Here is a 56538-nt window from a genome sequence, read left to right as displayed (position 1 = left end):
GAGGAAAGACGTCCGTAAAGAAAATTCACATACCCGCGGCCCGCTAGTACGTCGGCTCGTTCAGCACCGCGATCAGGCGACGGGCGGCGGCGACGCGGTCGACGGCCGGTCCGGTGAGCGCGTCCAGCGCGCATTCCGGGTCGGCCGGTGGCCCCATGTGCCCGCAGCCGCGCGGGCAGTCCTCGATGGCCTCGGCGAGATCGGAGAAGGCCAGCAGCACGTCGTCGGGCTTGATGTGCGCCAGCCCGAAGGACCGGATGCCCGGGGTGTCGACGACCCAGCCGTCGTTGAGCGGCAGCGCCACCGACTGGGTCGAGGTGTGCTTGCCCTTGCCGACGCCCGACACCTCGCCGGTGGCCCGGTCCGCCTGGGGCACAAGGCGATTCACCAACGTGGACTTGCCGACCCCGGAATGGCCGAGCAGCACCGTGACGTGGCCCTCGAGCAGGGGCGCCACCGCGTCGAGCGGATCGTCGCGGCCGGCGGTGATGATCGTCAGATCCAGGCCGGTGAATTCAGCGGCGAATTGTTCGGCCGGGGCCAGGTCTTGCTTGGTCAGACACAGGATCGGCCGCAGCCCACCGACATACGCGGCGATCAGGGCCCGCTGCACCAGCCCGGCCCGCGGCGGCGGGTCGGCCAGCGCGACCACCATCAACAACTGGTCGGCATTGGCGACCACCACCCGTTCGGTCGGGTCGGTGTCATCGGCCGTGCGACGCAACACCGTTCGGCGGTCGTCGCGGCGGACGATGCGAGCCAGGGTGTCGGGCTTGCCCGACAGGTCGCCGACGATGCCCACCGAATCGCCGACCACGATCGGAGTACGGCCCAGTTCGCGGGCCCGCATCGCGGTGATGATGTGGTCCGGATTGCCGTCCAGTGCACAACCCCAGCGGCCGCGGTCGACGGTGACGACCATGGCCTCGCGAGCGTCGGCGTGGGTGGGCCGGTTCTTGGTGCGGGGGCGCGAACCTTTGCCCGAGCGCACCCGGACATCTGATTCGTCGTACTCCCGCAAGCTATTTCCCGGCCAGCAGGTCTGCCCACATACCGGGGAAGTCAGGCAGTGTCTTGGCCGTGGTGGCGATGTCCTCCACCTGGACGCCGGGCACCCGCAGCCCGATGATCGCGCCTGCGGTCGCCATCCGGTGATCGGCATACGATCGCCAGATGCCCTCGTGCAGTGGCACAGCCGTGATCACCAGGCCGTCGTCGGTCTCGCGGCACTGGCCACCCAGCCCGTTGATCTCGGCGGTCAGGGCAGCCAGGCGGTCGGTCTCGTGCCCACGCAGATGTGCGATGCCCGACAGCGTCGACACCGAACCGGGACTGGCCAGCGCGGCCAGCGCGGCCATCGACGGCGCCAGCTCGCCGACGGCCTTCAAGTTGGCGTCGAAGCCGGGGTAGCTCTGCGCGCCCCGGACCTCCAGGTACGAATCAACCACCCGGACAGCGGTATTGAGCTTGCCGAGCAGCTCGAGGATGTCACCGGAGGGCTGGACGCTCTGCTCCGGCCAGTGGGCCAGCCGCACCGTGCCCCCGGTCACCGCGGCGGCAGCCAGGAACGGCACCGAGTTCGACAGATCCGGTTCGATGGCCCAGTGGCGCGCCGCGATCGGGCCTGCCGACACGTGCCAGCGGTTCGGCTCGCTGTCATCGACCTCGACGCCCGCCTCGCGCAGCATCGTGATGGTCATCGCGATGTGCGGCTGCGACGGCACCGTATCGCCGGTGTGGATGACCGTCAGGCCCGAGCGGAAAGTGGCTCCCGACAACAACAGCCCGGACACGAACTGCGACGACGACGACGCATCGATTCGCACCTCGCCGCCGGCCACCGATCCGGTGCCGGACACCGTGAACGGCATGCCGTCGCCGTCGATGTCGACGCCGAGGCCGCGCATCGCATCCAGCAGTGGCGTGATGGGGCGGGTCTTGGCCTGCTCGTCACCGTCAAAGACAACGTGCCCCGTGCCCTGCGCGGCCACCGGCGGGACGAACCGCAGCACGGTGCCGGCCAGCCCGCAGTCGATGCGCACGTGGTCGGCGGGGGAGATGGCACCGCCGACGGTCAGTTCGGTGCCGTCACCGTCGACCGTCACACCCAGGGCCTGCAGCGCGCCGATCATCAGGTTGGTGTCGCGGCTACGCAGCGCGCCGCTGACCGTGGAGACCCCGGCGGTGCCCCCGGTACGTGTTCCCAAAGCCGCCAGGATCAACGCCCGGTTGGTCTGCGACTTCGATCCCGGCACGGTGACAGTGGCCTGCACCGGACCGGTCACCGACGGTGCGGGCCAGAGTTCCATGCCCCTATCCTGCCTGGTATGTGCGGGCGATTTGCAGTCACCACCGACCCGGCGCTGCTGGCCGAGAAAATCCACGCTTTGGACGAAACCGCCGAGAGCGCCGTTCGAACTGCGAAAGACGGTGCTGAGCAGGGTGCCGGCAACTCTGGAGCCAACTACAACGTGGCCCCCACCACGACAATCAGCACCGTGGTGCGGCGGCATTCCGAGCCCGACGACGAGGCCACCCGCCGGATCCGGTCGATGCGCTGGGGCCTGATCCCGCCGTGGGTGAAGACCACGGCCGACGGTTCACCCGACACCAAGGGACCACTGCTGATCAACGCGCGCGCCGAGACGCTCACCACGTCACCGGCGTTCCGCGGCTCGGCGAAATCGAAGCGCTGCCTCATCCCGATGGACGGCTGGTACGAGTGGCGGCCCAACCCGGCGGCGGCCGAGGGCAAGAAGGCCACCAAGACCCCGTTCTACATGCACGCAGCCGACGACGATCTGCTCTTCATGGCGGGTCTATGGTCGACCTGGCGGCCTGCCGGCAGTTCCCGCGAGGACGCCCCCCTGGTCAGCTGCACCATCATCACAACCGAGTCGGTCGGGCCGCTGGCCGAGATCCACGACCGCATGCCGCTGACCATCAGCGCCGGCGACTGGGACCGCTGGCTCGATCCCGACGCACCGATCGACGAGGGGCTGCTACGCGGGCACGGCGACCTGGACCGCATCGTCACCCGTGAGGTGTCCAAGTTGGTCAACAGCATTCGCAACAATGGCCCCGAACTCATCGAACCCGCCAAGGCCGAACCTGAAGGGACGTTGTTTTGACCGCGCTCGACCCGCTGTTGGTGGAGGCGCTCGGCGCTGATCTGCGCTCGGCCGGATACACCACCGACGGAGTGGCCGAGCTGCTCGGCGACGACGCCAACGCCGCGATGAGCCGCGGCGTGTGGTGGCCGGCGCTGCGCGCGACCAGAACCGCCGACAACACCCGACTGGCCACGCTGATCCGGCTCTTCCTCCTCGGTACCGATGAACCGGTGGACCAGGTGCAGACGGCATTCCCGTCGACCCCTCTCGCCGAGCTGGCCGCGGCCGGCGTGCTGCACGTGACCGGCACGGCCCGCGCGGCTCTCGACATCCGTCCGCACAGCGACGGGGAACGCGACTTTTTCGTCGTCTCGGACCAGGACGCCGCCCTGCGCAGCGGGCCGGTCGAGCACGAGCATGTGCTCGGTATCGGCGGCGCGTCGATGTCGTTGGCGCGGGCCGTCATTCGGACGCCGGTGCAGCGCGCGCTCGATCTGGGCACCGGCTGCGGCATCCAGGCGCTGCACCTGTCCGGCCACTGCGCCGACATCGTGGGCACCGACACCAACCCGCGGGCGCTGGCCCTGGCGCAGGCCACCGCCGGCCTCAACGGGATGTCCTGGGATCTGCGGCCCGGCAGCCTGTTCGACCCGGTGGCCGGGGAGCGGTTCGACCTCATCGTCTCCAACCCGCCGTTCGTCGTGGGCGCGGGAGCCCGGGACTACATCTACCGCGACTCGGGCGTGGCCGGAGACGGCTTGTGCCGCACCATCATCGAGAATGTCGGCAACTACCTGACGCCCGGCGGTACCGCCCAGATCATGGCCAATTGGATTGTCCGGGGCGATGATTGGCAGACCCGGGTGCGGCAGTGGCTGGCCGGCACCGGGCTGCACGCCTGGGTGGTGCAGCGGGAGCTGGCCGACCCGGTCAGCTACGTGTCTCTGTGGCTGGCCGACGCCGGGGAGCCCGCCGAACAGATTGCACAGCGGGGCGCGGACTGGCTGGACTGGTTCGACGCCGAAGGCATCACCGGGATCGGTATGGGCCTGATCTCGCTGCGGGTGCCGCGCCCCGGTGAGGCGCCCGAGCAGATTCTCGAGGAGATCACCGACGAACCCATCACCGGGGTCGAGGTGGAGGCGTTCTTCGCCCGCCGGGCCTACCTGCGCGACAACTCGGACGCTGCCCTGCTGGCGGCGCGGCTGTCGACGGCGCCGGTACTGCTGGAACGGCATTCGCTGCCCGGGCCGGATGGTTGGCAACAGATCGGCGCCGCCGTCCGTCGTCCCGGCGGCCCGGGCGCGGTGCTCGGCGTGGACGAGGTCATGACCGCTCTGCTGGCCGGGTGCCGCGGTGAGGTGCCGCTGGGCACACTCATCGGCCTCCTCGCGGCGCATCACGGCGTCGACGCCGATGCCCTCGCCGAGGCGGCGCTACCCGAGGTCCGGGAAGCGATCGGTCGGGGAATTCTCTACCAGGCCAGCTGAATTCAGCGACAGCCTCAACGACGACGTGCGGTGATCACCGCGTACGGCGCGTCGAAAGCGACGGTGCCGTCGGATGATTCGTGAGCGGCCAATGCCGCGGTGAAGGCGGTGACCAGCCGGTGGCGGGTTGCGTCGTCGAGGTTGGCCAACATCGAGACGTGCATCGGCGATTCGTCGGTGATGAACCGCACCCCGTCCGCCAACGACGCGAAACGCCAGGTGAGCGTCCCGCTTTCAATGTTCACGTCGGCGAAGTCGGCGTCCAGCCGGGCGTGCACCAACTCGGGCACGCCCCACTGATCGGGAGAGTAGGGGGCTTGTTCCGGCAGGCCCAGCACCTCGATGATCGGGGTGAAGAACGGATTGTCCCCGGCCCGTACCCACGTCGAAAATCCCAGGGCACCACCGGGTTTGAGTAGCCGAGCCAGTTCAGCGACCATGGCGGCCGGCTCGACGAAGATGATGCCCTGGTTCGATACCGCGGTGTCGAAGGCAGCATCGGGTAACCCGGTGGCGGACGCGTCGGCGGCCACCCACTGGACCGCATCGCCACCGGGCTTGGCGGCAGCGATGGCCAGCAACTCGGGCGTGAGGTCGACACCGGTGACATGTGCGCCCAGACCCGCGGCGTGCAGCGCCGCGTTGCCGGTCCCGCAGGCCAGGTCGACGAGGACGGTGCCGGGCCCGTGGGGTACCGCGGCGACGACCTCTGTGGCGATGGGCAAGATGAATTCGGCGACGGCCTCATACCGTCCGACTGACCACGTCGACATGCGGCCACTGTATGCCTACGTTGGAACCACCATGACCGACGACGAAGAACGTGCGGCCGGCGTACTCGGTTTCGAGATGACGATCGCCGAGTGGCTCGGTACCGCAGCCATGCTCGCTGCGCCTTATCTGGTGCTGAGTCTGCTCTGGGCGATGACGCACACCGCCGCGTTCGAGGCTGCCCATGGTGCGGACCGCGTGTTCGTGCTCGTCCGGACCGTGGCGTTCTGGCCGATGCTGCTGCTGACGAGCATGTGCCTGCCATGACCGGTGAAACACCCGGGGCGGGGCGTTGATCTGATGCGCCGATTGCTCAGCCGGCGGGTCAGCGTCGGCGCGATGGCGGAATTCCTGCTGTGGATGGCGCTGCCGTACCTGCTGATCGGTATGGCGTGGACGTTTCTGCACCCGCATGCGGTGGAGCAGGTTCAGAAGCAATGGGACCGCGCTTTTCCCGCCATCGCACCGCTGGCCGCACTCGTCGAGGTGACGGTGGTGTGGCCGCCGATGGTCTCGGGTGTCGAGATCTGCCCTGTCTCGGCCTAATTGGCCTAGGGGCCGGTGTATCCGGGCGGGTTGGGGGTGTCCACCCACAGGTCGACGCCGAGCTCGCCGCCGGGGACGCAGTTGTACACCGACAGGTCGGTGACGCCGGAGTCCAGCAGCACGTCCTCGCACAACAGGCTCTGACCGGTGTACTCGCGGGCCGGCTTGGTGAAGACCGCGTAGGCGGCGTCGGAGTACACCTCGGGACGGCGGGCCCTGGCCATGGCCTCGTCACCGCCGAGCAGGTTCTGCACGGCAGCGGTGGCGACCAGCGTGCGCGGCCACAGGGTGTTCGACGCGATGCCGGCTTCGCGCATCTCTTCGGCGATACCCAACGCGCACAACGTCATTCCGTACTTCGCCATCATGTAGGCGGTCGGCTTGAGCCACTCGGATTCCATCCGGATCGGCGGCGACAGCGTGAGGATGTGCGGGTTCTCGCGGCCCTTCATGTGAGGGATACAGGCTTGCGAGACGGCGTAGGTGCCACGGATCTGGATGCCGTTCATCAGGTCGAAGCGCTTCATCGGCACTTCCTCGATGGAGCCGAGGTTGATGGCCGAGGCGTTGTTCACGCAGAGGTCGATGGCACCGAACTGCTCGACGGCCTGAGCCACCGCGGCAGTGACGGAGTCGGGATCACGGACGTCACCGACGATAGGCAGGGCCTGGCCGCCGGCCTCCTCGATCTCCTTGGCCGCCGTGTAGACGGTGCCTTCGAGTTTGGGATGGGGCTCCGCGGTCTTGGCCAACAGTGCGACATTGGCGCCGTCGGCCGCGACCTTCTTGGCGATGGCCAGACCGATGCCACGGCTGGCACCGGAGATGAACATGGTCTTCCCGGACAGTGTCATGCGCACACCCTATGCCGCCGGAGTTACCGCGGAGTACATATCTCGGCAGTCACCGCCGAGGTGGCGCTGACCAGGTCGGCCGGGGCCAGCACGACGTCCAGTCCGCGCTTGCCCGCGCTGCACAGGACCCGGTCCCACTGCAGTGCCGAGTCGTCGACGACCGTCGGTAACGGCCTGCGTTGTCCCAGCGGAGAAATACCGCCGACGACGTACCCGGTGGAACGTTGCGCGGCGGCCTGCTCGGCCATCTCGGCCTTCGGGACACCCAGCGCGGCCGCCGCGGCCTTGAACGACAGCTTGCCGGGCACCGGGAGTACCGCGACGGCCAGGCCGCCGGGGATCGCCAGCACCAGCGTCTTGAAGATCTGCGCCGCGACGAACCCTGCCGCGGCCAGTTCGGTGACGGCCTCGTCGCCGAACGACGTCGCCCGCGGGTCGTGCCGGAACTGTCGCACCTCGTAGCTGATCCCGGCGGCCTGTAGTGCCCTGATCGCCGGGGTTGCCGCGCTCGCCATGGCGTCCAAGGGTAAGGGCCGCAGCGAGATCGGGAACAACTGCGAGGTCCGGCGCTGTTACTCCCGTCAGCATGGTCAATTAATGGCTGGAGAACTTGTCGGTCGCAGCCTCTAGGATCGGACGGAAGGGGACATAGGTGCCAACGGCATGTCTGGAACGTCCGGTCGAGTTGCCGGACCTGTTGCGTGGCGCCGCGACAGAAGGGACGGTCTCGACCACGATGACCGACATCGACGGGCTGGGGTCCGCGCTCGAGAGCGATGCGGAGCTGACGGCGCGTTTCGAGCGCGACGCCATTCCGCTGCTCGATCAGCTCTACGGCGGTGCGCTGCGCATGACGCGCAATCCCGCGGACGCCGAGGACCTGGTGCAGGAAACCATGGTCAAGGCCTACTCGGCCTTCCATTCTTTCCGTGAGGGCACCAACCTCAAGGCGTGGCTGTACCGCATCATGACCAACACGTACATCAACAGCTACCGCAAGAAGCAGCGGCAGCCGGCGGAGTACCCGACCGACGAGATCACCGACTGGCAGCTGGCGTCCAACGCCGAGCACTCGTCGACCGGTCTGCGCTCGGCCGAGGTCGAGGCACTCGAGGCGCTGCCGGACACCGAAATCAAGGCCGCGCTGCAGGCGCTGCCGGAGGAGTTCAGGATGGCGGTGTACTACGCCGACGTCGAGGGCTTCCCGTACAAGGAGATCGCCGAAATCATGGATACCCCGATCGGGACGGTGATGTCCCGTCTGCACCGTGGCCGCAAGCAGCTGCGCGAACTGTTGGCCGGCGTCGCCCGGGACCGCGGATTCGTCCGTGGGGACAGCCTTGTCGACAGCCAGGAGGTGTCCTGATGAGCGACAGCGACGAGTTCACCCGTCCTGACGGGCATACGTTCAAGCCGCCGATCGGGCCGGTCGACCCGGAGCATCCGGAATGCGCCGCGGTGATCGCCGAGGTATGGACCCTGCTCGACGGGGAATGCACCGCCGAGACGCGCGACAAGCTGCGTTTCCACCTGGAGGAGTGCCCGACCTGCCTGCGGCAGTACGGCGTGGAGGAGCGGGTGAAGGCGCTGATCGCCACCAAATGCAGCGGGGAGAAGGCTCCCGATGGCCTGCGTGCCCGCCTGAAGCTCGAAATCAGCCGCACCACCATCATTCGCGGCTGAACGTAAAAAAACCGCCCGGTTCCGTGAGGAGCCGGGCGGTTTTGGTAGGCGTGGGTCAGGCGTTGGGACGCCGGCCGTGGTTGGCCTTCGAGTGCTTACGGTCACGCTTCTTGCGGCCACGCTTGGCCATGATGGTCCTCCAAAGGTTCGGTTGCTCGCCCTACAGTGTCGCACGGCCACGCCACCCAATTGCAAACCGTGGTGCTGTGGTGCAATAGAGGCCGCAGGCACCGCCTGTGGACAGATACGTAGACGAGTGGGGTGAAGATGGCCGAGGACGTTCGCGCTGAAATCGTGGCCAGTGTGCTCGAGGTCGTGGTTCGCCAGGGCGACCAGATCGGCGAGGGTGACACGGTGGTGCTCCTCGAGTCGATGAAGATGGAGATTCCGGTGCTGGCCGAGGTCGCCGGCACGGTGACGTCCGTCAACGTGGCTGTCGGCGACGTGATCCAGGCCGGCGACCTCATCGCCGTCATCGGCTAGGCCCCCCGACCGGATAACGCGACGTGTCCACTCTCGGTGATCTGCTCGCCGAGCACACTGTCCTACCCGGCAATGCGGTCGACCATTTGCATGCCGTGGTCGGTGAATGGCAGCTGCTCGCCGACTTGTCGTTCGCCGACTACCTGATGTGGGTCCGTCGCGATGACGGGGCGCTGGTGTGCGTGGCCCAGATTCGGCCCAACACCGCGCTGACGGTGCTGTTCGCCGATGCGGTCGGGACCATCAACTCCGCCGCGGACATGCCGGCCGTCGCGGCGGCCTTCGACACCGGACTGATCGGTACTGGCGAGGAACGCTCTGCGGCACAAGGTGATTCGCGTCTCAATCTCGAGGCGGTCCCCGTGCGCTATGGCAATGACGTCGTCGCGGTGCTCACGCACCAGACCGCGCTCGCCGACCGTCGCAAGGTCGCTCCGCTCGAGCGGGCCTATCTGGACTGCGCGCGGGATCTGCTCCGCATGCTGGCCGAGGGGACGTTCCCGAACGTCGGCGACGTGCCGATGTCGCGGTCCAGCCCCCGTGTCGGCGACGGCCTGATCCGGCTGGACGTCGACGGGGTGGTCGTGTTCGCCAGCCCCAACGCCATCTCCGCCTATCACCGGATGGGGCTGGCCACCGAGCTGGACGGCCAGAACCTCATCAGCGTCACCCGCCCGCTGATCTCTGATCCCTTCGACGCCCAGGAACTGGCGAACCACGTCCGCGATCTGCTGGCGGGCGGCTCCAGCATGCGCATGGAGATCGACGCCGGCGGTGCCGCGGTGCTGCTACGGACCATCCCGTTGTCGGTGGGCGGTCAGGCGGTCGGTGCCGCAGTTCTGGTCCGTGACGTCACCGAGATCAAGCGGCGTGACCGTGCGCTGCTGTCCAAGGACGCCACAATCCGTGAGATTCACCACCGCGTGAAGAACAACCTGCAGACCGTGGCGGCGCTGCTGCGGCTGCAGTCCCGGCGCGTGAACAATGCCGAGGCGCGCGAGGCGCTGCTGGACTCGGTGCGCCGGGTGTCGTCGATCGCGCTGGTGCACGACGCCCTGTCGCTGTCGGTGGACGAGGAAGTCAACCTCGACGCGGTGATCGACCGCATCCTGCCGATGATGAACGACCTGGCGTCGCTGGGCGCGCCCATCCGGGTGCGGCGCGACGGTGATCTGGGCGTGCTGGACGCCGACCGGGCGCATGCGCTGATCATGGTCATCACCGAGTTGGTGCAGAACGCGATCGAGCACGCTTTCGACCCGAGCACCGAGAAGGGCAGCGTGACCATCAAGGCCGACCGGTCCGCGCGCTGGCTCGATGTCGTGATACACGACGACGGGCACGGTTTGCCTGACGGCTTCACCCTCGAGAACTCAGACCGGCTGGGGCTGCAGATCGTGCAGACGCAGGTGTCGTCGGTACTGGATGGCTCGCTGGCGATGAACGCGGCGCCGGGTGGCGGGACGGATGTGGTGCTGCGGATGCCGATCGGGCGCCGCGGCCGAGCCGCGCAATAGGCTGAGTGGGCGAGCCGCAACCTGAGAGTCCGCGCCGCGCAATGTGTTTGGGGTCCGCCCCACAAAAATGACCCCGGCGAATCGCCGGGGTCATTTTTGAATGCCGTGGTGGCTAGACGCCGGTGCGAGCCTTGGTGCGGGCGTTGCGGCGCTTGAGCGCGCGGCGCTCGTCTTCGCTCATGCCGCCCCAGACGCCCGCGTCCTGGCCGGACTCCAGTGCCCAGCTCAGGCACTCGGTGGTCACCGGGCACCGGTTGCACACGAGCTTCGCGTCAGCGATCTGGGCGATGGCCGGGCCGCTGTTTCCCACGGGGAAGAACAGTTCCGGGTCCTCGTCACGACAGACCGCCTTGTGGCGCCAATCCATGGTCAACACTCCTCACTGGGCGCGCAGCAAAGCGCGCAGGGTTTTTTACTTCGGCTGTTAACGGGTGCACACGAAATGTTTCTGCACTGTTGCATCTGATGTTTTCACAGGCTGGACAGATGTCAATAGCGGCGCGTTAACTCGTGGGCAATGTCACTTCGGACCCGGGTTGGCAGGCCCCTAACCCAGTTGTACTACACTCGGGCCACCTGCGCCCTAAATTTGGCAAACTGTTACCAAGATCGCTGGTCACTGCGCTACCGCTGGTGGCGCGACCACGTTGAGCGCCCCGGGCGCCGAGGTGAACGTCATGCTTTCGCGCAGGCCCACGAAATCCCCGTCGATCTGGCACGCAATCGGTGTGTCACTTGTCACGCGCAGCCACGGCAGGTCGTCGTCGCGAATTAGGTGCGGACCCTCGATCTGTGGCGAACGCGACAGCATCCGTCGCAGCAATCGAAGGTTCGCCCAGATGCCCATGCTGGTGGTCGCGAACACACCGAGCCCGGTCTCGAACGTCGTCGTGGGGTTGGTCCAGACCGGCCGGCTGTTGGCGTAAGTCCACGGGCTGGCGTTCGAGACGAACACGAAGTGCACGCCGTCGATCGGCTCGCGATCGGGCAGGTGCAGCGTGAGCCGCGGGGGCTTCCGGGCGCTGCCGACGGCCTCGCGGATCGCGACCCGGATGTACCGCGACGCGGTCACCTTACGGCCCTTGGCGCGTTGCGCCTCGACGGCCGCCACGACCTCGCCGTCGACGCCCATGCCTGCGGTGAACACCGACCAGCGGTCGCCACAGTCCATCAGGCCGATCCGCCGCCAGGGCACGCCCCGCCGGTAGTCGCTCAGGAGGTCGACGAGCTGGTTGGTCGCCTGCAGCGGGTCGGGGCTGATGCCGAGGGCTCGGGCGAAGACATTCGCCGAGCCGCCGGGCACCACGCCGACGGCGGTGTTGGAAGCGCCGGGCACCCCATTGGCATGTCCCAGGATGCCGTTGACGACCTCGTTCACCGTGCCGTCGCCGCCGTGCACGATCACCACGTCGGTGCCGTCAGCGGCGGCCTGGTGCGCGATCTCGATGGCGTGGCCGCGGTGGTCGGTGTGTACGACGGTCAGGTCGACGCGGCTCTCGAGCGCATGGGCCAGCAGGTCCCGGCCTGCCGGGGTGGTCGAGGTCGCGTTCGGGTTCACGATCAGCACGGCACGCACGGATGACGAGCCTATCCGTGCCGCGACCGTCGGCAACTCGGTCGCCCAGGTGCTAGTCCACGAAATCGCCGTCGACGTAAAGCCATCGGCCGTCGCGGCTCCGGGTGAAGCGGCTGCGCTCGTGCAGGATGTGCCGACCACCGTCGCGCACGTACTGGGCGCGGAACTGAACCACGCCGGCCGGGTCGTCCTCGCCGCCGGCCTCGGTGTCGACGATCTGCAGGCGGCGCCACACGACGCCGGCGTCGAGGTCGAGGCCCGCCGGGCGGGTGCTCGGGTGCCACGTCGCCAGCAGGTAGTCGACGTCGCCGAGGGCGAACGCGGTGAACCGCGAACGCATCAGCGCCACGGCAGTGGCGGCGGGACGCTGCCCGCGGTGCAGCGGGCCGCAGCAGGCGGCGTACGCCATCCCGGTATCGCAGCGACACGGCGCAGTGTTGATCGACGGGTTGTTGGTCGGCACTGCGTAATTCTGCCTGTTCGAAGCCGGTACCGTGGATGGGTGACCGATCGCCGCCTGCTCCTCGTCAACGGGCCCAACCTGAATCTGTTGGGTACTCGCCAGCCGGAAATCTACGGCTCCACCACCCTGGCGCAGATCGAGCAGGCCGTCACCGAGCTGGCAGCGCAGCTCGGCTTCTCCGTGCGCGCCGTGCAGAGCAACCATGAAGGCGAACTGGTCGACGCGATCCAGGCGGCGCGCGCCGACTGTGTCGGCATCGTGATCAACCCCGCCGCGTACAGCCACACCTCGGTGGCCATCGCCGACGCACTCACCGCGGCCGAGTTGCCGGTTGCCGAAGTGCATTTGAGCAATATCCACAAGCGCGAGGCTTTCCGGCACCACTCCTACGTGTCGGCCGTGGCCGAGACCGTAATCGCCGGCGCGGGGCCCATCGGCTACGAATTGGCGGTGCGTTACCTGGCAGATCGGTTGTCGCGGTGAGTGATCCGGCGATCCATCCGCCGGCCGTGCGCCGGGCTGGGTTCCTCGTGGCAGCCGAGGGGGTGCTCGGTTTGGTCGGGGCGGCGGTGTACGTGGTGCGCGGGCTGGCCGGGGCGGATCAGCACATCGTCAGCGGGTACGGCAATGCGCTCTGGCTGGTGTGTATCTGCGGGGCGGTGCTCGCCGGCGGCTGGGCGCTGATCACCGGGCGGCGCTGGGGGCGCGGGATCGGGGTGTTCGCCAACCTGTTGCTGCTGGGCGTCGCGTGGTACGTCTTCCAGTCCGGCCAGTTGCAGTACGCCATCGTGGTCGCGCTGGTCGCGATCGTCACGCTGGGGCTGTTGTTCAGCCCGTCGACCGTGCAGTGGATATCCCGGCGCGACTGAGGCTTTCAGTCGTCCGTCAGTGCGCGCTGGGCGCGCGCCCGTCGATCTTCGATGGCGCGGCCGAACTCCTGTAGCAGCAACGGGTTTCGCTGCACCACCATCTCGATATGACCGCGTTCGACGTGGACCACCGTGACCTCGTCGAGGGCGTGCGCATAGCCGATCACCGGCTGGCGGGTGAGAGTGCTCTGGCCGAGATACCCGCCCTCGTCGAGGATTCCGATCACCGGGCCGGGTTCGTCGGCGGTTCCGGCGGTCAGCTGGACACGGCCCGACACGATGAAGGTCATCCGCTCCGGGACCTCGCCGGCACGCTGGACCACTTCGTCGGTGGCGTAGCGTTGCAGGGCCGCAGCCGGCATGAGCTCGCGCTGCTCGTCGGCGTCCAGATGCAACGTCGGCGCGACGACCTGGCCCACCGCGGCCAGCAGCCGTTCGGGCGTCGCGAACTCGTCCTCGGCCTCGTCCAGGTGCAGGCCGGCCCGCCGGGAGGCGTACCAGACCCATTGCAGGAAGAGGGTTTTCGTGTCCCCGTCGTCGGCGGGGGAGTTCAGCGGAATGGTGGTCTGGTATTCGAGACCACCCAGGGGCGTCGCCGACACGGTGCCCTCGCGGCGCCGCATCGGCAGGTCGGCGGCCAGCCCGGTCAGCATGGCGCACACCTGGTTCGGTGGATCGTCCAGAGAGAAGATCGTCGTCACCTTGACCTTGTGCTTGTTCTCCGGGCGGCTCAGGTTCGCGAACGACGCCCCGGCCAGCACCGCGTTCGGGATGATCTGCAGTCCCGTGCTGGTCTCCAGATGCACTGCACGCCAGTTGACTTCGACCACCCGGCCCCGGGCGCTGGGGGTGTCGAGCCAGTCGCCGATCTGGAACGGCTGCTCGAACAGCATCAGCAGCCCGGAGATGACGTGGCCGACGGAGTTCTGCAGCGTCAGGCCGATGACGATCGAGGTGATCCCGAGCGCGGTGAACAGACCGCGGACGTTGGCGCCCCAGATGTACGAGAAGATCAGCGCGAGACCCACCGCGATGAGGACGAACCGCGCGACGTCGACGAAGATCGTCGGAATCCGCTTGCGCCACGTCCCTTCCGGGGCGCCCTGGAACAGGGCGGCATTCACCCCCGACAACAGCAGGACGAGTACAACGAACGCGAAAAGCGTTGCGACGGTGCGGACCGAGGTGGCCCCGGCCGGTACCTGACGGGCCTCGGTCAGCAGGAGCAGCAGTGCGCCCAACGGCAGCAGATAGTTGCGCAGCAGGGTCACCGGCCGCACCAGGAAGCTCTGCCGGCGCCGTAATGCGTGTTGCCACTCGGTGAGGGCGACCAGCCCGATCGGCAGTCCGATCGCGATGCCGACGGCCCAGTAGAACCAGGATGAGGTGAAGATGTCGGCGATCACCGCGGCCCCACCAGCCGCCAGATCGGCTCCTCCCGCCCGTCGACGGTGACGGTGCCGACGGACGTGAAGCTCATGGTCTCTCGCAATGCCTGGTACACCCGGTCGGTGACGTCGATCCCGGGCTGTGGTGACCCGCTCTTGACCTGGTAGGCGACATTCACCGCCGCGCCCCACATGTCGTACACCACCGAGTGCCGGCCGCCGAGGCCGCTGCTGACGGTTCCGGTGTCGATGCCCGCGCGCAGGGCCAGTCCGTAGCCCGTCTCGCCGTTGAACCGCTCGATGATCCGCTGGCACTCCAGCGCGAAGTCGACGGTGCGCCGCACATTGTCCAGGCGCGGCACGTTGAGGCCGCAGCTGCTGAGGTAGCCGTTGCGGATGGGCCGGCCCCGTTCGATACCGAGATTGTCTGCCGCGGCGTCGAACTGGCGCTCGATCTCGGTGACGACGGCAAGTGACCCCTGCGACGTCAGCTCGGCCTGCAGCCGGTCGAGTCCCATGATCTCGGTGAAGATCACGGTGACGTTCTGGTGCTCCTCGGCCACTATCTCCTCGCCCTGCTGGTAGCGCTCGGCGACCGGCTCGGGCATCAGCAGCGCGAGCAGTTTGGAGTTTTCCTTGCGCTGCTCGACCAGGAGCTCCTCCTTGACGGTGAGACTTCTGCTCATCTCGTTGAAAGCCTCTGTCAGATCTCCGATTTCGTCGCGGGTGGACACCGGGATGGCGACGTCGTAGTCACCGGCGCCGATCCGCTGCGCGCCGGCTTCCAGCCGCCGGATCGGCCTGACGAAAAGCTGGGCGAGGAACACCGCGGCGATGCAGACCGCGAAGATGATGCCGACCGTCGACAGCACCATGGTCCGGGTGAACGAGGCCTCCTTTTCGAAGGCCTCCGCGGTGTCGATCTTCGCGATGATGGACCAGTTCAGATCGGAATCGGGAATCGTCACGGGCGCATACGCCTGCAGCGCCTCGTTGCCGAGGTAGTCGGTGCCGATCTGGGTCCCCGATTCGCCGCGCTGCGCCCGCCGTGCGGACTCCGCCGGGATGGGCTGAACGAGCGTGGTCCCGCCGACCTTGATGGCCCGTTCGGCGACGGATGCGGGGGTACCGGCATCGACGACTTCCTGTTTGTAGGCCTGCGGATTCTCCAGGAACAGCCGGGAGTCGGAGCGCATCAGGTTGTCCGAGCCCACCAGGTAGACCTCGCCGGTGTTGCCCAGCCCGGATTCGTTCCAACGCTTGTTGAAGGTCATCAGCCGGTTGACCTTCGACGCGGGGAACTGCAGGGCCAGCACGCCGACTGCGCGCCCGCCGTTGACGATCGGGGTGACCATCCACGCCGTGGGGTCGTTCTCCGCCGGCTGGTAGACCTCGAAGTCGGTGAATCCCACGTAGTCGAGCGCGTTGGATGACAACGCCTTCTCGTACGCGGCACGCAGCTTCGAGCCGCTGTAGGGCCCGGTGAGAATGTTGGTGCCCAGGTCGACGTCCTTGTACGCCGTGTAGACCATGTTGCCGCGGGTGTCGAGCAGCATGGCGTCCTGGAACTCGAAGCGGCTGACGATCTCGCGGAAGAAATCCTGGTACCGCGCGTTGGCCGCCGACCAGAGGCTGCCGTCGTGGGCGTCGTTCATCTTCACGGCGGTGTCGTCGTTCTGGCGCACCGCGGTGTAGTTCGCCTGCAGGTACCGCTGTGGGTTGTCTTTCGGGAGCAGCTGGTCGGCGTTGAGCGTCACCCCACTGGATTTCTGGACCTCTTTGAGAAAGGTGTTGTTGTAGTAGTCACTGATCGACTGCGCCTGGGCGGGGCTGATCGGCTTGTCGGCCAGCGCGTCGAATCCGGCGGTGAACTCGGCCAGCGCGTTGACGGTGGTGGCTCCGCGCGCGTAGATGATCATCGAGTTCTTCAGGTCCGACAACTGGTCCTGCAGTGCGCGCGACTGCGACTGGCGCACCTCGGTCAGCCGGTTGAAGACCGAATCCCGCATCGAGCCGCGGCCGGTCTGGAATGCGATGAATCCGACGACCGTGGCAGCCACGATGGTGCACAGCACCAGCATCACGACGAGCTTCGACTGGATGCTCACCTTCGACAGCAGTTGACGACGCTGGAATCGGTCGAATCGCCGGGCCGCCGTCTTGCGTGGAGCCGCGCGCTTTTCGTCGCTGTTCCGTTCGGGGGCATCCACCATTGCGGTCCCTTCGCTGGGCCGGCCTCAGCGGCCTGGCCGCAGATTAACACCGATGTGACAGGTGTGGCCCAGGTGTCGAAGGGGATTGGTGCAGGAATTTACGTATTGGTCAGGGGTGCGGCGGTCAGCCCTCGGCCAGTGCCGTCAGCTCGGGGCCCGACACCCGGTAGGTCGTCCACTCGGACTGTGGCTTGCCGCCGACCTCGTCGTACAGCGCGATGGCATTGACATTCCAGTTCAGCACCGCCCACTGCAGCCGGGAGTAGCCCCGTTCGACGCATTCTTGGGCGAGCGTCGACAGGAGCTTGCGGGCGAGGCCGCGGCGACGGAAGTCGGGGCGCACGAACAGGTCCTCGAGGTAGACGCCGGAGACGCCGTCCCACGTGGAGAAGTTCAGGAACCACAGTGCGAAGGCCGCAGGCCGGCCGTCGACCTCGACGAGGTGACCCGAGACGGCGGCCTGGCCGGACTCGGCACCGCCGAACAGCGCGGTCCGAATCTGTGCTTCGGTCACCGTGCACTGGTCCGCGGCTTTCTCAAAAGCGGCCAGTTCGTGGATCATCGCGGTGATCTCGACTTCGTCGCCGGGCTGGACCGGGCGGATGGTCGTTGTCATTCGTGGTGTCCCATCATTGTGCTACCCCCAATGCGGTCAGCATCGTCCTGAATTTTGTTGTGGTCTCGGTGACTTCGTCGTCGGGGTCGGATTCGGCGACGATCCCGCCACCGGCGCGGGCGTCGACGGACAGCCGATCCGCAGACAGCTGCCCACACCGGATCGACACCACCCAGCGCCCGTCACCGGTGCTGTCGCACCAGCCGACCGCGCCCGCATAGAACCCGCGATCGCCCTCCAACTCGGTGATCAGCCGGGCCGCCGCGGCGGTGGGTACCCCGCCGACAGCCGGCGTCGGGTGCAGCGCGATGGCCAAATCCAGTGCGGTGGTTGCGGGTTCGCGCAGCCGCCCGACGATCGGCGTGCTCAGATGCCAGACGGCCGCGGTTGCGCTGACCTGCGGCTCGGTGGCGATGTCGAGCTCGGCGCACAGCGGTTCGAGTGCCTCGCGCATGATGTCGACCACCAGCTGATGCTCATGCCGGTCCTTGGCCGACGCGGCCAGGGCGGCACCGTTGGCGGCGTCCGTTTCGGGGTCGGGGGAGCGTGGCGCAGAGCCGGCGAACGGCTTACAGGTCACCACGTCGCCGCGGCGGGCCACCAGCAGTTCCGGGCTCGCGCCGAGCAGGGCGGTGCCGCGGTACCGCGGGCCGGCCGCGCTGAGGTCGGTGAAGAATGCTGTGGCGCTGCGGTCTTCGGCGAGGCGGGCCAGTACGGCATAGGGATCCATGGCTTCGTCGGCGACGAGCTGCAGCGCCCGGGCCAGTACCACCTTGTGCAGGCCGGCAGCGGGATCGCGCAGCGCCTGCACCGCCGCCGCCACGCGGGCCCGGTGCTCGTCGGGTGACGGCAGGCTGGCTGCGATGCGGACCGAGGGTAGGCGTTCGTCGGTGAACGGCAGGGCGTCGGTGTAGGTCACCGCCGCCGGCGCCATCAGCGCGGCGGGAGAATTCAGGTCAAAAGGCAAGGCGCCCAACAGGATGGGCACGTCGCCGGCGGCCAGCGCCCGCCGCGCGTCATCTAGATCTCCGAACGCCTGCACAGGTCCCTCGGCCAGCATGACCCCCTCGGGGCCGGCCAGGACGAATACCGGTGCGGGGCGGCTCACTCGGGCAGACACGGGTTGGGGTGACCGGTCAGACCGAGCGCGACCAGCTGGCGTATGCCGTGCTCGAAACCGCACACCGAGATCGAGGCGGGCGCCATGGAGATCCGGATTCCGTCGGCCACCGGGAGCTCCATCCAACGGGTCATCACGGCCCGCGAGAAGTGGCCGTGCCCCACGAACACCACGTCGCGCGACGGCAGCTGCTCGAGGGCGAGCGCGATGGCGCGGTCCGCACGCTCGCCGATTCCGGCTACGCTCTCGCCGCCGGGGCAGCCATGCGTCCACACCAGCCAGTCGGGCACCTGCTCCCGGATCTGCGGTGTGGTGCGGCCTTCGTAGTGGCCGTAGTCCCACTCGGCCAGCAGTTCGGTCGTCTCGGCGACGTCCAGCCCGGCCAGTTCTGCCGTGACCACGGCGCGCCTGCGCGGGCTGCTGATCACCAACGGGTCGTCGAGCTTCAGCACGGCCAGCGCCGAGGCGGCGCTGCGGGCCTGTTGCCGGCCTTCGTCGGTCAGCTCCACCTCGGTGCGTCCGGTGTGCCGGCCGGTGCGCGACCATTCGGTCTGTCCGTGGCGTAGCAATAGCAGCCGGTGTCTTGTGGGGTCGGCCGCGGTACTCACGACCGAGATTCTGCCCCACGGTGAGCGGCGCCACCTGGCCGCGTGTCAGGATGGGCACCGTGACGCGGGTACTTGCGGTCGCCAACCAAAAAGGTGGAGTCGCAAAAACGACAACAGTGGCATCGCTGGGTGCAGCGCTGACCGAGGAAGGCCAGCGGGTTCTGCTCGTCGACCTCGATCCGCAGGGCTGTCTGACGTTCTCGCTCGGCCAGGATCCGGACAAACTGCCGGTGTCGGTACACGAGGTGCTGCTCGGTGACGTGGAACCCGACGCGGCGCTGGTCTCGACCGCCGAGGGCATGACCCTGCTGCCGGCCAACATCGATCTGGCCGGCGCCGAGGCCATGCTGCTGATGCGCGCAGGCCGGGAGTACGCGCTCAAACGCGCGCTGGCGAAGATCGCCGATCAGTTTGACGTGGTGATCATCGACTGCCCGCCGTCGCTGGGCGTGCTGACCCTCAACGGTCTGACCGCCGCCGATGACGTCGTCGTGCCGCTGCAGTGTGAGACGCTGGCGCACCGCGGTGTCGGCCAGTTCCTGCGGACCGTCAACGACGTGCAGCAGATCACCAACCCCGACTTGCGGCTGCTGGGCGCGCTGCCGACGCTGTACGACGCCCGCACCACCCACAGCCGGGACGTCCTGCTCGACGTCGCCGACCGCTACAGCCTCGTGGTGCTCGCCCCGCCGATCCCGCGGACGGTGCGGTTCGCCGAGGCCAGCGCCTCCGGCTCGTCGGTCCTCGCGGGCCGGAAGAACAAGGGCGCCATCGCTTATCGCGAACTGGCGGAGGCGCTGCTGAAGCATTGGACGAAGAACAAGGCGCTGCCTGTCTTCACCCCTGAGGTGTGATTCCGCGGGTCACTGACCCAGCGCGACCAGCTGGCTCCCGCGCTGCTCCAGCAGTACCGGACCGGCCATGGCCGGGATGACGGCGGTGTTGACCGGCTGCCGGGCCAGCGCGATGTGCGTCTGCCCCGCGCCGCTCTGCGCGTCGAACGTGTCGTAGCCGCTGGTCACCGGAACCAGCAGATGCCCGGCCAGCATGGTTGCCGGGCCGATCGGCGCCTGGCCGCCCTGTGCGCTGACGGTGTACTTGTAGCGCAGTCCGTTGGCGTCGAAGACCAGCACCGAGTCGCCCGTGTACCAGGTGACGACGTCACCGACGCGGGTCGTCGCCGTCACCGGCGTCGCGGGATGCGGCAGCAGGGTGCTGGCGATGGTGTTGCCGGTTTCGTCGATGACGTTCACGCACGGCTGCGGCGTCGGCACGTAGATGGCGGCCTTGGTCTCGGATACCGCGATCACCTGTGCGTCGGAGTCCACGCTGACACCGGGCAGTGCCACCCGCTTGACGTCCGGCTGGTCTTCTTCCTTGGCGGCCTTGAGCAGCGTCAGCCGCAAATCCTTCTGCTTGGGGCAGGCCTCCATGACGGCCACCGAGGCCGGGCTGGCCGCGGCGGACGTCAATCGGCACAGGGGAGAGGCGGGGACGCCGGGCTTGACCACCGCGTCGAGGTAGCCGTAGCTGACCATCCGGACCAGGTCCGAGCGCCACTGTTCCAGGCGGCTGTCCCCGTACGACAGGATCGTCGTGCCGTCGGTGGACAGTTTCACCTCGGCGTCGGCCAGGCTGCTGCGGGCGGGGCCGCGTCGTCCGGTGCTGGCGTCGACGGCGCTGGCTTGGCCGCAGCCGCGTCCGTCGGGGTACACGGCCACTGCGAACTGGTACACGGTGGTGACACCGCACAGCTCGCGGTCGCGCGAAAAGCTCCACAGGGAGTTTCCGGTCGCCGGGTCGCGGCCCTGCATCTGGTCGCCGTCGCCGGTCACCACGACACCGCCGACGACCGATGGCTCGGTGGTCTTGCCGCTGGCCGCGGTCCACAGTTCACGCAGCGTGGTGGGCACCGTCTTCGCGGCGTGCAACGCGGGGATGGGACCGGCGGCAGAACGGCTTACGGTGGCCCGCGCGTCGCTGTTCCACCAGATCAGCGCTGCGCCGACCGCGACCACCACCACGATGGCCGCGGCGGCGATCAGATCAGCTTTGGTACGTCGCTCCGGTTTGACCATAGGGCTCGGGCGGCCTGCGGCTATTCGGCTGCAGGTGCGGCGACGGCAGTGGTTTCGGCGGCCACCGCAGCAGAGGCCTTGCTCGGACGACGGCGCCGGCGGCGGCGACCCGAGTGGGTCGACTCGGCGGGGCTGTCGCCGGTTGGTGCGCCGGCTTCGGCGGTGTCGCCGTCGGCGGCACCGGACGCCTCGACATGACCCGTGGCGGATTCTCCGGCGCGGGTGCGGCGGCGCGACCGGCTGCGGCTGCGGGCTGGGCGGTCCTTGTCGGTGCTCGACTCGCGCTTGAGCTCAGGCTCGGACGACTTTTTGGCGGGCTTGGACCGTGATGCGCCCACCGAACCGGTGACGTCGGTCGGGATGTCCAGCTCTTCGTAGAGGTGCGGCGAGCGGGAGTAGGTCTCGGCCGGGTCCGGGCAGTCCAGGTTCAGGGCCTTGTCGATGAGCGTCCAGCGGGTCAGCTCGTCCCAGTCCACCAACGTGACGGCGATGCCGGTCTTGCCGGCACGGCCGGTGCGGCCGATGCGGTGCACGTAGGACATCTCGTCCTCGGGGATCTGGTAGTTGATCACGTGCGTGATGTCGTCGATGTCGATGCCACGGGCCGCGACGTCGGTCGCGACCAGCACGTCGATGTCGCCGCTCCGGAACGACTTGAGGGCCTTTTCGCGGGCGATCTGGCCCAGGTCGCCGTGGACGGCGCCGACCTTGAAGCCGCGCTCGGCCAGCTCGTCGGACACCTTCTGCGCGGTGCGCTTGGTGCGGGTGAAGACCATGGTCGCGCCACGGCCGTTGGCCTGCAGGATCCGGCTGACCATCTCCACCTTGTCCAGCGCGTGGGCGCGGTAGACGTACTGCTTGGTGGAGTCGTGGGTGGCCGCCGAGTGCGGAGCCTCGGCGCGGATGTGGGTCGGCTGGTTCATGAAGGTGCGGGCCAGCGTGATGATCGGGTCCGGCATGGTCGCCGAGAACAGCATGGCTTGCCGCGAATCCGGGGTCAGCCGCAGGATGCGCTCGATGTCGGGCAGGAAGCCCAGGTCCAGCATCTCGTCGGCCTCGTCGAGGACCAGGACGCTCAGGCCACCGAGCTGCAGGTGGCCCTGCTGGGCCAGGTCCAGCAGTCGGCCCGGAGTGCCGACGATGACGTCGACGCCCTGCTTGAGGGCTTCGATCTGCGGCTCGTAGGGGCGGCCGCCGTAGATGGCCTCGACGCGAAAGTTACGTTTAGCGGTCTCACCGGCTTCTGCCTGATCGCCGGCTCCGCCGGCGGTGAGGTGTTTGCTCGCCATGGTGAGGTCGCCGTACACCTGAATGCAGAGCTCGCGGGTCGGGACCACGACGAGGGCCCGAGGCGTGCCGGTCAGCGGCAGCGACGTGTCGGAGGCGACGCGGTGCAGCAGCGGTACGCCGAACGCCAGGGTCTTGCCCATGCCGGTGCGGGCCTGACCGATCAGGTCGTCGCCGGCGAGTGCGAGGGGGAGAGTGAGCTCCTGGATCGCGAATGGGTGAGCCTTGCCGTCTTCGGCGAGTGCCTGGACGATTTCTTCCCGAACGCCTAGGTCAGCGAATGTTTTTTCTTCTGTTGTGTTTGCAGTTAGCGCGGTCATGAGGTGGCGTGGATGCCTTCCAGTGTTATCGGAGTCGGTGCTCGCTGTTGTCCACGCGCGCACGAGTCTGACGATCAACACTTGGGCCCTCGGGGCGAATCTGCCGAATTCAGCCGGGTGTTCCGGCGAGGGCCAACACGTGCACGCACATTTCCTTGGCAGCAGCCCATCTCACGATGAATCTGGCTGCAGCCAAGACCATTGTAGCTGGTCGCGCCGCCGGTCGGCTGTGACACGAATCGCGGTCTACAGTTGGGGCCATGCCTTCCCCGTCGCCTTCGAGGTCCCAGGCGCTGCCCGAGCAGACGGCAACTCCGGCGGTGTCCGGCGATCATCCCGGTATCAACGAGCTGTTCGCCTTGTTGGCTTACGGCGAGGTCGCCGCGTTCTACCGGTTGACCGAGGAGGCGCGGATGGCGCCGAATCTGGCCGGCCGTATCAACCTGGCGCGGATGGCCGCTGCGGAGATGGGGCACTTCGACGTGTTGCGCGAGGCGCTGCTGCGCCGCGGCGTGGACGTTGTGCCGGCGATGACGAAATACGCTCCGGCACTGGAGAATTACCACCGGCTGACCACGCCGAGCACGTGGCTGGAGGCGTTGGTCAAGACCTATGTCGGTGACGCCCTGGCGGCGGACTTCTACCTGGAGATCGCCGGTTCGCTGCCCGCCGAGGCCGCTGACGTGGTGCGTGCGGTCCTGTCGGAGACGGGCCACTCCCAGTTCGTGGTGTCCGAGGTGCGGGCTGCAGTCAGCGCCAGCGACCGGCAGCGGCACCGGTTGGCGTTGTGGTCACGGCGGCTCCTGGGCGAGGCCATCACCCAGGCCCAGTTCGTGATGGCCGAGCACGACGAACTCGTCGATCTCGTACTGTCCAGCGGCGAGGGCCTGACCCAGATGACCGAGTTCTTCGAGCGCCTGCAGCAGACACACAAGAACCGGGTACGCGAACTCGGCCTGGGCTGAGCTCACGCACCCGGTTCTGTGGTGCTGCGGGCGATTACTTCGTGCAGGTGGCGATCATCGTGTTGTTGTTCTGCGCGGCGATCGCCGCCCCCGACCCGTCGCTGATCGAGCAGTTCAGCTGACCGGTGACGCTGGTGGCGGTGACCGAACTCAACGTCACGCCGGGGTTCAGCGTGACCGTCTTGGCCCACGGCAGTGCCACGTTGACGTCCGTTTGCAGGGCGCCCTGCCCGTCGGTGTAGATCACCGTCACCAGGTCCAGCAGCGACTTGTTGCCGGTGACGCGGTACGTCACCGTGTTCGGGATCGGTGCTGCAGGTGCTGCTGGGTCGACCGGCGGGACGGCCTCGGGTGTCGGGGCTGCCGCGGTCGGAGTGACGGTCGTGACGGTCTCGGGTGCCAGCGACGCGGTCGGCGGTGCAGCCGTCACGCGCGGGCGCGGAGCCGCCGACGGCGCCGCCGATGCGGTCGGCGTTGCCGACTGGCTGGTGCTGGGCGGCGTGATCGGCGCGGTGACCGGGCCGCTGTCGCCGCCACCGAGGATCACGACGGTGCAGATCACCGCGACCAGCAGAATGGCGCCGGCGACACCCGCCACCCAGACCCACCGCCGATCGATGGCGTCGTCGTACTCGTAGATCTCGTCGTCGTAGTCGTCGTACGCCGCGTCGGCGTCATCCCTGCCGGTGTAGTCCGCGTCAGCAGCGGTGAACCGGTCGGTGTCGCCGTAGGTGCTCGTGTACTCGCCGGTGGGGCGGTCGGCCAAGCCGGTGGCCGAGCTGTACGAGCTGTACGAGCCGTACGAGCCGTACGAGGGGGTGCGGCTGCTGGTGTAGTCGGTGCTGCCGTACCCGCTGCCGTACTCCGTGCTGGAGCCGTAGCTGTAGCCGCGGTCGTAGCCCTGGTGGCTCGGGGTGTCCCCGTAGCTGCCGGTGGACGCCCCCGACGGTGCTGAATATCGCGAATATGTCCTGCTCATGGCGACTTTCCCCGGTCGAGTATCACTTACCTCATCGATGCTAGTGGTGCGGAAGTTACCGATGAGGTTGGCTCGCTGGCTGCTGGATAACGGTCGGGACTCGGTTCGGTCGACGGTGCCGAGACGACCCGTCGCGACCTCGAAAAGTGGGACCGGCGCACAGCGTTTCCAGAGCGACAACTGTGACGACGTCGTGACCTCGGCCGGGCCTGCGCACGTGGTTCGCCTACGGCGGCCTGCGCACGTGGTTCGCCTACGGCGAACGTGCCCGCGGGGACCGCGGCCGTCACCGTCCACTAACCTCCTGGGGAGAGTTCGATCGCAGCTCGAATGAAGTCTTGAAAACGAATGAAAGGGGTCAGCGTGGAGGTCAAGATCGGGGTCACCGACAGCCCGCGCGAACTGTTCCTCAACAGCGCGCAGACTCCAGAGGATGTGGAGAAGCTGGTGACCGACGCGCTCGGTCAGGAGTCGGGTGTGCTCGCGCTGACCGACGAGAAGGGTCGCCGGTTCCTGGTGCAGACCACCAAGATCGCCTACGTCGAGATCGGTGCGGCGGACGTCCGCCGCGTCGGCTTCGGCGTCACCGGCAAGGACTGACACCGCCCGCACGTCAAAAACTGCCCCGTTCCGCTCGGAATGGGGCAGTTTTTGGTTTGGTCGCGCCGCGTCAGCGGGTGAGTGGAACGTGTGACAGTCCGCCCCACGCGAACTGCACAGTGCCGTCGACTGCCGCGTCCTTCGTGATCGGCCGGTCGTTGTTGATCCAGTAGCGGGCACAGTCGACGCTGATGGCGACGAGGCCGACGGCGATCATCCGGGCGCGATGGGGCTCCAACCCGGAATCGCTGCTCACCAGGTCGAACACCGCGTCGGTGCACGAATCGGTGGCCACCTTCACCTGCGCCGATACCTGCGGCTCGGTGACGTAGTCGTTCTCGAAGATCAGTCGGTAGCCCTGGCTGTCGTGCTCGATGAAGTCGAAGAAGGCCTCGACAGCGGCACGCAGGCGCAGGCGGTTGTCGGTGGTCGCGCTGAGCGCTCCGCGCACCCCCTGCAGCAGGTTGTCCACGTGCCGCTGCAGCACCGCCAGGTACAGCTCGAGCTTCGATGAAAAGTGTTGGTACAGGACGGGTTTGCTGACGCCTGCGCGTTCGGCGATCTCATCCATCCCGGCGGCGTGGTAGCCGCGGTCCACGAAGACGTCGCTGGCCGCGATCAGCAGCTGGCCGCGCCGTTCATCGCGAGGCAGCCGGTTGCCCCGCCGATTGGTGGTCGGGCCGCCCTGCGCACCGTCGGATCCGGTTTGCGTCCCTCTGGCGTCAGAGGTGTTGGCAACCTCGCTCATCACGTCCTCAATCTGGCATTGTCCGGCACACATGTCCGTGACCAACTCTTCAGGGACCGGTCTGGCCCCCGTCGTTCATGGCCGCCCAACTTGTTGTTCAGGTTGACCGACCCGGCAGTTTATCGCCACGACACTACTACCGTTAGTTCGCGGCATCCGCCTGCTACCAGCGGTTCGGCGATTGTGTCTTGCCGCACTTGAACGGCCGGTGGCGTGCCATGGCGGGCGTTCGCCCAGCTCTATGCCATCCTGGTGCGGTGACCTACGACCCGGGCCGAGGCACCGGTCGCGTCCCTGTGGTGCGCAACGAGTGGCGTGAGCCGTTGCGCGCCCAGCGGGATCCGGTGGCAGAGGACTCAGGTCGGCTCCGGTCCAATCGCGACGACCGGCAGCAGTGGCGCAAGCAATCCTGGCTTGGTCGCTTCGTGTCCACGTACGGGTGGCGCGCATATGCGCTGCCCGCGCTGGCCGTTGTCACCGGAATCGTGGTCTACCAGGGCATCTCGGGTCCCAGGCCGGTCACACCGGATCGTCCACACGTGCCGCTGGTCGGTCAGCCCACCAATTCGGCGAGCACCGCGATCGTCGGCGCACCGCCGAAGGGCCTGACCCAGTTCGACGTCAACCTGCCGACCGGAATCCTCCCGGACGGCGGCGCGTTCACCGAGGCCGGCGCCAAGACGTGGCACATCGTGCCGGGCACCACACCGAAGATCGGCCAGGGCACCGGCAAGGCGGTGACCTACACCGTCGAGGTGGAGGACGGCGTCGATACCACCAGCTTCGGTGGCGACGAGGCGTTTGCGCGGATGGTCGCCGAAACCCTCGCCAACCCGAAGAGCTGGACGCACGACGGCAAATTCGCCTTCACCCGGCTCGACGAGAGTTCACCGGAGAAGCCCGATTTCCGGGTCTCGCTGACCTCACCGATGACGGTGCGAGAGGGCTGCGGCTACGACATCCAGCTCGAGTCGTCGTGCTTCAACCCGGCGTACTTCCCGGCCGACGGCGGCAAGGCCCAGTCGCGGGTGTTCATCAACGAGGCGCGCTGGGTGCGCGGTGCGGTGCCGTTCCAGGGCGACATCGGTTCGTACCGGCAATACCTGATCAACCACGAGGTCGGGCACGCCCTCGGCTTCCGGATGCACGAGCCGTGCGGCGACAACGGCGGCCTGGCACCGATCATGATGCAGCAGACCTTCTCGACCAGCAACAACGACGACGCCAGGTTCGACCCGGAGTCGGTCAAGCCCGACGGCAAGACCTGCCACGTCAATTCCTGGCCATACCCCATTCCTTGACCGCACCGCCCCGCGAGCGTGCGTGTTTGCGCCCGACATGCCGCGGCAGGCGTGCATTTTCAGGCTGCTCGTGGGCAGCGAGCGTGTCAAAAATGACTCTCACTACTGTTGAAGGCATGTCAAACGCGTTGCCGCCGTTGGTGCAGCCGGCGGCTGAACTGACCCGCGACGAGGTGGCGCGGTACAGCCGTCACCTGATCATCCCGGACCTCGGCGTCGACGGGCAGAAGCGGCTGAAGAACGCCCGCGTCCTCGTGATCGGTGCCGGGGGACTGGGTTCCCCGACCCTGCTCTACCTGGCCGCGGCTGGGGTCGGCACCATCGGCATCGTCGAGTTCGACGTCGTCGACGAATCGAACCTGCAGCGCCAGATCATCCACGGCCAGTCCGACGTCGGCCGGTCCAAGGCCCTCAGCGCCCGCGAATCGATCCTGGAGATCAATCCGTTGGTCACCGTCAATCTGCACGAGTTCCGGCTCGACACCGGCAACGCCGTGCCGCTGTTCGAGCAGTACGACCTCATCCTGGACGGCACCGACAACTTCGCCACCCGCTACCTCGTCAACGACGCGGCGGTGCTGGCCCGCAAGCCGTATGTCTGGGGCTCGATCTACCGATTCGCCGGTCAGGTGTCGGTGTTCTGGGAGGACGCCCCCGACGGACGCGGGCTGAACTACCGCGACCTGTACCCGGAGCCGCCGGCCCCGGGCACGGTGCCGTCGTGCGCCGAGGGCGGGGTGCTGGGCATTCTCTGCGCCTCCGTGGCCTCGGTGATGGGTACCGAGGCCATCAAGCTGATCACCGGCATCGGCGAGCCGCTGCTGGGCCGGCTGATGATCTACGACGCGCTCGATATGACGTACCGCACCATCACGATTCGCAAAGACCCGGCGACGCCGAAGATCACCGAACTCATCGATTACGACGCGTTCTGCGGCGTGGTTTCCGACGAAGCGGCTGCGGCGGCCGCGGACTCCACCGTCACTCCGGCAGAGCTGCGGGAGCTGCTCGACTCCGGCAAGCCCGTCGCGCTGATCGACGTACGGGAGCCCGCGGAGTGGGCCATCAACCACATCGAGGGCGCCGAACTGATCCCCAAGTCGACGCTCGACTCCGGTGCCGGGTTGGCGCGCGTGCCGCAGGACCGAATCGCGGTGCTGTACTGCAAGACCGGTATCCGCTCGGCCGAGGCGCTGCTCGCCCTGAAACAGGCCGGATTCGCGGACGCGGTGCACCTGCAGGGCGGAATCGTGGCGTGGGCCAGGCAACTGGAACCCGACATGGTCATGTACTGACGTCAGGTCCGGCCGGGCACACCTTAGTCTGATCGGGTGACCGTCGACCGTCCTCCTGAACATGTGCTGACGGCGTTCGGCCTGTCCGGTCTGCGGCCGGTACCGCTCGGCTCAAGCTGGGAGGGAGGCTGGCGCTGTGGCGAGGTCGTGCTGTCCATGGTCGCCGACAACGCCCGGGCCTCGTGGTCGGCCAAGGTGCGCGAGACGCTGTTCGTCGACGGCGTCCGGCTGGCCCGCCCGGTGCGCGCGACCGACGGCCGTTACGTCATGGCCGGCTGGCGTGCCGACACGTTCGTCACCGGTACGCCCGAACCGCGGCACGACGAGATCGTCTCGGCGGCGGTGCGGTTGCACGAGGCGACCGCCAAGCTCGAGCGGCCGCGCTTCCTGACGCAACCGCCCGCGGTGCCGTGGAGTGACGTCGACGTGTTCATCGCCGCCGACCGTGCGGCGTGGGAAGACTGGCCACTGCAGTCGTTGCCGCCCGGTGCCCGCGCGGTGCCGGGTACGTCCGACGGCCGCCGCTCGGTCGAACTGATCAATCAGCTTGCGTCGCTGCGCAAGCCGACCCGGAACCCGAGCCAGCTGGTGCACGGCGACCTCTACGGCACGGTCCTGTTCGCGGGTACTGCCGCACCAGGCATCACCGACATCACGCCGTACTGGCGGCCGGCGTCGTGGGCCGCGGGTGTGGTCGTCGTCGACGCACTGTCGTGGGGCGAGGCCGACGACGGTCTCATCGAACGCTGGGCGTCGCTGCCGGAGTGGCCGCAGATGCTGTTGCGCGCCTTGATCTTCCGGCTCGCGGTGCATGCGCTGCACCCGCGGTCGACAGCGGCGGCGTTCCCGGGTTTGGCGCGCACGGCAGCCTTGGTCCGCCTCGTGCTCTAGCTGGCGCGCCGGCATTCGAATGGCAGCATGCCCCGTTCGGTGGGAAAGTTACCCCGCATGACGGTTGAACCCACCACCGACGGGACCTATAAAGGCAGGATCGCTGCGGTCGAACCCGGCGGCAACGAGTTCATCGCCGAAGCGGACCGGCACGGCAAGCCGAGTCAGCTGTTCTGGACGTGGACGTCACCCAACATGGAATTCGCGACGGTGTTCGTCGGCATGTTGGCCGTCCTCGCGTTCGGCATGAGCTTCTGGCAGGCGGTCGCCGGGATCATCGTCGGTACCGGGCTGGGCGCCGTCGCGCATTATTTCCTGTCCGCGCGTGGACCGCTGCACGGCGTGCCGCAGATGGTGCTGGGACGAATGGCGTTCGGGTTCAAGGGAAACGCTCTGCCTGCGACGTTGATGTCGATCACCGCGGGCGTCGGCTGGTTCGCCACCAACAGTGTCAGCGGTGCGTTTGCCTTGTCCACCCTGTTCGGCTTCGGACCACTGATCGGCCTGATCGTCATCGTGGTGTTGCAGACCGCGTTCGCGTTCTTCGGCCACAATCTGGTGCAGGCATTCGAGCGGTGGGCATTCCCGGCGCTCGCCATTGTCTTCGGCGCGGCAGCGGTGGGAATTTTCGCGCATGCGGATCTGGGTGCGCCGGCGCCGTCGGGCGGGGTTGGCGGACTCGGGGGCTTCCTGCTCACCGTCGGCACCGCGTTCGGTTACGCGGCCGGCTGGACGCCGTACGCCGCGGACTACACCCGCTATCTGCCGTCGGCGGTGTCCACTTTCTCGACGGGGTTATTCGCCTCCGCCGGGTTGTTCGTCTCGTGTGTGGCCCTGGAAATCGTTGGGGCGGCCTCGGCGACGTTCGGCGCGGCGAGCCTGGGCAATCCGACCGGGTCGTTCACCGCCGAGCTTGCACCGTGGCTGGCCAAGGCGACCCTGTTGGCCATCGCGATCGGTGCGATCGCCGCCAATGCGCTCAATATCTATTCTGGGGCAATGGCTTTCGTGACCATCGGGATCACGTTGCCGGCACACATCGCGCGGGCGCTGGTGACCGTCTTCTTCGGAGTCGCCGGTTTCCTGATCGCGTGGTGGGCGTTGCCCGATGCCGCGCACAGCTACGAAGCGTTCCTGCTGATCATCGCCTACTGGATCGGACCCTGGCTGGGTGTGGTGTTCGCCGATCAGTATCTGCGGCGCGGGCAACAGATCGCCGGGCTTCTCTACGACCGCTCGTACTCGAACTGGCCGGGGCTGTTGTCCTTCGTGCTGGGGCTGGGCCTGTCGGTGCTGTTGTTCTCCAACCAGGAGAAGTTCGTCGGCTATATCGCCCAGGCGGTGCCGAAACTCGGCGATATCACCTTCTTCGTCGGCTTCGTCATCTCGGGTGCCGCGTACCTGGTGCTGTGCCGATCGAAAATCGCCGCGGAATGCGCGTCCGCGTGACCCCTGAGGAAATGCTCGACGTTGCGGTCGCTGAAGCGCGAAAAGGGATGGCCGAAGGTGGTATTCCGATCGGTGCGGCGTTGTTTCGTGCCGACGGTGAGCTCCTTGGCGCCGGCCACAACCGTCGGGTGCAGAACGATGATCCGTCGATGCACGCCGAGACGGACGCGTTCCGTGCGGCCGGACGTCAGCGCGGCTACCGCTCGACCATCATGGTGACGACGCTCTCGCCGTGCTGGTATTGCAGCGGGCTGGTACGGCAGTTCGGCATCGGCACGGTGGTGATCGGCGAGGCCCGCACGTTCTACGGCGGTCATGATTGGCTGGCCGAACACGGTGTGACGGTCACGCTCCTGGACGACGAGCGGTGCGTGGCGATGATGGAAGAGTTCATCAGAACCAGTCCCGAATTATGGGCGGAGGATATCGGCGAATGAGTGCCATTGCGACAGTGGATATTTCCCGCTGGTATGCCGGCGGAGCCGAGGCTGATGCGTTGGCCGCCGAAGTCGACGAGGGTCTGCAGCGAGCCGGTTTCATCGTGGTCACCGGTCACGGAGTGGATCAGGGGTTGGCGGCCGCGGTCCGCGCGGCCAGCCGGGAATTCTTCGCGTTGTCCGACGAGGTGAAGCGCCGGTACTCGGTGCCGGTCGGCGGGCACGGCTGGATCGGCCCGGGCGCCGAGGCCAACGGTTACGCCGAGGGCACCGAGACGCCACCCGATCTCAAAGAGAGTTTCAGCCTGGGCGCGGAAACTTCGACCGGGGATCCGGAGGTGGATCGAATCTGGTTCGCGCCCAACGTATGGCCCGCCGAGGTGCCCGCATTGCAGACGTTGGTGGATGAATACACCGCTCAGATGCGCCGCCTGTCCGACGATCTGCTGGCCCTGTTCGCACACGCGCTGGGGTTGTCGGCGAATCCTTTTGCTGTGCTGGCAGATCGGCCCACCTGGACGATGAATATCAACCACTATCCATCGGTGAGCGTGGTGGGTGAACCTGAGCCCGGGCAGTTCCGCATCGGCCCGCACACCGATTTCGGCACGGTCACCGTGCTCGACCGGGAGCCGGGCGCCGGCGGGCTCCAGGTGTATTCCGCCGCCGAGGGCTGGCAGGACGCCCCGTGGGAACCCGGCGCGCTGACGGTGAATATCGGGGACCTGCTGGAGTATTGGAGCGGACGACGCTGGCCGTCCGGTCGGCATCGCGTGCTGCCGCCGCAACCGCACGCACCGGAAGAAGACCTGGTGTCGCTGATCTACTTCTACGAAGCCAACCACGATGCGCTGATCACCCCGTTGGGGCCGCCCATCGGAGCGGTGCCGGGGCTGGCGCCGGTGGTCTCCTCGGAGTTCATCAAGGAACGATTGGACGCCATCACCGTCGGGTGAGCCAGGCCGGGGACTGCTCGCCGTCGGGTGTCTCCACCGTCAGAACTCGTGCCGATACTCCCGCAGCGGGACGCGCCCGCCAACTGCCAGCACGCCCTCGGCGCGCAGCCTTTCCAGCTGCCGCGTCGCCAGGTGCGGTGCCGGCCGGCCCGATGCCGGGATCACGCGGTGCCAGGGTAGGTCGGAGGAGTCCGTCCGCATGATCCAGCCGACGATCCGCGGGCTGGAAAGCCCTGCGGCGTCGGCGATATCGCCGTAGGTCGAGACCCGGCCGGGCGGTATCGAGGCGACGAGGCCCCGCACCTTCTCCACCTGTTCGTCCGTGACTGCGGCCATGATCAGGCTAGGTGGCGCCGGATCACGTCGGCGGTTTCGGTGGGCATGGCGTGCGGCACCATGTGGTCGCAGTCGAATTCGGCCAGCACGAAATCAGCGCCGAGGCGGGTCTGCAACGCGGACACCAGTTCACCGGTCACGTAGGCCGGGTGGGTGCGCTTCGCCAGGACCAGCGTCGTCGGTGTGCCCGGCTGCGGCAACACGATCGGGCGGGCGAGCTCACTCCAGTACGACATCATGGCGGGCAGGCTGATCCGCCAGCCGAAGCGTCCGCCGGGGAGGGCGACCAGGTGCTCGTCCAGGTCGCGTTCGAGTTCCTGCGGGTATTTCGCCGAGACTTCGCCCCACGACCCATTGACCTTCTCGGCTTGGGCCTCCTGCCGGTCGGGGTAGTCCGGGGAGCCGAGCATGGCATCGGCGATCTCGCTCATCCAGCTGCCGTCCAATCCCGTCGCCGGGTCCAGCAGCACCAGGCCCGACACCAAATGCGGATGGGCGGCAGCGAGATTGAGCGCTATCGCGCCGCCGAACGAATGCGCCACCACGACCACCGGACCGCCGGCCTCGTCCTCGAGCAGGCCGGCCAGGGCGGCGACGTTCTCGTCGATGTTCCATGGCGCTGCCCAGGACGAATGGCCGTGCCCGAGGAGATCCGGTGCCAGCACGGCGTATTCGGGCAGATACCCGTCCGCCAGTGTCTGCCACCGCTTGCCGTGGCCGGTCAGGCCGTGCAGGGCAAGAATCTGTGCCGGCCGCGCCGGTCCGTAGCGATACACCTGCAAGCTCATCGCAATGATGCTGCCAGACGTGAACCATCCCGTCGCTGGACTCGCCCGGTCGGCCGAACTTGATGCTCCTATTTGTGTCAAGCGGCGTGTAGCCAGTTTCTGTACTGCTCTGAGAAGGTGTCGTCGCGTTGTAGTCCGCGTTCGATGCGGGAGATGACGGTGGGCCAGACCCCGAAGTGGTTGGCTGCGGCAGTGACGGTGATGTTTTTGGCCTGCCGTGCCGGGCGCAGGTCGGTGTACTCGGGCACGTCGATCTGGCGGGTCAGCAGCTTGAACATTTCCCGCGCGATCGCGCGTTTGAGCTTGCGCAGGATCTCCTTTTTGCTGTGCCCTTTCGCGGTCTGTCGTTGGACGTAGTCCTTGGTCGGCTGGTGGTGGGACATCCGTACCAGGGCGATGCGATGCAACGCGTGGTTGGCAGCGCGGTCCCCGCCGCGAGACAGGCGGTGCCGGTTGGTTTTACCTGAGGATGCGGGCACTGGTGCGGCGCCGCACAGGGCGGTGAATGCGGCCTCGCTGTGCAGTCGGTGCGGGTTGGCCCCGGCAGTGATGAGCAGTTGGGCCGCGGTGTCCGCACCGACACCGTAGGCCGCCCGCAACCCGGGATTGGCCGCGGTGACGATCGCGTCGATCTGGTTCTGGAGGGCTTCGGCTTGGGTTTCGAGGAACTGCACCCGTTGGGCGAGCATCTTGGCCGCGGTGAGCGTCGACTGCGCCCACGGCTCGGTCAAGGTGTCGGGACGGCAGCGGGCGATCGCCTCGATCATCTTCAATGTTGTTAAGCCACGGTACTTTTCACGCACCTCATCCGGCGCCGATACCAACAGGGCTTTGATCTGGTTGATCACTGCGGTGCGGTGCTTGATGGCCGAGCGGCGTGCGATGTGCAAGGCGCGCAGCCCGGCGGTCGCCTGGTCTTTGGGGCTGGCCAACCCGTCGCCGGCCAGTGCGGTCCGCGCGGCGCTGTAGGCATCGAGCGGATCGGACTTGCCTTTGAGGCGGCGGGTGGATTTGACCGCCCGGGTCACCTCGACGACCTCGATGCCAGCGGCGGTCAGCGCCCGGGTGAATCCGGCGCCGTAGCTTGCGGTGCCTTCCACCCCGATCCGCTCCACCTGGCCCAGCGAGATCAGGAACTTGATGGCTGCGGCGTATCCGGCACGCGTGGTCGGGAACTCCCGATCATCAACAGCGGCACCAGTCATGGTGATCGCGGCGACGTGGATGGTGTCGGCGTGGGTGTCCGCGCCGGCGACGATAAGCACAGATTCTGTCAAGATGATGGTGTCCCTTCTGACCAGCGTTAGGTGGGCACACCGGCCAGGGCGGGCAGACAAGACATTGATGAGGAACGGTCCAGGCTCCTGATTAAGTCATGTCCGTCCTGTCCGGCGTGAACAAGACGCGCACCACGCAGGCCGGACAGATCAATTGATGGACAACCCAGCAGGGTGTCAGTCGTACCCGGAGTCACGACCTGCGCGCGGTGACGCTTTTACATCATCAACGCTCTTACATCATCAATGTCGTACCCCCGTGGTTGCATTCCTGCCATGGCCGCCCCGCACTCCGCACTCACCGCGCCCGGCTCGGTTGATGCCCTGACCGAGCCCGGCCAGCGCGGTGTGGTGCGGGTGCTGGGCGGCCCCGGAACGGGGAAGACGGAACTGCTGATCCGCACTGCGGCAACGCATATCGCGGCGGGGACCGATCCGGAGTCCGTGTTGTTTCTCACGGGTTCGGCACGGCTGGGCACCCGGGTCCGCGGCGCCATCACCTCGGCGCTGCTCGGCGATTCCGGCCAGGTCACCCGGGAGCCGCTGGTGCGCACGTTGCACTCCTACGCGTTCGCCGTGCTGCGCCAGGCCGCGCAACGTGCCGGTGACCCGCCGCCGCGGCTGATCACCAGCGCCGAGCAGGACGGCATCATTCGCGAGCTCCTCGCCGGTGACCTGGAGGACGGCGACGAGGCCGGTGTGAACTGGCCGCCGCACCTGCGGCCGGCGCTGGCCACTGCCGGGTTCGCGACCGAATTGCGTGACCTGTTGGCGCGCTGCACCGAACGCGGCGTCGACGCCGCGGACCTGCGCCGCATCGGGCGGAAGGCCGGGCGCCCGGAGTGGGTGGCCGCGGCGCGGTTCGCGCAGGTCTACGAGCAGGTGATGCTGCTGCGCAGCGCCGTGGGCATGGCCGCTCCGCAGGCGACGGTGCCGGCGCTGGGCGCGGCCGAGCTGGTGGGCGCCGCGCTCGAGGCCTTCGCCGTCGATTCCGCGCTGCTGGACGCCGAACGCTCTCGGATCAAGCTGCTGCTCGTCGACGACGCGCAGCATCTCGATCCGCAGGCCGCACTGTTGGTGCGGGTGCTGGCGGCCGGCGCCCAGCTGACGGTGATCGCCGGTGACCCGAGCCAGACGGTGTTCGGTTACCGCGGCGCCGAGCCGACGCTGCTGTACGGCCCCGAGGATCAACCTCAGGTGGTGCTGACGGAGTCCCACCGCTGCGCACCCGCGGTGGCCGGCGCGGTCGCGGCCGTGGCGCGGCGGCTGCCCGGTGTGGACGCCTCCCGGGCCCTGACGTCGGCGGCGACCGAGGAGCTCGGCGCGCTGACGGTGCGCGTCGCGGGTTCTCCGCACTCCGAATCGGCACTGATCGCCGATGCGTTGCGGCGCGCGCATCTGCTCGACGGCGTGCCGTGGTCGCAGATGGCAGTCATCGTGCGGTCGGTGCCGCGGGCCGGGACGGCGCTGGCTCGGGCCCTGACCGCGGCCGGGGTTCCGGTGCAGCAGCAAGCCGACACCGTGCCGCCGGCCCAGCATCCGGCGGTGGGCGCACTGCTCACGGTGCTGGACTGCGTTGCCGCTGAACTCACCGGCGATCGGGCACTGGCCTTGCTGACGGGGCCCATCGGCCGGGTCGACCCGGTGTCGCTGCGCCAGTTGCGGCGCGCCCTGCGCCGCGCTGACGGCAGCGGCCGTGAGTTCGGTGAGCTGCTCGTCGAAGCGGTGGGCGCGGATTGCAAGCATCCGCTGCCCGACCAGCTGGCCCGGCCGGTACGACGGGTCCGCGCGGTCTTGGACGCGGCACGCCGGTCGGCGGCCGCCGGCCAGGACCCGCGGTTCGTGCTGTGGCAGGCCTGGCACGCCAGCGGGTTGTCGCGCCGCTGGCAGGCCGCGGCCGGGCGCCCGGGTATGGCCGGGGTGGCCGCGAACGCCGACCTGGATGCCGTCACCGCGCTGTTCGACACCGCCGACCAATATGTGGAGCGCACCGCGGCGGCATCGCTGACCGGCCTGATCGACCACGTCCGAGCGTTGTCCTGGGCGGGTTCGACACCGGAGCGCGCCGAGGCCGACGAGGTGGCAGTCCTCAGCGCACATGCCGCGCTGGGGCGGGAATGGGACTTCGTGGTCATCGCGGGTCTGCAGGAAGGATTGTGGCCCAACACTGTTCCTCGCGGGGGTGTGCTCGGAACCCAGCAGCTCCTCGACATCGTCGACGGTGTGGGTGACGTTCGGGGCATGTCGGCCACGGCGCCGCTGCTGGCCGAGGAACGGCGGCTGCTGGTCGCCGCGCTGGGCCGGGCCCGCAACCGGGTGCTGGTGACGGCCGTCGACAGCGACAACGGCGACGAGGCTCTGCTGCCGTCGGCCTTCTTCGAAGAGCTCGCAGCGCTGGCCGACGGCACCGATCCCGACGCCGACGAGCCGCCGGTGCACGCGCCCGCGGTGTTGTCCCCGTCGGCATTGGTCGGCCGGTTGCGGTCGGTGGTGTGCGCCCCCGATGGCGCGGTTGACGAGGGGGACCGGCACTGTGCGGCAGCACAATTGGCGCGCCTGGCCGAGGCCGGCGTGCCCGGCGCCGACCCGGTGCAGTGGTACGCCAGCACCGAGCTGTCCACCGCTGAACCGCTGTGGTCCGGTGACGAACACGTCGTCACGGTGTCCCCGTCAACCGTGCAGACCCTGACCGACTGCCCGCTGCGGTGGATGCTCGAGCGCCACGGCGGCAGTGACGGCCGGGACCTGCGTTCGGCGCTGGGCTCGTTGGTGCACGCGCTGGTTGCCGACTCCGGCCGCACCGAGGTGCAGCTGCGCAGTGAGCTCGAAAAGGTCTGGCAGCAGCTGCCTTTCGACTCCGGGTGGTATGCCGAGAACGAGCTGGAGCGCTACCGCGCCATGCTCGCCACGTTCACCACGTGGCGGCAGCAGAGCCGCGTTGAGCTCACCGAGGTCGGCACCGAACTCGAGGTCACGGGCGTGGTCGCCGATGCGCCCGGTGGCCCCCAGGTCCAGGTCAAGGGACGTATCGACCGGCTCGAACGCGACCGTGCCGGCCGTCTTGTCGTGGTGGACGTCAAGACCGGTAAGAGCCCGGCCACCAAGGCCGATGCCCAGCAGCACGCGCAGCTGGCGCTCTACCAACTGGCCATCGCGGAAGGTGTTGTGTCGCATGGTGATCAGCCGGGTGGTGGCCGGTTGGTGTATCCGGCCAAGCCGGCCAAGACCGGGGCCACCGAACGTGCGCAGGATCCGATGGGGGAGTCGGCGCAGGCGCAGTGGCGGCAGCGGGTCACCGATGCCGCGGCAGCGACGGCAGGGCCGCACTTCGTCGCGCGCGCCGGCGCCGGGTGTGCGACCTGCCCGGTGCGGGCCATGTGTCCGGCGCAAGGTACGAAGAGGGCATGCCCGTGACATACAGCCCCGCCGACCTTGCCGAGGCGCTCGGGCTGTTCACCCCCACCGACGAGCAGGTCGCGGTCATCGCCGCCCCACCGGGACCGCTGGTGGTGATCGCTGGTGCCGGCGCCGGCAAAACCGAGACCATGGCCGCGCGGGTGGTCTGGCTGGTGGCCAACGGCTACGCCACCCCGTCGCAGGTGCTGGGACTGACCTTCACGCGGAAAGCTGCCGGACAGCTGCTGCGCCGCGTCCGTACCCGGCTGGCACGCCTTGCCGGTTCGGGCCTGTTGCCCGGTGGCTCGCTTGCCGACGAGCACGCGACGGTCAGCACCTATCACGCCTTCGCCGGCACCTTGCTCCGCGAGTACGGGCTGCTGCTGCCCATCGAGCCGGCCACCCGGCTGGTCACAGAAACCGAGATGTGGCAGTTGGCTTTTCGGGTGGTGTCCGATTTCCCGGGGCAGCTGCAGACCGACAAGTCCCCGGCCGCCATCACCCAGATGGTCCTGCGCCTGGCCGGTCAGCTGTCCGAGCACCTCGTCGACACGGACGCGGTCCGGGACACCCACCATGAGCTGGAACAGCTCATCCACGCGCTGCCGGCGGGACCGGGCCAGCGCGGTGGCCCCACGCAGTGGCTGCTGAATCTGCTGGCGACCCAGGCCGAGCGCGCCGAGCTGGTGCCGCTCATCGATGCCGTGCACCAGCGCATGCGGGACACGCAGGTGATGGACTTCGGCAGCCAGATGTCCGCCGCCGCCCGCTTGGCGGAGCGTTTCCCACAGGTCGGTGCGCAGCTGCGGGAGCGGTATCGTGTGGTCCTGCTCGACGAGTATCAGGACACCGGGCACGCCCAGCGGGTCGCGTTGTCGTCGCTGTTCGGCGGTGGTGTCGACGACGGGCTGGCGTTGACCGCGGTGGGGGACCCCATCCAGTCCATCTACGGTTGGCGCGGCGCGTCGGCCACCAACTTGCCCCGGTTCACCACCGACTTTCGGCTGTCGGACGGCTCGCCGGCCCCGACGCTCGAACTGCGGACCAGCTGGCGCAACCCACCGCGGGCCCTGAAGCTGGCCAACGCGGTGTCCGCCGAGGCCCGGCGCCGCAGCGTGAGCGTGCGCGAATTGCTGCCGCGGCCGGACGCCGAGCCGGGAACCATCCGGTGTGCGTTGCTGGATGACGTTGTTGCCGAACGTGATTGGGTGGCTAATCACCTGGCCCGCCGCTATCACGGTGCCGTGACGGCCGGCGAGCCGGTACCCACGGCGGCCGTCCTGGTGCGCCGTAACGCTGATGCCGCCCCCATCGCCGAGGCGCTGACGGCCCGTGGCGTACCCGTCGAGGTGGTCGGCCTGGCCGGGCTCTTGGCCATCCCCGAGGTCGCCGACGTGGTCGCGATGCTGCGCCTGGTCGCCGAGCCGACCGCCGGGGTCGCCGCGATGCGGGTACTCACCAGCGCGCGGTGGAGATTCGGCGCGGCAGACCTGGCCGCGGTGTGGCGTCGCGCCTCGGAACTGGATATCCCTGATGCCGCCCGGACATCCGGGTCGGCCGCTGAGCAGGCCGTCGCCCAGGTCGCCCCGGACGCCGACCACGCCTGCCTGGCCGACGCCATCAGCGACCCCGGTCCGGCCGACCGTTACTCGCCGGAGGGCCACCGCCGGCTGCTGGCCCTGGCCGCCGAACTGAGCCACCTGCGCGCACATCTGCATCAGCCGCTGCCGGACCTGGTCGCCGAAGTGCGACGGGTGCTGGGCATCGACGCTGAAACCCGTGCCGCCAGTGGAGTTTCCGAGGGCTGGCGGGGTACCGAGCACCTCGATGCCTTCGCCGATGTGGTCGCCGGATATGCCGCCAGGCCGGCCGGTGACTCCGACGCATCCGCGCCCATCGTCGGACTTCTCGCGTATCTGACCGCCGCTGCCGAGGTGGAGAACGGCTTGGCGCCGGCACAGGTGACGGTGGCCTCGGACCGGGTGCAGATTTTGACGGTGCACGCGGCCAAGGGGCTGGAGTGGCAGATTGTCGCGGTGCCGCATCTGGTGGCCCGGGTGTTCCCGTCCACGGCGTCGCAGCGCACGTGGCTGACCGATGCCGGCGACCTGCCGCCGCTGCTGCGCGGTGACCGAGCCGAGCTGTCCGAACACGGGGTGCCGGTGCTCGACACGTCCGACGTCAACGATCGAAAGGTGTTGGCGGACAAGATCGCCGCACACAAGGCCTTGCTTGATCAGCGGCGCACCGATGAGGAACGGCGCCTGCTCTACGTGGCCCTCACCCGTGCCGAGGACACCCTGCTGTTGTCCGGGTACCACTGGGGGACGACGGCCGCGAAACCAGCTGGACCCTCCGACTTCCTGATCGAGATGCGCGACATCATCGAACGCACGGCGGAGGACGGCGACCCCTGCGGCGAGATCGAGCAGTGGGCACCCGCTCCGCCCGAGAGCGCCGTCAACCCGTTGCGGGACAACGTCGTCGAATGCTCATGGCCCGTCGACCCGGCCGGTTCCCGCCGGTCGGATGTCGACCGGGGTGCGGCTCTGGTCGCCCAGGCGCTGGCCGCCGGCACCGAGGAACCCGCCGAGGATCCCCACGGATGGTCCGCCGACGTCGATGCCCTGCTGGCCGAACGCGAGCGGAGCCAGGAGCGCGGTCCGCTCGAGCTGCCGCCTCAACTGTCGGTCAGCACGTTGGTCGACCTGGGCAGCGACCGGGCCGGCGCGCTGCAACGGCTGCAGCGGCGGCTGCCGTCCCGGCCGGACCCGCAGGCGTTGTTGGGCACCGCGTTTCACGATTGGGTGCAGCGGTACTTCTCCGCCGAGCGGCTGTTCGACCTCGATGACCTGCCCGGCGCGGTCGACGCCGAGCTGGGGCAGTCCGTCGCCGAGGAACTGGCAGACCTGCAGGCCGCGTTCGCCCTGTCGGAGTGGGCGGCGCGTACCCCGATCGATATCGAGGTGCCGTTCGACATGGTGATCGGCGACCGTGTGATCCGCGGCCGCATCGACGCGGTGTTCGCCGACGGCGACGGTGGCTACACCGTCCTGGACTGGAAGACCGGCAATCCGCCGACCACTCCGGAAACCCTGCGCAACAAGGCGATTCAGCTGGCGGTGTACCGGCTGGCCTGGTCGTCGATCCAGGGCGTACCCGTCGATTCGGTGCGGGCGGTCTTCCACTACGTGCGCGCCGGGCAGACGGTGGCACCCACCGACCTGCCCGCGGCGGACGAATTGGCTGCGCTAGTGCGCGTCGGGTGAATTGCGGTAGACCTTGAGCGCTTGGGTCACCATCGGCACCTGCAGCGGCAGCCGGGCCAGCGCTGCGATGCGCGCCGCCCAGCCCTTGGGCCACCACAGCCGCACCATGTTGACGTTCGCGGGGAACACGCTGACGAACAGCGCGACGGCGGCCAGTGCGCCCAGCTTCCGGGTGCGCGGCAAAAGCAGCGCGGCGCCGGTGGCGACTTCGGCCACACCCGACGCGTAGGTGTAGAACCGCGCGGTGCCGGGCAGTTCTTCGGGGACGATGCCGTCGAACGGCTTGGGCGCGACGAAATGCAGGGCGCCCATCCCGACGAGCAGCGTGCCCATCCGGTACGCGGGGGCCTGGCTGGGGGTGGTGTTGTCAGTGCTGCTGGGGGCGGTCATGGTTACATAGTGCTGTGCCGAGCCGTCCCGTGGTGAGCCGCTGCCAGATATTGGCTCTTCATGGCTCGCGTTAGGTTGTCGCGGCGCATGGCCGCGATGGAACAGAACCTCACCAGCCGCCAGAACGCGGATCTGGTTGATGTGCTGCAGATTCCGGAGAAGTTCGTCAGCCCGGTGCGGCGGATCGTGCGCCGCGTCATCTATGCGTTGCTGGTGCTCGCCGCAGCTGTCCTCGTCGTGTACATCGACCGCGACGGCTACCGGGACGTCACGGAAAACCGGATGTCGCTGCTGGATTGCATCTACTACGCGACGGTGTCGCTGTCGACCACCGGCTATGGCGATATCACGCCGTACACCCCGAGTGCTCGCCTGGTGAACGTCCTGGTGATCACCCCGATGCGGATCGCGTTCCTGATCGTGCTCATCGGTACTACCGTCGAGACGCTGACCACGCAGTCTCGCCAAGCCTTGAAGATTCAGCGATGGAGGAGCACCGTGCGCAACCACACCATCGTCGTCGGATATGGAACCAAGGGCCGCACCGCGGTCCAGGCCATGCTCGGTGACGAGGTCGCACCCGGAGACATCGTCGTCGTCGACGAGAATCCGGCCGCACTGGACCGGGCCCGCGCTGCCGGACTGGTCACCGTGGTCGGTGACGCCACCAAGTCGGAGGTGCTGCGCCTGGCCGGGGCCCAGCACGCGAAGTCCATCGTGGTGGCGACCGACAAGGACGCCACCGCCGTGCTGGTCACGCTGACCGCCCGCGAGATGGCACCCAAGGCCAAGATCGTCGCCTCCGCCCGCGAGGCCGAAAACCAGCATCTGCTGCGCCAGTCCGGTGCCGACTCGACGGTCGTGTCCTCGGAAACCGCGGGCCGGCTGCTGGGCATCGCAACCCAGACCCCGAGCGTCGTGGAAATGGTGGAGGACTTACTCACCCCGGACGCCGGCTTTGCGATCTCCGAACGCGAGGTCGAGGTCAAGGAACTCGGCGGCTCGCCGCGGCACCTGTCGGACATCGTGCTGGGCGTGGTGCGGGATGGGCGGCTGCTCCGGGTGGACGCCCCCGAGGTGGATGCCCTCGCCGCCGGGGACCGCCTGCTCTACATCCGCAACGCCGAAGTCGAACGGTAACCGCAACCATGAGCGATTTCACCCTCCGCAATGTCCCGCTGCTGTCCCGCGTCGGCGCCGACCGGGCGGACATGTTGCGCACCGACGTCGATGCCGCGATCGCGGGCTGGAAGGACGCCCTGCTGCTGCGCGTCGACCGGCGCAACCAGGTGCTGATCTCCGGTGGTCAGGTGGTGCTCGGGCGTGCGGCGGAACTCGGGGACAAGCCCGACGAGCACGCGGTGTTCCTCGGCCGGATGCCCGACGGCCGCCACGTGTGGGGCGTACGCGCTGCTCTGGAAGATCCGGAAGGCAACGAGCCGGTCGAGGTGCTCGACCTGCGCCGGGCCGGGACCATCTTCGACGACCTCAGCGCGCAGCTCGTCGCGACCGCGACAGCGCTGCTGAATTGGCATGACAGCGCCCGCTTCAGCGCCATCGACGGCGCACCCACCAAGTCGATCAAGGGTGGCTGGGCGCGGGCAAACAGCATCGGCGGCCACGAGGAATTCCCGCGTATCGACCCGGCGATCATCTGCCTGGTGCACGACGGGCACGACCGCGCCGTGCTGGCCCGCCAGACCAACTGGCCCGAGCGGCTGTTCTCGTTGCTGGCCGGGTTCGTCGAGGCCGGCGAGTCGTTCGAGTCGTGCGTGGTCCGCGAGATCTCCGAAGAGATCGGCCTGACCGTCACCAACGTCAAGTACCTGGGCAGTCAGCCCTGGCCGTTCCCGCGCTCGCTGATGGTCGGCTTCCACGCCATCGGTGACCCGGAGCAGCCGTTCTCGTTCAACGACGGTGAGATCGCCGAGGCCGACTGGTTCACCCGGGCCGAGGTGCGCGAGGCACTCGAACACGGCGACTGGAACAGCACGGCGGACACCCGGCTGCTGCTGCCCGGCTCGATCTCGATCGCCCGGGAGATCATCGAGTCCTGGGCCGCCCTGTGATTTGTGCACGAAAGCGTCCGCTCAGCGGCCCGAATCGTGCACAAATCGGCTAATTCAGCTTGGCTTTGACGTCCTTGATGCTGGGGTTGGTCAGCGTCGAGCCGTCGGCGAATTTCACCGTCGGGACGACGTGGTTGCCGTTGTTGACCGAACCGACGAATTCGGCGGTGGCCGGATCCCGCTCGATGTCGATCTCGGTGTAGGAGATGCCTTCGGCCTTCAGCGCGGTCTTGAGCCGCTTGCAGTAGCCGCACCAGGTCGTGCTGTACATGATCAGTGCACTCATAACGCACCTCAACGTATCCGATCGCCGCGTAATGCCGACTGGCGGTGCCGACTGTGTCACATGGTCGGCTCGCCACGGTGTCACATGGTCGGCTCACCGACGTGTCACACCGGCCTGCCATGATGGGGGCCATGCCAGCCGAGGCCCCGCCGTCCGCTCTCCTCGAGGACCTCGACGACGAACAGCGCGAGGCCGTCGTCGCGCCCCGCGGGCCGGTCTGTGTGCTGGCCGGTGCCGGCACCGGCAAGACCCGAACCATCACCCGCCGCATCGCGTACCTGGTGGCCGCCGGTCACGTCGCGCCGGGTCAGGTGCTGGCCGTGACGTTCACCCAGCGCGCGGCGGGCGAGATGCGCGGCCGGCTCCGCAGCCTGGAGCAGGAGATCGACGGTGCGGCCGGCACCGGGGCCGTGCAGGCCATGACGTTCCACGCCGCGGCGCTGCGGCAACTGCGGTACTTCTGGCCGCGCGTGGTCGGCGACACCGGCTGGGAGCTGCTCGACAGCAAGTTCGCGGTGGTGGCGCAGGCGGCGAACCGGGCGGGCGTCCAGGCCAGTACCGACGATGTGCGCGACCTGGCCGGTGAGATCGAGTGGGCCAAGTCGTCGCTGATCAGCCCCGAGCAGTACCCGGAGCAGGTCGCCAAGATCGAGCGGGACATCCCGCTCGACGCCGCCAAGGTCGCCGCGGTGTACGCCGGGTACGAGGGCCTCAAGGCCCGCCGCGACGGTTCGGCGTTGCTGGACTTCGACGATCTGCTGCTGCACACCGCCGCCGCCATCGAGAACGACTCCGCGGTCGCCGGCGAGTTCCGCGACCGCTACCGCTGCTTCGTCGTCGACGAGTACCAGGACGTCACTCCGCTGCAGCAGCGCGTGCTCAACGCCTGGGTGGGGGAGCGCGACGACCTGACGGTGGTTGGTGACGCCAACCAGACCATCTACTCGTTCACCGGCGCCACCCCGCAGTACCTCCTCGACTTCTCCCGACGGTTCCCGGATGCCGCGGTGATCCGCCTCGAACGCGACTACCGCAGCACGCCGCAGGTCGTGTCGCTGGCCAATCAGGTGATCTCGGCCGCCTCCGGCCGGATGGCGGCCAGCCGGCTGCAGCTCGTCGGTCAGCGCGAGCCCGGGCCTAAACCGGTGTTCCGGGAGCACCCCGACGAGGTCGCCGAGGCCAATGCGGTTGCCGCGGCGATCAAGAAACTCATCCAATCCGGTACCGCCCCTTCGGAAATCGCGGTGCTGTACCGCATCAACGCGCAGTCCGAGGTGTACGAGGAAGCGCTCACCGCGGCCGGCGTGGCGTTCCAGGTGCGCGGTGGTGAAGGCTTCTTCAGCCGGCAGGAGATTCGGCAGGCGCTCTTGGCGCTGCAGCGCGCCGCAGGCCACCAGGGAGAGGTCGCCGGCGTCGAGCTGCCGCAGCTGGTGCGCGATCTACTGGAACCGCTGGGCCTGACGGCCGAGCCACCGTCGGGCACCAAGGCCCGCGAACGCTGGGATGCGTTGTTGGCCTTGGTCGAATTGGTCGAGCAGGAAGTCGCGGTTCGCGCCGACCTGGACCTGCAGGGACTGCTCGTCGAGCTGCGGCAGCGCGCCGATTCCCGGCATCCACCGGTGGTGCAGGGCGTGACGCTGGCGTCGCTGCACGCGGCCAAGGGCCTCGAGTGGGATGCGGTGTTCCTGGTCGGGCTGGTCGACGGCACCCTGCCCATTTCCCATGCGTTGTCGCATGGCGCGGACAGCGAGCCCGTCGAGGAGGAGCGGCGTCTCTTCTACGTCGGAATCACCAGGGCGCGAGTGCATTTGACCATCTCGTGGGCCCTGGCCCGGGCCGCCGGTGGTCGGCAGAGCCGCAAGCCCTCGCGGTTCCTGAACGGCCTCACGCCCCAGAGCCGGCGGGAACCCCAACAGCCACAACGTAAACGGGGTCCTGCGCCACGCTGCCGGGTCTGCAACTCGGCGTTGACCACGTCGACGGCCATCCTGTTGCGGCGCTGTGAATCCTGCCCGTCGAACCTCGACGAGGAGCTGCTCGGCCGGCTCAAGGAATGGCGCCTGCGTACCTCGCAAGAGATGAAGGTGCCGGCCTACGTGGTCTTCACCGACAACACCTTGATCGCCATCGCCGAGGCGCTGCCGGCCGACAACGCCGCGCTCGTGGCCATTCCCGGCATCGGGGCGCGCAAGCTGGAGCAGTACGGTCCCGATGTCCTGGCGTTGGTGAACGGGGCCAAATAGCGCGCTCAAATTGCGCCAAATATCGCGCAAATTGTGCCAAAACCGCTGGTCAAAAAATCGCTTGCTGGATTTCGGTGGTAACGTCTAGCCTCGAAGCCGCAACGAAATCCCGCGAATTCATCAGATGTGAATCCGCAGTCGACTGCTGAGGAGGTGGCCCAGATGATCAATTTTGACGCGTCCCGAGGCGCTGTCCTCGCTGTCGCCGGCTCCCGTGCGCCGCTGTCCGCTGCCGCCAATGAGGCGGTATCGCGTGTCGGCGCCGGTTGGCATCTGCACGTTGACATTCCCGCTGCTCCGGCTGTTCCCGTCGCTGCTGCCGCTGCCGCTATGTCGGCGGCACGTCTCGCGACGGCTGGACATGTCGCCGACGTTCCGCAGCGCAAGCGCACCGCCAAGACCTTCGCGTCCGTGAAGCGGGGCACTACTTAGGTAGAGCCCACGCAAGCCACCTGGCCACGGACCCGAAACCACCGGATCCGTGGCCAAAGCTTTTGGGGCACAACCTCAAAGCCACCTGGTCACTGGTCCATCAGACACCACGCAAGACGACCAGGAAGTAGGTGATGAGGACATGACTAGCCAGACTTGCCGACAAAGGCTGGCGGTGCCATGTCATGTCGGCGACCCCGATATGTGGTTCGCTGACAGCCCCACTCAGCTGGAACAGGCCAAGGCGCTGTGCGCCGGCTGCCCGATCCGGCTCCAATGCCTCAACGAGGCACTGGAACGTGAAGAGCCGTGGGGTGTTTGGGGTGGGGAGATCCTCGAGCGGGGTGCCGTCATCGCACGCAAGCGTCCGCGCGGCCGTCCGCGCAAGGACGTCGTCGCGGCCTAGTAGCGCCAGTCATCGCCGACAGTGGGTGATATGACCGAGAACCCGGCGAAACACCGGTCATATCGCCCACTTTCAGCGCAAGCTACGGCGCAAAGCCCGGAACCAGTTCCGTGGCAATGGCTTTCACGGGTACGTGGGCGTCCAGCTGACAGCAGATCGCGACGGTTGACGCGATGACGCGCAGCGGGATGACCAGGTTCGGCGGCAGGTCCAGCTGCCGGGCCATCTTGATCTGGGCGACGCCGTTGTCCAGCTGTCCCGCGGCCATCTTCATGATCCAGCGGCGGGTGTAGTGGAAGACGTCGGTCCGAATCGGCTCGACGTACTGGCGCAGCATGTCGTCGACCTCGTCGATCGGCACCTGCTCGCCCTTCTGGATGAACCCGGCGTCCTCCATGAGCGGCAGTAGCTTGTCGTAGTTCTTGTCCCGCGCCAGGCTGATCATCTCGCCGATCGCGGTCGGCAATCCGCCGGGCAGCGGCGCCACCGCACCGAAGTCGATGACACCCATCCGGCCGTCGGGCAGCAGCATGAAGTTCCCGGGGTGGGTGTCGCCGTGCATGATCTCGAGGCGCCGGGGCGCGTCGAACGTCAGCTCCGACAGCCGGGTGCCCAGTAGGTCGCGCTGCTCGATGGTGCCCTCCCGGATGATCACCGACATCGGGATGCCGTCCATCCACTCGGCGATGACGACCTTCGGTGCGCTGGCCACGATCGGCGGCACCTTGAAATGCGGGTGGCCGTGGTAGGCCTTGGCGAACGCCCGCTGGTTGTCGGCTTCCAGCCGGTAGTCCAGCTCCATCTCGGTGCGGTCGATCAACTCGTCGACAACGCCCTGCACGTCGGCGCCGGGCGCCAGCTGCTTGAAGACGCCGACCAGGCGCTGGATGGTCTTGAGGTCGGCGCGCAGCGCCTCGTCGGCGCCGGGGTACTGGATTTTGACGGCGACCTCGCGGCCGTCGGACCAGACGGCCTTATGTACCTGGCCGATGCTGGCCGAGGCCACCGGGGTGTCGTCGAACGACTGGAACCGGTCCCGCCACTTGGTGCCCAGCTGGGCGTCGAGCACGCGGTGCACCTTGGCCGCCGGCAACGGCGGGGCTTCGCGCTGCAGCTTGGTCAGGGCCTCCCGGTACGGCTTGCCGTACTGCTCGGGAATGGCGGCCTCCATCACCGACAGCGCCTGGCCGACTTTCATCGCGCCGCCCTTGAGCTCACCGAGCACGGTGAAGAGTTGCTGGGCCGCCTTGTCCATCAGTTCGGCGGTGACCTCGTCCTTGGATTTGCCGGCCAGTCGCTTGCCCAAGCCGAGCGCGGCCCGTCCCGCCATGCCGCCGGCCAGGCCGGCGAGCTTCGCGTTGCGTGCCACACTGCCCCGTTTGATATCCGCCACGTCAACATCATCCATGACATTGCTGAGTGCACGGCAGCGACATGGCAACGCGCGTTGTCACGCCGCCTGGTCGCACCAGTCGCACAGCGGATGACGGGACCAGCGGCGCACCACGGTCGTCCGCGAGCCGATATCGAATTCCAGGGTGGCGTCGAGCGTCGGCGGTGGTTTTGTACGGCAACCGGCGCCGCGGATCGCGTCGATCACCTGGTCCACCTGGGTGAGTGCCACAGCCGCGGTGGCGAGCACGGTGGCCCGGTCGGCGCTGCCGACGGTGCCCTCGAGTTGAGCGGCCAGGACCGGCCACGACGCGTCACGGTCGCTGCGGTGCAGGTCGGCACAGTTCAGGCAACTGGTCGCACCCGGCAGCACGAGCGGGCCGATCAACCCCGTGCCGTCCCTGATCCGCACCGGCAGATGTGGCACGCCGGCGCGGTGCAGGTCCCGTACCAGGCGCCTGTCGGCCACCAGGAAGTCGGACAGCACGACCAGATCGGCGGCGTCGCGTGTGACGGCCACGTGGCCGAAACGGCTGGTGCGCACCCGGGTCCCGGAACAGGTCAAGGCGCCGGCCAACAGGTCCGACAGTGGCCCGCTGCCGTGGATCCGTACCGACACCGGTCTGCGGCCGGCTTCGGGCGCCTCCTGCAACAGGCCCGCTGTCGTCAGGGCGCCCACCAGGCCGGTCCAGCCATCGACGTCGGTCAGCCCGGCCTCGAGCGCGAGCAACTGGCTGTTCTCGGCGTCGACTCCGCTCTGCATGCCGCGCAGCAGCTCTGCCAGGTCAGCGGCCGACAACCCGGCCGGCGGCCGAATGCCGATGGCGCGCCGCGGGTCCCAGCCGAGCTGCACGGTCCCGTCGGGCCGCTGCAACACCGGCATGGCCGGGTTCAGGGTCTGACGGACCGGGAGCATGGCCCCACTGTGCCAAGGGCGCGCCGATTCGGCGAATCAGTTATCCACAGGCAGAGCCGGCGTCTGCTACTCCTCTTCGGTGTCCCGCTTCAGGTCCTTCTCCAGGTCGGCCAGCGCCTGATCCAGGTCCGTGGTGTCGCCGCCGAGCGCACGGTCGATGAAGGCCGCCGGCTCATCCAGATCCGCTGCGCCGGGCAGCAGGTCGGGGTGCTGCCAGACGGCATCGCGCTTGTCGGCGCCGACGGCCTCGGTCAGTTTCTCCCACAGCGTCGCGGCCTCGCGCATCTTGCGCGGCCGCAGCTCCAGGCCGACGAGGGTCGCGAAGGTCTGCTCGGCCGGTCCGCCGGTGGCGCGGCGACGACGCAGCGTCTCGCTGAGTGCCGACGTGCCGGGCAGCCGGTCGCCGAGCGCCGCGGTGACGACGGTCTGCACCCAGCCCTCGATGAGTGCCAGCAGCGTCTCCAGGCGTTCGAGCGCCGCGGCCTGTTCGGGAGTGGCCTTCGGCTCGAACATGCCCTGGCTCAGCAGCTTCTCCATGGCTGTGGGGTCCCCCCCAGAGAGCAGGGCCGCCGGGTCGATTCCAGCTGCCATCTCCTCGAACCCGCTCATGTCGATCTTCATGCCCTTGGCGAAGGCCTCGACAGCGCTCAGCAGCTGGGAGGCCAGCCACGGCACGTGGCTGAACAAGCGGTGGTGCGCTGCTTCCCGGGCCGCCAGGAACGTCAGCACCTCGCTACGTGGTTGCTCCAGGCCTTCGCCGAACGCCTCGACGGCCTCGGGCATGAGCGCGGCCACACCCGACGGTCCCAGGGGCAGGCCGATGTCGGTGGAGGTCAGCACCTCTTTGGACAGCGTGCCCAGGGCCTGGCCCAGCTGCGAGCCGAACGCCATGCCGCCCATCTGCGACATCATCGCCATCAGCGGACCGGCCATGGCCTTGGCCTCTTCGGGTAGCGCCGACACCCAGACGTTCGACAGCTGCTCGGCGACCGGGTCACACAGTCGCTTCCAGGTGTTCAGCGTGTTGTCGAGCCAGTCGCTCGGGGTCCAGGCCACCGCGCGGGTGGTACCGGCCGGCAGGGGAGTGACGCCGTCGAGCCACGTCTCGGCCAGCCGCACAGCGTCGGAGATGGCCGTCGCGGTCTGCTCGGGCACGGGCTTGACGAACCCGATCGAGTCGGACGCCAGCTTGCGGGCCAGGTCGTAGTTGACCGGACCCGACTGCGGGCCCGTCATCGACGCTCCGGCGCCGCTGAACATCGCACCGAGCTGGGTGAAAATCTGGCCCAGGTCGGGCATACCGGCGCCGCCGGCGCCACCGAACGCGGTGCCGAACCCGAACGGGTCCGACGAACCGCCGGAAGAGCTCCCGGAAGAACCCGGACCAGGGTTCTTCTCGGACTTGTCGCGGTCGGGGTCGTCGCCGCTGGAGAAGCCGAAAGGCAGGTCAGCCATACCGTCAACCGTACTGCCAGCGCCGACCGCGGGTGGCTTCGCGGGTCATGCTGTCAGCGAACCGAGCCGCGAGCTTTACTGTTGGCGGCGTGAACAGGCGGATTTCTACGCTCGTGGTCGCTCTGGTGCCCATCATCGTGTTCGTTGTGCTGGTGTCGGTGGTGACGGTGCCGTTCGTCTCGCTGGGTCCCGGCCCGACGTTCGACACGCTCGGTGAGGTCGACGGCAAAAAGGTCGTCGACATCAAGGGTGACGTCAAGGTGCACCCGACGTCGGGTCACCTCAACATGACGACGGTGTCGCAGAGCGACGGGCTGACGCTGGGGCAGGCGCTGGCGCTGTGGATGTCCGGCCGCGAGCAGCTGGTCCCGCGCGACCTGGTGTATCCGCCGGACAAGTCCAAGGATCAGGTGGACAAGGCCAACAACGCCGACTTCAAGAACTCCGAGGACGACGCCGAGTACGCGGCGCTGGGCTACCTGAAATACCCCAAGGCGGTCACGGTCCAGGCGGTCGCCGATCCGGGGCCGTCGGCCGGGCAGTTGCGTCCGGGCGACGCCATCGACATGGTCAACGGCGTTCCGGTGGCCAACGTCGAAGAGTTCACCTCGATGCTGAAGAAAACCAAGCCGGGCGATCACGTCGTGCTGGACTACCGGCGCAAGAACGCCGGGATCGGCGTCGCGACCATCACGCTGGGCGCCAACAAGGACCGCGACTACGGCTATCTCGGCACCACCGTCCTCAACGCCCCCTGGGCGCCGTTCGTCATCGATTTCAACCTGGCCAACATCGGTGGCCCGTCGGCCGGCCTGATGTTCAGCCTGGCCGTGGTCGACAAGCTCACCGACGGAAACCTCAACGGCGGCAAGTTCGTTGCGGGCACCGGCACCATCGCCGACGACGGCAAGGTGGGCCCGATCGGCGGCATCACCCACAAGATGCTGGCCGCGCGGGAGGCCGGCGCAACGGTGTTCATGGTGCCCGCGGAGAACTGCGCGGAAGCGGTGTCGGCCCACCTCGACGGACTGGGTTTGATCAAGGTCGAGAACCTCAGCGGTGCGGTCGACGCGCTGCACACCGTGTCCGCTGGTGGCGAACCTCCCCGCTGTTGAGCGTGTGGTCACCTCTGGATGCGTAGAGTTCATATCGCAAGCTGGCGTTGAGGACTTTCAACAGACTGGAGCTGACGAGTGGGGATGCGGCCCGCGGCGAGGATGCCGAAGCTGACGCGACGAAGCCGGATCCTGGTCGGGATCGCGTTGCTGATCGTCGGTTTGTTGATGATCGGTCCCCGACTGGTCGACGCTTACGTGGACTGGCTCTGGTTCGGCGAGCTCGGCTTCCGCTCGGTGTTCAGCACCGTCCTGGTGACGCGGCTGGTGGTGTTCCTGGTGGCCGGTGTGTTCATCGGCGCCGTGGTGTTCGGCGGAATGGCACTCGCGTACCGGTCCAGGCCGGTGTTCGTACCGGCGTCCGGTCCCAACGACCCGGTCGCCCGGTACCGCGCCACGGTGCTGTCACGGCTGCGGCTCTTCGCCATCGGTGTCCCGGTGTTCATCGGGTTGCTGGCCGGATTCGTGGCACAGACCTACTGGGTGCGCGTGCAGCTGTTCCTGCATGGCGGCTTGTTCGGCATCAACGACCCTGAGTTCGGCATGGACTTGGGTTTTTACGCGTTCGATCTGCCGTTCTACCGCCTGGTGCTCGGCTATCTGTTCGTCGGGGTCTTCCTGATGCTGGTAGGAAACCTGCTGGGCCACTACGTTTTCGGCGGTATCCGCCTGTCCGGCCGCCAAGGGGCGCTCAGCCGTGCGGCGCGCATCCAGTTGGTGTCCCTGGTGGGAATCCTGGTGGTGCTCAAGGCCGTTGCCTACTGGTTCGACCGGTACGAGCTGCTCAGCCACACCCGTGGCGGCAAGCCGTTCACCGGTGCCGGCTACACCGACATCAATGCCGTGCTGCCCGCCAAAATGATCCTGCTGGTCATCGCATTGATCTGCGCCGTGGCGGTGTTCTCGGCACTCGTGCTGCGGGACTTGCGCATTCCGGCCATCGGCCTGGTGCTGCTGCTGCTGAGCTCGGTGATCATCGGGGCGGGCTGGCCCATGCTGGTCGAGCAGTTCAGCGTCAAACCCAATGCGGCGCAGAAGGAACGCGACTACATCAGTCGCAGTATCGCGGCAACCCGCGACGCCTACGGATTGACCGGTGACACGGTCACGTACCGCGACTACAGCGGCAACGCACCCGCCACCGCCGAGCAGGTGGCGGCCGACCGCGCCACGACGTCGAACATCCGCTTGCTCGACCCGACCATCGTCGGACCGGCCTTCACCCAGTTCCAGCAGGGCAAGAACTTCTACAGCTTCCCGGATCAGCTCTCCATCGACCGCTACAACGGACCCGACGGCAAGCTGCGCGACTTCGTCGTGGCGGCACGGGAATTGAATCCGGACCGGCTGATCGACAACCAGCGCGACTGGATCAACAGGCACTCGGTGTACACCCACGGCAACGGGTTCATCGCGTCGCCCGCCAATACGGTGCGCGGTATCGCCAACGACCCCAACCAGAACGGCGGCTACCCGGAGTTCCTGGCCAGCGTGGTCGGCGCCAATGGCGCGGCCGTGTCGCCCGGCCCGGCGCCGCTGGATCAGCCCCGGATCTACTTCGGTCCGGTGATCGCCAGCGCATCATCGGATTACGCCATCGTCGGCAAGAACGGCGCCGATCGCGAGTACGACTACGAGACCAACACCGAAACCAAGAACTACACCTACAGCGGTGCCGGCGGTGTGGACATCGGCAACTGGCTGGCCCGTTCGGTCTTCGCGGCGAAGTTCGCCGAGCGAAACTTCCTGTTCTCCAGCGTGATCGGGCCCAACAGTAAGATTCTGTTCAACCGCGACCCGGCCCGCCGGGTCGAGGCAGTCGCGCCGTGGCTGACCACCGATTCGACGGTGTACCCGGCGATCGTCAACAAGCGCATGGTGTGGATCGTCGACGGTTACACCACGCTGGACAACTATCCGTACTCCGAGCTCACGTCACTGTCGAGCGCGACCGCCGACTCGAATGAGGTTGCGGTCAACCGGATGCTGCCGGACAAGCAGGTGTCCTACATTCGCAACTCGGTGAAGGCCACCGTCGACGCGTACGACGGCACCGTCACGCTCTATGAGCAGGACGAGCACGACCCGGTCCTGCAGGCGTGGATGAAGGTGTTCCCCGACACCGTGAAGCCGAAGTCGGCCATCTCCAAGGAACTTTCCGAGCACCTGCGCTACCCCGAGGACCTGTTCAAGGTTCAGCGCATGCTGCTGGCCAAGTACCACGTCAACGATCCGGTGACGTTCTTCTCGACGTCCGATTTCTGGGACGTGCCGCTGGACCCGAACCCGACCGCCAGCAGCTACCAGCCGCCCTACTACATCGTGGCGAAAGACCTTGCCACTGGCGGTGCATCGTCGTCGTTCCAGCTGACCACTGCGATGAACCGCTTCCGGCGTGACTTCCTGGCGGCGTACATCAGCGCCAGCTCTGATCCGGCGACGTACGGCAGGATCACCGTGTTGACCATCCCGGGCCAGGTGAACGGTCCCAAGCTGGCGTTCAACGCGATCAGTACGGACACCGCGGTCAGCCAGGACCTCGGTGTGATCGGCCGGGACAACCAGAACCGGATCCGCTGGGGCAATCTCCTGACACTGCCCGTGGGGCAGGGCGGGTTGCTCTATGTCGCACCGGTTTACGCGTCGCCAGGGGCCAGTGATGCGGCCTCGTCGTACCCACGACTGATCCGCGTGGCGATGATGTACAACGACAAGGTCGGCTACGGCCCGACGGTGCGGGATGCCCTCAACGGCATTTTCGGCCCCGGCGCGGGGGCTACCGCGACCGGTCCGGCCCCGACCGATCTGCCGGCCGGTACGCCGCCTCCGGCGGCCGTTCCGGGGGCCGTCGCGCCGCCCGCCATGGGACCGCAGCCACCGCCGCCGACGGCGGTGCAGTCACCTGGCGTGCCGATGACGCTGTCGCCGGCGAAAGCCGTTGCGCTACAAGATCTCAACGCGGCCCTCGATGGTCTGCGTGCGGCTCAGCAGAGCGGCAATTTCGCCCAGTACGGCGCGGCGTTGCAGAAGCTCGACGACGCCATGGCGAAGTACCGCGAGGCCAAGTAGGCACCAGCAGGCGCGAGACTGCCCAATTCCTTCGGGAGTTGGGCAGTTTTGTTCGAACGTCACGTGGTCGGCGGCGCCAAAAACCCTGTCTGACCATACGATTTGGTTCATTCGGCAGCGTTGGGTAACGTTGTATTCACCAACGCGGGGTGGAGCAGCTCGGTAGCTCGCTGGGCTCATAACCCAGAGGTCGCAGGTTCGAATCCTGTCCCCGCTACTAGCGAAAACGGCCCCCGGACGACTCTCCGGGAGCCGTTTTCTATTCGGTTGTGAACGGATTTGTGAACGTTAGCATTGCTAATAATTGATCGGCGGCTCAGCGCAGATCCTGCGGTCTAGCCCTGTCGACGAATTGATGGCCGTAGTCGACTCGAACCTGTTCGCTCCGAAACTTCGCTGCTGGGAGGTATACGACCGCGAGAACGAGGTCGAGCTATCGACCGCGTTCGACTACATGATCGACCTGCTCGTCGAGCGCAACGTCGACCCGTACGAAGCGGTAGGCGACGGCACCATACGATGCTCCGGAGTTCGGCGCGCATGTGCGCAGTGTGGACCTCGATGGCGGCTCTACTGCGGTCGCGTGGTCAGTCAGTCACGCGGTGCTGCCATCGATTCTGTTGCGCCCTGCCGCTCTGTCATTTCGGCCAATGGCCTGTCATACCGGCCAATCGTCGCCGATGAGGAATGCTGCCGCCTGTTCTGCCGCTTCGCGGTCGTCGTTTTTGATCACGTGGGCATAGGTCTGGAGGAAGAATCCGACGTCGGCGTGGCCGATTCGTTCGCTGATGACTTTGGGATTGACGCCGGCTTTCAGGGCCCCCGTTGCGTAGGAATGCCTGAGGTCGTGGAAAGTGATCCGTGACAGGCCTGCGGCTGCAGCCAGACGATCGAACCTTTGCCTGATGGTGTCAGGGTGTGGAGGTCGGCCGTCTTCGAATGTGAACACGTAGCCGCCCGGGTGATAATCGGCCCCATAGAACTCGCGCTCTTTGTCTTGATGTTCGCGCCAACTTTGGAGTGCGGAGAGGGTGGCGCGGTCCAGTGAGATGGTCTTGTCGGCGTTGCGCGTTTTGCCGCCGG

At 67.9% G+C, this 56538-nt stretch carries 55 protein-coding genes and 1 tRNA gene (1 of these 56 cut by a window edge); 29 read left to right on the top strand and 27 right to left on the bottom strand.

Annotation, left to right across the window (positions count from 1 at the left end; genetic code table 11):
* Positions 1–43: 43 nt before the first annotated feature.
* Positions 44–1021: a ribosome small subunit-dependent GTPase A gene (rsgA, locus tag ACX12F_RS20885; protein ID WP_459366255.1), complete on the bottom strand. Its 978-nt coding sequence runs from the start codon at positions 1019–1021 to the stop codon at positions 44–46.
* 1 nt (position 1022) lies between these two features.
* Complete coding sequence (aroA, locus tag ACX12F_RS20880; protein ID WP_459366254.1) at positions 1023–2309, bottom strand: 3-phosphoshikimate 1-carboxyvinyltransferase; 1287 nt, start codon at positions 2307–2309, stop codon at positions 1023–1025.
* Positions 2310–2327: 18 nt separating this feature from the next.
* On the opposite strand from aroA, the gene ACX12F_RS20875 reads away from it, so the two are divergent.
* Positions 2328–3131 (top strand): SOS response-associated peptidase, encoded by an 804-nt coding sequence (locus ACX12F_RS20875; protein WP_459366253.1) that lies wholly within the window; start codon positions 2328–2330, stop codon positions 3129–3131.
* Positions 3128–4603 carry a DUF7782 domain-containing protein gene (locus ACX12F_RS20870; protein WP_459366252.1) on the top strand — a complete coding sequence of 492 codons (1476 nt, stop codon included), beginning with the start codon at positions 3128–3130 and terminating at the stop codon, positions 4601–4603. Before ACX12F_RS20875 ends, ACX12F_RS20870 begins: the two co-directional genes overlap by 4 nt.
* Before the next feature lie 14 nt (positions 4604–4617).
* Here ACX12F_RS20870 and ACX12F_RS20865 read toward each other — a convergent pair whose 3' ends face one another.
* Complete coding sequence (locus tag ACX12F_RS20865) at positions 4618–5376, bottom strand: class I SAM-dependent methyltransferase (RefSeq protein WP_459366251.1); 759 nt, start codon at positions 5374–5376, stop codon at positions 4618–4620.
* Positions 5377–5407: 31 nt separating this feature from the next.
* Between ACX12F_RS20865 and ACX12F_RS20860 the strand changes: the two genes are divergently transcribed.
* Together ACX12F_RS20860 and ACX12F_RS20855 are read left to right on the top strand one after the other, a co-directional pair.
* The gene (locus tag ACX12F_RS20860; RefSeq protein ID WP_459366250.1) at positions 5408–5641 is read left to right on the top strand and encodes a hypothetical protein; all 234 of its coding nucleotides are present in this window, start codon (positions 5408–5410) and stop codon (positions 5639–5641) included.
* A 72-nt stretch (positions 5642–5713) separates the two neighbouring features.
* Positions 5714–5920: a hypothetical protein gene (locus ACX12F_RS20855; RefSeq protein WP_459366249.1), complete on the top strand. Its 207-nt coding sequence runs from the start codon at positions 5714–5716 to the stop codon at positions 5918–5920.
* Between the two features lie 5 nt (positions 5921–5925).
* Here ACX12F_RS20855 and ACX12F_RS20850 read toward each other — a convergent pair whose 3' ends face one another.
* Positions 5926–6774, bottom strand: coding sequence for an SDR family oxidoreductase (locus tag ACX12F_RS20850; RefSeq protein ID WP_459366248.1), 849 nt, complete (start codon positions 6772–6774; stop codon positions 5926–5928).
* A 23-nt stretch (positions 6775–6797) separates the two neighbouring features.
* Positions 6798–7289, bottom strand: a complete 492-nt coding sequence (locus ACX12F_RS20845; RefSeq protein ID WP_459366247.1) for an aminoacyl-tRNA deacylase — start codon at positions 7287–7289, stop codon at positions 6798–6800.
* 221 nt (positions 7290–7510) lie between these two features.
* On the opposite strand from ACX12F_RS20845, the gene ACX12F_RS20840 reads away from it, so the two are divergent.
* Positions 7511–8140 carry a sigma-70 family RNA polymerase sigma factor gene (locus ACX12F_RS20840; RefSeq protein ID WP_459370440.1) on the top strand — a complete coding sequence of 210 codons (630 nt, stop codon included), beginning with the start codon at positions 7511–7513 and terminating at the stop codon, positions 8138–8140.
* Complete coding sequence (gene rsrA / locus ACX12F_RS20835; RefSeq protein WP_459366246.1) at positions 8140–8457, top strand: mycothiol system anti-sigma-R factor; 318 nt, start codon at positions 8140–8142, stop codon at positions 8455–8457. Before ACX12F_RS20840 ends, rsrA begins: the two co-directional genes overlap by 1 nt.
* A 55-nt stretch (positions 8458–8512) precedes the next feature.
* On the opposite strand, the gene ACX12F_RS20830 is transcribed toward rsrA, so the two are convergent.
* Complete coding sequence (locus ACX12F_RS20830) at positions 8513–8587, bottom strand: 50S ribosomal protein bL37 (protein WP_085976028.1); 75 nt, start codon at positions 8585–8587, stop codon at positions 8513–8515.
* A gap of 137 nt (positions 8588–8724) precedes the next feature.
* On the opposite strand from ACX12F_RS20830, the gene ACX12F_RS20825 reads away from it, so the two are divergent.
* Positions 8725–8940 (top strand): biotin/lipoyl-binding carrier protein, encoded by a 216-nt coding sequence (locus ACX12F_RS20825; RefSeq protein WP_459366245.1) that lies wholly within the window; start codon positions 8725–8727, stop codon positions 8938–8940.
* Positions 8941–8963: 23 nt separating this feature from the next.
* The gene (locus ACX12F_RS20820) at positions 8964–10457 is read left to right on the top strand and encodes a two-component system sensor histidine kinase PdtaS (RefSeq protein ID WP_459366244.1); all 1494 of its coding nucleotides are present in this window, start codon (positions 8964–8966) and stop codon (positions 10455–10457) included.
* Positions 10458–10569: 112 nt separating this feature from the next.
* Here ACX12F_RS20820 and whiB1 read toward each other — a convergent pair whose 3' ends face one another.
* The 3 genes from whiB1 to ACX12F_RS20805 form a co-directional block, all read right to left on the bottom strand.
* Positions 10570–10824, bottom strand: coding sequence for a transcriptional regulator WhiB1 (whiB1, locus tag ACX12F_RS20815; protein ID WP_043392449.1), 255 nt, complete (start codon positions 10822–10824; stop codon positions 10570–10572).
* A 249-nt stretch (positions 10825–11073) separates the two neighbouring features.
* A complete protein-coding gene (locus ACX12F_RS20810; protein WP_459366243.1) occupies positions 11074–12033 on the bottom strand; it encodes a diacylglycerol/lipid kinase family protein in 960 nt (319 codons plus the stop codon).
* A gap of 52 nt (positions 12034–12085) precedes the next feature.
* Positions 12086–12442 carry a YchJ family protein gene (locus ACX12F_RS20805; RefSeq protein WP_459370439.1) on the bottom strand — a complete coding sequence of 119 codons (357 nt, stop codon included), beginning with the start codon at positions 12440–12442 and terminating at the stop codon, positions 12086–12088.
* A gap of 93 nt (positions 12443–12535) precedes the next feature.
* Between ACX12F_RS20805 and aroQ the strand changes: the two genes are divergently transcribed.
* Together aroQ and ACX12F_RS20795 are read left to right on the top strand one after the other, a co-directional pair.
* Positions 12536–12979: a type II 3-dehydroquinate dehydratase gene (gene aroQ / locus ACX12F_RS20800; protein WP_459366242.1), complete on the top strand. Its 444-nt coding sequence runs from the start codon at positions 12536–12538 to the stop codon at positions 12977–12979.
* Positions 12976–13365 (top strand): hypothetical protein, encoded by a 390-nt coding sequence (locus tag ACX12F_RS20795; RefSeq protein WP_459366241.1) that lies wholly within the window; start codon positions 12976–12978, stop codon positions 13363–13365. The genes aroQ and ACX12F_RS20795 overlap by 4 nt, the downstream gene beginning before the upstream one ends.
* Positions 13366–13370: 5 nt before the next feature.
* On the opposite strand, the gene ACX12F_RS20790 is transcribed toward ACX12F_RS20795, so the two are convergent.
* The 5 genes from ACX12F_RS20790 to ACX12F_RS20770 form a co-directional block, all read right to left on the bottom strand.
* Positions 13371–14768, bottom strand: a complete 1398-nt coding sequence (locus tag ACX12F_RS20790) for a mechanosensitive ion channel family protein (protein ID WP_459370438.1) — start codon at positions 14766–14768, stop codon at positions 13371–13373.
* Entirely contained in the window at positions 14768–16966 is a 2199-nt protein-coding gene (locus tag ACX12F_RS20785; RefSeq protein ID WP_459366240.1) for an adenylate/guanylate cyclase domain-containing protein, read from the bottom strand. The genes ACX12F_RS20790 and ACX12F_RS20785 overlap by 1 nt, the downstream gene beginning before the upstream one ends.
* A gap of 124 nt (positions 16967–17090) precedes the next feature.
* The gene (locus tag ACX12F_RS20780; protein WP_459366239.1) at positions 17091–17582 is read right to left on the bottom strand and encodes a GNAT family N-acetyltransferase; all 492 of its coding nucleotides are present in this window, start codon (positions 17580–17582) and stop codon (positions 17091–17093) included.
* Between the two features lie 13 nt (positions 17583–17595).
* A complete protein-coding gene (locus tag ACX12F_RS20775; protein WP_459370437.1) occupies positions 17596–18642 on the bottom strand; it encodes an isochorismate synthase in 1047 nt (348 codons plus the stop codon).
* Between the two features lie 44 nt (positions 18643–18686).
* A complete protein-coding gene (locus ACX12F_RS20770) occupies positions 18687–19310 on the bottom strand; it encodes an acid phosphatase (protein WP_459366238.1) in 624 nt (207 codons plus the stop codon).
* 50 nt (positions 19311–19360) lie between these two features.
* Here ACX12F_RS20770 and ACX12F_RS20765 point away from each other — a divergent pair, with 50 nt between their 5' ends.
* Positions 19361–20164, top strand: a complete 804-nt coding sequence (locus tag ACX12F_RS20765; RefSeq protein WP_459366237.1) for a ParA family protein — start codon at positions 19361–19363, stop codon at positions 20162–20164.
* Positions 20165–20173: 9 nt separating this feature from the next.
* On the opposite strand, the gene ACX12F_RS20760 is transcribed toward ACX12F_RS20765, so the two are convergent.
* Together ACX12F_RS20760 and ACX12F_RS20755 are read right to left on the bottom strand one after the other, a co-directional pair.
* The gene (locus tag ACX12F_RS20760; RefSeq protein ID WP_459366236.1) at positions 20174–21388 is read right to left on the bottom strand and encodes an Rv3212 family protein; all 1215 of its coding nucleotides are present in this window, start codon (positions 21386–21388) and stop codon (positions 20174–20176) included.
* A 20-nt stretch (positions 21389–21408) separates the two neighbouring features.
* Complete coding sequence (locus ACX12F_RS20755; RefSeq protein WP_459366235.1) at positions 21409–22995, bottom strand: DEAD/DEAH box helicase; 1587 nt, start codon at positions 22993–22995, stop codon at positions 21409–21411.
* A gap of 260 nt (positions 22996–23255) precedes the next feature.
* Here ACX12F_RS20755 and ACX12F_RS20750 point away from each other — a divergent pair, with 260 nt between their 5' ends.
* Positions 23256–23960, top strand: coding sequence for a ferritin-like fold-containing protein (locus ACX12F_RS20750; RefSeq protein ID WP_459366234.1), 705 nt, complete (start codon positions 23256–23258; stop codon positions 23958–23960).
* A gap of 34 nt (positions 23961–23994) precedes the next feature.
* On the opposite strand, the gene ACX12F_RS20745 is transcribed toward ACX12F_RS20750, so the two are convergent.
* Positions 23995–24939 carry a hypothetical protein gene (locus ACX12F_RS20745; RefSeq protein WP_459366233.1) on the bottom strand — a complete coding sequence of 315 codons (945 nt, stop codon included), beginning with the start codon at positions 24937–24939 and terminating at the stop codon, positions 23995–23997.
* A gap of 363 nt (positions 24940–25302) precedes the next feature.
* On the opposite strand from ACX12F_RS20745, the gene ACX12F_RS20740 reads away from it, so the two are divergent.
* Complete coding sequence (locus ACX12F_RS20740; protein ID WP_459366232.1) at positions 25303–25539, top strand: DUF3107 domain-containing protein; 237 nt, start codon at positions 25303–25305, stop codon at positions 25537–25539.
* 70 nt (positions 25540–25609) lie between these two features.
* Here the strand turns inward: ACX12F_RS20740 and ACX12F_RS20735 are convergent, their stop codons facing one another.
* Entirely contained in the window at positions 25610–26287 is a 678-nt protein-coding gene (locus ACX12F_RS20735; protein ID WP_459366231.1) for an HTH-type transcriptional activator FasR, read from the bottom strand.
* A 257-nt stretch (positions 26288–26544) separates the two neighbouring features.
* Here ACX12F_RS20735 and ACX12F_RS20730 point away from each other — a divergent pair, with 257 nt between their 5' ends.
* The 6 genes from ACX12F_RS20730 to ACX12F_RS20705 all read left to right on the top strand — a co-directional run bounded on the left by ACX12F_RS20730 (position 26545) and on the right by ACX12F_RS20705 (position 32616).
* Positions 26545–27588 (top strand): DUF3152 domain-containing protein, encoded by a 1044-nt coding sequence (locus ACX12F_RS20730; RefSeq protein ID WP_459366230.1) that lies wholly within the window; start codon positions 26545–26547, stop codon positions 27586–27588.
* A gap of 128 nt (positions 27589–27716) precedes the next feature.
* Complete coding sequence (moeZ, locus tag ACX12F_RS20725) at positions 27717–28883, top strand: adenylyltransferase/sulfurtransferase MoeZ (protein WP_459370436.1); 1167 nt, start codon at positions 27717–27719, stop codon at positions 28881–28883.
* 36 nt (positions 28884–28919) lie between these two features.
* The gene (locus ACX12F_RS20720; RefSeq protein ID WP_459366229.1) at positions 28920–29774 is read left to right on the top strand and encodes a TIGR02569 family protein; all 855 of its coding nucleotides are present in this window, start codon (positions 28920–28922) and stop codon (positions 29772–29774) included.
* Between the two features lie 57 nt (positions 29775–29831).
* Positions 29832–31223, top strand: a complete 1392-nt coding sequence (locus ACX12F_RS20715; protein WP_459366228.1) for a purine-cytosine permease family protein — start codon at positions 29832–29834, stop codon at positions 31221–31223.
* On the top strand, positions 31220–31660 hold the full coding sequence (locus ACX12F_RS20710; RefSeq protein ID WP_459366227.1) for a nucleoside deaminase: 441 nt from the start codon (positions 31220–31222) through the stop codon (positions 31658–31660). Before ACX12F_RS20715 ends, ACX12F_RS20710 begins: the two co-directional genes overlap by 4 nt.
* Positions 31657–32616 (top strand): isopenicillin N synthase family dioxygenase, encoded by a 960-nt coding sequence (locus ACX12F_RS20705; RefSeq protein ID WP_459366226.1) that lies wholly within the window; start codon positions 31657–31659, stop codon positions 32614–32616. The genes ACX12F_RS20710 and ACX12F_RS20705 overlap by 4 nt, the downstream gene beginning before the upstream one ends.
* A 39-nt stretch (positions 32617–32655) precedes the next feature.
* Here ACX12F_RS20705 and ACX12F_RS20700 read toward each other — a convergent pair whose 3' ends face one another.
* The 3 genes from ACX12F_RS20700 to ACX12F_RS20690 all read right to left on the bottom strand — a co-directional run bounded on the left by ACX12F_RS20700 (position 32656) and on the right by ACX12F_RS20690 (position 35017).
* Positions 32656–32952: an MGMT family protein gene (locus ACX12F_RS20700; protein WP_459366225.1), complete on the bottom strand. Its 297-nt coding sequence runs from the start codon at positions 32950–32952 to the stop codon at positions 32656–32658.
* 2 nt (positions 32953–32954) lie between these two features.
* Entirely contained in the window at positions 32955–33740 is a 786-nt protein-coding gene (locus ACX12F_RS20695) for an alpha/beta fold hydrolase (RefSeq protein WP_459366224.1), read from the bottom strand.
* A gap of 77 nt (positions 33741–33817) precedes the next feature.
* Entirely contained in the window at positions 33818–35017 is a 1200-nt protein-coding gene (locus ACX12F_RS20690; protein ID WP_459366223.1) for an IS110 family RNA-guided transposase, read from the bottom strand.
* Between the two features lie 276 nt (positions 35018–35293).
* Between ACX12F_RS20690 and ACX12F_RS20685 the strand changes: the two genes are divergently transcribed.
* Positions 35294–38431: an ATP-dependent helicase gene (locus ACX12F_RS20685; protein WP_459366222.1), complete on the top strand. Its 3138-nt coding sequence runs from the start codon at positions 35294–35296 to the stop codon at positions 38429–38431.
* Positions 38422–41682 carry an ATP-dependent helicase gene (locus ACX12F_RS20680; RefSeq protein ID WP_459366221.1) on the top strand — a complete coding sequence of 1087 codons (3261 nt, stop codon included), beginning with the start codon at positions 38422–38424 and terminating at the stop codon, positions 41680–41682. Before ACX12F_RS20685 ends, ACX12F_RS20680 begins: the two co-directional genes overlap by 10 nt.
* Here the strand turns inward: ACX12F_RS20680 and ACX12F_RS20675 are convergent.
* Positions 41665–42072: a DoxX family protein gene (locus ACX12F_RS20675; protein WP_459366220.1), complete on the bottom strand. Its 408-nt coding sequence runs from the start codon at positions 42070–42072 to the stop codon at positions 41665–41667. The genes ACX12F_RS20680 and ACX12F_RS20675 overlap by 18 nt on opposite strands.
* A 60-nt stretch (positions 42073–42132) precedes the next feature.
* Between ACX12F_RS20675 and ACX12F_RS20670 the strand changes: the two genes are divergently transcribed.
* Both ACX12F_RS20670 and nudC read left to right on the top strand, forming a co-directional pair.
* Positions 42133–43212: a potassium channel family protein gene (locus tag ACX12F_RS20670; protein WP_459366219.1), complete on the top strand. Its 1080-nt coding sequence runs from the start codon at positions 42133–42135 to the stop codon at positions 43210–43212.
* A gap of 8 nt (positions 43213–43220) precedes the next feature.
* A complete protein-coding gene (gene nudC, locus ACX12F_RS20665; protein WP_459366218.1) occupies positions 43221–44141 on the top strand; it encodes an NAD(+) diphosphatase in 921 nt (306 codons plus the stop codon).
* 49 nt (positions 44142–44190) lie between these two features.
* On the opposite strand, the gene mrx1 is transcribed toward nudC, so the two are convergent.
* The gene (gene mrx1, locus ACX12F_RS20660) at positions 44191–44427 is read right to left on the bottom strand and encodes a mycoredoxin Mrx1 (protein ID WP_459366217.1); all 237 of its coding nucleotides are present in this window, start codon (positions 44425–44427) and stop codon (positions 44191–44193) included.
* Positions 44428–44549: 122 nt separating this feature from the next.
* Here mrx1 and ACX12F_RS20655 point away from each other — a divergent pair, with 122 nt between their 5' ends.
* From ACX12F_RS20655 to ACX12F_RS20645, 3 genes are all read left to right on the top strand, one after another.
* Entirely contained in the window at positions 44550–46670 is a 2121-nt protein-coding gene (locus ACX12F_RS20655) for an ATP-dependent DNA helicase UvrD2 (RefSeq protein WP_459366216.1), read from the top strand.
* 162 nt (positions 46671–46832) lie between these two features.
* Positions 46833–47102: a hypothetical protein gene (locus tag ACX12F_RS20650; RefSeq protein WP_459366215.1), complete on the top strand. Its 270-nt coding sequence runs from the start codon at positions 46833–46835 to the stop codon at positions 47100–47102.
* 142 nt (positions 47103–47244) lie between these two features.
* Positions 47245–47508 carry a WhiB family transcriptional regulator gene (locus ACX12F_RS20645; RefSeq protein WP_459366214.1) on the top strand — a complete coding sequence of 88 codons (264 nt, stop codon included), beginning with the start codon at positions 47245–47247 and terminating at the stop codon, positions 47506–47508.
* A gap of 82 nt (positions 47509–47590) precedes the next feature.
* Here ACX12F_RS20645 and ACX12F_RS20640 read toward each other — a convergent pair whose 3' ends face one another.
* The 3 genes from ACX12F_RS20640 to ACX12F_RS20630 all read right to left on the bottom strand — a co-directional run bounded on the left by ACX12F_RS20640 (position 47591) and on the right by ACX12F_RS20630 (position 51271).
* Positions 47591–48916, bottom strand: a complete 1326-nt coding sequence (locus tag ACX12F_RS20640) for a macrolide-binding ATPase MABP-1 (protein ID WP_459366213.1) — start codon at positions 48914–48916, stop codon at positions 47591–47593.
* 42 nt (positions 48917–48958) lie between these two features.
* Positions 48959–49816 (bottom strand): TOMM precursor leader peptide-binding protein, encoded by an 858-nt coding sequence (locus tag ACX12F_RS20635; protein ID WP_459366212.1) that lies wholly within the window; start codon positions 49814–49816, stop codon positions 48959–48961.
* Between the two features lie 66 nt (positions 49817–49882).
* Positions 49883–51271, bottom strand: a complete 1389-nt coding sequence (locus tag ACX12F_RS20630) for a zinc-dependent metalloprotease (RefSeq protein WP_459366211.1) — start codon at positions 51269–51271, stop codon at positions 49883–49885.
* Between the two features lie 89 nt (positions 51272–51360).
* Here ACX12F_RS20630 and ACX12F_RS20625 point away from each other — a divergent pair, with 89 nt between their 5' ends.
* From ACX12F_RS20625 to ACX12F_RS20615, 3 genes are all read left to right on the top strand, one after another.
* Positions 51361–52386: a YlbL family protein gene (locus ACX12F_RS20625; protein ID WP_459366210.1), complete on the top strand. Its 1026-nt coding sequence runs from the start codon at positions 51361–51363 to the stop codon at positions 52384–52386.
* 78 nt (positions 52387–52464) lie between these two features.
* Entirely contained in the window at positions 52465–55455 is a 2991-nt protein-coding gene (locus ACX12F_RS20620; protein ID WP_459366209.1) for a UPF0182 family protein, read from the top strand.
* 143 nt (positions 55456–55598) lie between these two features.
* Positions 55599–55672, top strand: a tRNA-Met gene (locus tag ACX12F_RS20615).
* Between the two features lie 441 nt (positions 55673–56113).
* Here the strand turns inward: ACX12F_RS20615 and ACX12F_RS20610 are convergent.
* Positions 56114–56538, bottom strand: the end of a protein-coding gene (locus ACX12F_RS20610) for a site-specific integrase (RefSeq protein ID WP_083420344.1). 889 nt of this gene lie beyond the right edge of the window; the window shows 425 of its 1314 coding nt (coding positions 890–1314); its start codon lies off the right edge, out of view — the gene reads right to left on this strand; its stop codon occupies positions 56114–56116.

The organism is Mycolicibacterium sp. HS_4_1, from assembly GCF_054515875.1.
Note: the sequence above shows the minus strand (reverse complement) of the source record. Positions and strands in the feature narration are given on the sequence as shown.

Coding starts and splice junctions, on each gene's coding strand:
- ACX12F_RS20700 (WP_459366225.1), bottom strand. CDS start 32,952: ATGGCCGCAGTCACGGACGAACAGGTGGAGAAGGTGCGGGGCCTCGTC.
- ACX12F_RS20745 (WP_459366233.1), bottom strand. CDS start 24,939: ATGAGCAGGACATATTCGCGATATTCAGCACCGTCGGGGGCGTCCACC.
- ACX12F_RS20860 (WP_459366250.1), top strand. CDS start 5,408: ATGACCGACGACGAAGAACGTGCGGCCGGCGTACTCGGTTTCGAGATG.
- rsrA (WP_459366246.1), top strand. CDS start 8,140: ATGAGCGACAGCGACGAGTTCACCCGTCCTGACGGGCATACGTTCAAG.
- ACX12F_RS20855 (WP_459366249.1), top strand. CDS start 5,714: ATGGCGGAATTCCTGCTGTGGATGGCGCTGCCGTACCTGCTGATCGGT.
- ACX12F_RS20715 (WP_459366228.1), top strand. CDS start 29,832: ATGACGGTTGAACCCACCACCGACGGGACCTATAAAGGCAGGATCGCT.
- ACX12F_RS20635 (WP_459366212.1), bottom strand. CDS start 49,816: ATGCTCCCGGTCCGTCAGACCCTGAACCCGGCCATGCCGGTGTTGCAG.
- ACX12F_RS20685 (WP_459366222.1), top strand. CDS start 35,294: ATGGCCGCCCCGCACTCCGCACTCACCGCGCCCGGCTCGGTTGATGCC.
- ACX12F_RS20705 (WP_459366226.1), top strand. CDS start 31,657: ATGAGTGCCATTGCGACAGTGGATATTTCCCGCTGGTATGCCGGCGGA.
- ACX12F_RS20840 (WP_459370440.1), top strand. CDS start 7,511: ATGACCGACATCGACGGGCTGGGGTCCGCGCTCGAGAGCGATGCGGAG.
- ACX12F_RS20785 (WP_459366240.1), bottom strand. CDS start 16,966: ATGGTGGATGCCCCCGAACGGAACAGCGACGAAAAGCGCGCGGCTCCA.
- ACX12F_RS20755 (WP_459366235.1), bottom strand. CDS start 22,995: ATGACCGCGCTAACTGCAAACACAACAGAAGAAAAAACATTCGCTGAC.
- aroA (WP_459366254.1), bottom strand. CDS start 2,309: ATGGAACTCTGGCCCGCACCGTCGGTGACCGGTCCGGTGCAGGCCACT.
- ACX12F_RS20805 (WP_459370439.1), bottom strand. CDS start 12,442: ATGGCGTACGCCGCCTGCTGCGGCCCGCTGCACCGCGGGCAGCGTCCC.
- ACX12F_RS20760 (WP_459366236.1), bottom strand. CDS start 21,388: ATGGTCAAACCGGAGCGACGTACCAAAGCTGATCTGATCGCCGCCGCG.
- ACX12F_RS20695 (WP_459366224.1), bottom strand. CDS start 33,740: ATGAGCTTGCAGGTGTATCGCTACGGACCGGCGCGGCCGGCACAGATT.
- ACX12F_RS20780 (WP_459366239.1), bottom strand. CDS start 17,582: ATGACAACGACCATCCGCCCGGTCCAGCCCGGCGACGAAGTCGAGATC.
- nudC (WP_459366218.1), top strand. CDS start 43,221: ATGAGCGATTTCACCCTCCGCAATGTCCCGCTGCTGTCCCGCGTCGGC.
- whiB1 (WP_043392449.1), bottom strand. CDS start 10,824: ATGGATTGGCGCCACAAGGCGGTCTGTCGTGACGAGGACCCGGAACTG.
- ACX12F_RS20825 (WP_459366245.1), top strand. CDS start 8,725: ATGGCCGAGGACGTTCGCGCTGAAATCGTGGCCAGTGTGCTCGAGGTC.
- ACX12F_RS20735 (WP_459366231.1), bottom strand. CDS start 26,287: ATGAGCGAGGTTGCCAACACCTCTGACGCCAGAGGGACGCAAACCGGA.
- ACX12F_RS20680 (WP_459366221.1), top strand. CDS start 38,422: ATGCCCGTGACATACAGCCCCGCCGACCTTGCCGAGGCGCTCGGGCTG.
- ACX12F_RS20655 (WP_459366216.1), top strand. CDS start 44,550: ATGGGGGCCATGCCAGCCGAGGCCCCGCCGTCCGCTCTCCTCGAGGAC.
- ACX12F_RS20675 (WP_459366220.1), bottom strand. CDS start 42,072: ATGACCGCCCCCAGCAGCACTGACAACACCACCCCCAGCCAGGCCCCC.
- ACX12F_RS20875 (WP_459366253.1), top strand. CDS start 2,328: ATGTGCGGGCGATTTGCAGTCACCACCGACCCGGCGCTGCTGGCCGAG.
- ACX12F_RS20630 (WP_459366211.1), bottom strand. CDS start 51,271: ATGGCTGACCTGCCTTTCGGCTTCTCCAGCGGCGACGACCCCGACCGC.
- ACX12F_RS20670 (WP_459366219.1), top strand. CDS start 42,133: ATGGCTCGCGTTAGGTTGTCGCGGCGCATGGCCGCGATGGAACAGAAC.
- ACX12F_RS20645 (WP_459366214.1), top strand. CDS start 47,245: ATGACTAGCCAGACTTGCCGACAAAGGCTGGCGGTGCCATGTCATGTC.
- ACX12F_RS20775 (WP_459370437.1), bottom strand. CDS start 18,642: ATGCTGGCCGAGGGACCTGTGCAGGCGTTCGGAGATCTAGATGACGCG.
- ACX12F_RS20650 (WP_459366215.1), top strand. CDS start 46,833: ATGATCAATTTTGACGCGTCCCGAGGCGCTGTCCTCGCTGTCGCCGGC.
- ACX12F_RS20845 (WP_459366247.1), bottom strand. CDS start 7,289: ATGGCGAGCGCGGCAACCCCGGCGATCAGGGCACTACAGGCCGCCGGG.
- ACX12F_RS20750 (WP_459366234.1), top strand. CDS start 23,256: ATGCCTTCCCCGTCGCCTTCGAGGTCCCAGGCGCTGCCCGAGCAGACG.
- ACX12F_RS20865 (WP_459366251.1), bottom strand. CDS start 5,376: ATGTCGACGTGGTCAGTCGGACGGTATGAGGCCGTCGCCGAATTCATC.
- ACX12F_RS20850 (WP_459366248.1), bottom strand. CDS start 6,774: ATGACACTGTCCGGGAAGACCATGTTCATCTCCGGTGCCAGCCGTGGC.
- ACX12F_RS20765 (WP_459366237.1), top strand. CDS start 19,361: ATGGGCACCGTGACGCGGGTACTTGCGGTCGCCAACCAAAAAGGTGGA.
- ACX12F_RS20640 (WP_459366213.1), bottom strand. CDS start 48,916: ATGGATGATGTTGACGTGGCGGATATCAAACGGGGCAGTGTGGCACGC.
- mrx1 (WP_459366217.1), bottom strand. CDS start 44,427: ATGAGTGCACTGATCATGTACAGCACGACCTGGTGCGGCTACTGCAAG.